Raw genomic sequence first — 57,671 nt, forward strand, 5'->3', positions numbered from 1 at the left:
GATGACGTTGCTCCGGGTCGCGTCGGTGTAGGTGGCGCGCAGCAGCCGCAGACAGCCGACGGGGGCGAGGACCTTGCGCAGCAGCGGGTCGAAGGCGTCCGCGCAGCCGCTGTCGCGCGCGACGGCGATCCGTGTCCAGGTGCGGTCGGTGCCGCCGGGTCCGGCGCCCTCGCCGCGCACGGTGGGCGGGAACAGTTCGTCGACGGGTACGCCGTGCCACAGCTGTCCGGCCACCGCGAAGGTGTCGCGCGAGCCGTCCGCCCCGGGGTCCCCGGTGAGCCAACTCCCGGCCGCCGCGCCGCCGATGAGCCCGATGCCGAGCACCACGCACGCGGCCACGGCCGCCGCCCTCGCCCTGGTGGGGCGCGGCCTGCGGCGTGTGGCGTACGGCTCCGGCGCGGTCCACGGCGAGGTGTCCGGCTGCGCCAACGTCACGAAGGGCCGCCCGGCAGCGGCGCCGAGGACTCCGTCGAGGGCTTCGGCGGACCGCCGGGACGAAGCCGACGGAGGCTGCCAGCCGCCGGGGCGCTCGGGGGTGAGGGGCCTCGGGTGGGGCGTGCCCTCGGGGGCCCGCTCCTGGGGCGTGGGCCGACGCGGGGGCGGCGCGGTGGGCGGGACGGCGCCACCGGACGCCGGTACGCCGTCGGCGGGTGCCTGCGCCGGGGGCTGTGCGGCCGGGTGGGAGGGCGCGCTTGCGGAGGAGCGTGGTGGGGCTTGACCGGCGGGGGGGCCGGAGGGCCGGGGCGACCGGCCGCCGAGGGGTGGGGCCGGGTCGGCCGCCCGGGTTCCCGAGGGCCGTGCGGGACCGGAGAACCGTGCGGGACCAGGGGACGGTGCCGGACCCGAGGTCGGTGCCGGGCCCGAGGTCGGTGCCGGGCCCGAGGTCGGTGCCGGGCCCGAGGAGCGTGGTACGTCCGTCCGCCGTGCGGTGTCACGTGCCGCCGGCGGGGTGTCGGGGAAGCGGGCCGAGGCCGGGGGCGGGGTGTCGTCCGGGCGACCGGCGGCCGGGGGGCCGTCCGGGAAGCGGGCCGACGCCGTGGGCGTGCCGTCCGGGAAACGGGTCGGAGCCGCCGGTGGAGCCTTCAGGAAGCGGGTCCAGGCCGCCGGCGGGGCGTCGGGGAAGCGGGCGGAGGCGGCCGGGGGCGGCGGCGCGGTGGCCGGGGTGCCGCCGTTCTGGCTCGCGGTGCGCCGGAAGTCGGAGAAACGCGGGTGCTCGCCGCGACGCGGGGCGCCGCTGTCCACGGCGGCCTCGCCCGCCGGGCTCCGGCCGGCCGGCCGGGCGGCGCCGCGCGCGGGAGTCCGGCCCGCCTCGCCCGGCCCGCGTACGGCATCGCCCCCGGACGCCGTGGCGCCGGAGCCGCGCAGGGAGCCCTGCCCGGCCGGCGGCCGGGAGCCTCGCGGAAGGCCGCCCTGGCGGGCCGCCGGGTCGGAGCCGTGCGCACGGGAGGGTGCGGTGCCGCTCTGGCCGCCGGAACTCCGGTTGCTCTCCGGGGTGTTCGGCGCGTCCGTCGCACGGGGGTGCCGTACGTCCCGGGGTGCGCCCGGCGTCGACGAGGGCGCCGAGGACGGGCGGGGCGGAGCGCTGGGCCGTGCGGGCGCGCCCGCCACGGGGGGCCGCTGCGGACGCCGTGGCACGGTCGGACCGTTCCCGGCCGAGGGTGCGCGATCCGGGCGGGGCGGGGGGACCGAGGAGCCTCCCACCGGGCCGGAGCCGCGTGGAGAGGAAGCCGTGGGGTGCGCACCGGAGGCGGAGGCGCGCGTACCCGAATCGGGCGCACCCGGTGCCGGGGGCCGCGTACCCGCGGTGGGCGGGCGAGTGGCCCGGGCGGACGCGCCGCCCGAGGCCGGCGGACACGTGTCCGGCGCCTCGCTGTCGGACCCGGGTTCCCTCGACGCAGGCCGGGCCGCGGTGCCCGGCGGCGTGGTCGACGGTTCGTGGTCCGGTGGTATGGACGGGCGGGGCGGGACCGGTGGGCGCGGGGGAATGGAGGCGCGCCGCGCTTCCGTGCTCATGCACCCCCCGTTTCCTCGTCCCGTGCGGCCCGGAGGCCGTCCGGGCGTCCGACCACCCGTGGGGAGCGGCCGTCAAACGTACCGGGACTCGCCCGCCCGCGGTCGCCGTCACCACGGGCAAGCCATACCCGCGGCAGCGGATCCGCATCCCCGTCGAGGTCGTCCCTGCGTGCGCGTCACTCTACGGGTTGGCCGCCGTCGAACGGGAACCAGTACGCCGGCCCGTGGCTTCTGCCCGGAACGTCCCCCTACCCTGCGGTAATCATGTCTGGCAGGCTTCGTGCATGACTGCGCGCGCCGCCGATCGGGCCCGGTACGACCGGGCCACAGCTCATCTCGACGCCCCTCTGGCGATCGTCGACCTCGACGCCTTCGACGCGAACGCAGACGACCTCGCGCGCAGGGCCGGCGGCAAGCCGATCCGCGTCGCGAGCAAGTCCGTTCGCTGCCGGGCTCTTCTGGAGAGGGTCCTGGCCCGTGAGGGCTTCGAGGGCATCATGTCGTTCACCCTCGCCGAGTCCCTGTGGCTGGCCCGCTCCGGGTTCGAGGACGTGCTGCTCGCCTACCCCTCGGCCGACCACGAGGCCTTCGCCGAACTGGCGGGCGACCCCAAGCTCGCGGCCGCCGTGACCGTGATGGTCGACGACCCCGCCCAGCTCCAGCTGATCGACGACTCCCGACGGGGCGGCACCGAAGTCGTGCGTGTCTGCCTGGAGTTGGACACCTCGCTGAAGCTGCTCGGCGGCCGGGTGCGGGTCGGGGCGCTGCGCTCCCCGCTGCACTCCCCCGCGCAGGTCGCCGACATGGCCCGCGCGATCACCGAGCGCCCGGGGTTCAAGCTGGTCGGGATCATGGCGTACGAGGGTCATATCGCCGGTGTGGGCGACGCGGTGGCCGGACGGCCGCTGCGTTCGCGTGCCATCCGGCTGATGCAGGCCACCGCGAAGAAGGAGCTGGCCGCGCGGCGGGCCGAAGTGGTGCGCGCCGTACGGCGGGTGGCGCCGGACCTGGAGTTCGTGAACGGCGGCGGCACGGGCAGTGTGCAGCACACGGCGGCGGAGGACTCGGTCACCGAGATCGGTGCCGGTTCCGGGCTCTACGTGCCGCGCCTCTTCGACAACTACACGTCGTTCAGCGGGCGTCCGGCCGCGCTGTTCGCCATGCCGGTGGTACGGCGTCCCGGTGTCGGGGTCGTCACGGTCCTGGGCGGCGGTTACCCGGCCTCCGGCGCGCCCGGCCCCGACCGGCTGCCGGTGCCGTATCTGCCCGAGGGGCTGAGGTACGACCCGCAGGAGGGCCCCGGCGAGGTGCAGACCCCGCTGCTGGGGGCGCCCGCCGACGACCTGCTGCTCGGCGACAAGGTGTGGTTCCGGCACGCCAAGGCCGGTGAGCTGTGCGAGCGGTTCGACGTGCTGCACCTGGTCGAGGGCGACGAGGTGACGGCGGCCGTGCCGACCTATCGCGGCGAGGGCCACACGTTCCTGTAGCCGGGGGCGGCGGGGGCGGCGCGCGGTCTCACGAGGGGCCGAGACTGCTGCCCACTCCCCCGCCCGTGTCCGCCTCCGTGTCGCCCACCGCGCGGACGCCCTCGACGATCTCGTCGATGTCGTCGAGCGGCGGGCCGTCGTCGCCCGCGTCGAGGGCGAACCGGACCAGGACGGGTGCCTCGGAGCCGCTGCTGGAGGGGAAGACGAGGGACTGGACGTAGCCGCCGGCCCCGGCCCCCGTCGTCACCCGCCAGCGCACGTAGTAGCCGGCGCGGCCCGCGACGGCGACCGAGCCGGATCCGACGACCTCGTGGCCGGTGATGCCGTCGTACGGCTGCTTGTCCAGGACGTCACGGTCGAAGGCGTCGTTCGCGGCGTCCTCGATGTCGTTCTCGGCGAGGATCTTCGGGGAGGTCTCGTCGCTGCCGGTGACGGTGCGCGAGACGACGACGCCTCCGCGGCACACACTGCCCTCTCCGGGGCAGTCGAAGGTGCCGTCCGTGACGAGGACGGCGTCCTCCTCACCGGATCCGTCGCCGTCCTCCCAGCCTTCGGGGATCGGGAACGTGATTCCGTTGAGGTCGTCCACGGCGCGCTTCGCGTCCCCGGAGGGGGACGGGCCGACGGAGTCGGCCGGGGCAGGGCTGTCCTTCCCGTCGGCCTCGGAGGTCGGGGACGCCGTGGTGGTCCTCGTCTCCCGGCCGCCGTCGCCGTCCTCGCCGAGCAGCAGGACACCGCCCGTGACCGCCCCGGCGACCAGGACGGCACCGACGGCGGCCAGCGCGACGACCTTGGCGCGGCCGGGGCCGCGCGCGGGCGGCCCCGGCCGGAGCACCGGCGGCACGGGCTGCTCCGGCTGGCGCCGGTGGTCGGTCCACGCGGTCCCGTCCCACCAGCGTTCGGTGAGCGGGTAGGACGGGTCGCGGTACCAGCCGGGCGGCGAACTGCTCATCCCGGCACTTTAATCACACCGACCGTGCCGGTGTTCCGGTCACCGGGCGGACTGTCTAGACCGGGGTGACGTACGCGCCCGCGATACCGCCGTCGACCAGGAAGTCGGTGGCGTTGACGAAGGAGGAGTCGTCACTGGCGAGGAACGCGACGGCGGCCGCGATCTCGTCGGCCTCGGCGAAGCGGCCGACCGGGATGTGCACGAGCCGGCGCGCGGCCCGCTCCGGGTCCTTCGCGAACAGCTCCTGCAGCAGCGGGGTGTTGACCGGCCCCGGGCAGAGCGCGTTGACGCGGATGCCCTCCCGCGCGAACTGCACGCCCAGCTCCCGGGACATGGCCAGCACACCGCCCTTGGAGGCCGTGTACGAGATCTGGGAGGTCGCCGCGCCCATGCGGGCCACGAAGGACGCGGTGTTGATGATCGAGCCCTTGCCCTGGCTGCGCATGTAGGGGATCGCGGCCTTGCAGCACAGGTACACGGAGGTGAGGTTGACCTCCTGGACCCGCTTCCAGGCCTCCAGGCCGGTCTCCAGGATGGAGTCGTCGTCGGGCGGCGAGATGCCCGCGTTGTTGAAGGCGATGTCGACGCTGCCGTAGGTGTCGAACGCGGTCTTGAACAGCGCGTCGACCTGCTCGGCGTCGGTGACGTCGACCTTGACGAAGAGCCCGCCGACCTCCTCGGCGGCCGCCTTGCCGCGTGCCTCGTCCAGGTCGCCGCAGACGACGTGCGCGCCCTCGGCGGCCAGCCGGCGCGCGGTGGCGAGGCCGATGCCGCTGCCGGCGCCGGTGATGACGGCGGTGCGGCCGACCAGGCGGCGGCAGATGTTTTCCGATGTCACTGTGCGGAGCCTTCCGTGCTGATGAAGACGTTCTTGGTTTCGGTGAAGGCGGTCAGGGCGTCCGGGCCGAGTTCACGGCCGATGCCGGACTGTTTGAACCCGCCGAAGGGGGTCCAGTAGCGGACGCTGGAGTGGGAGTTGACGGACAGGTTGCCGGCGCGGACGGCCTGGGAGACGCGCAGCGCGCGCCCGACGTCCCGGGTCCAGATGGAGCCGGACAGGCCGTAGGGGGTGTCGTTGGCGAGGCGGATGGCGTCGGCCTCGTCCTCGAAGGGCAGGACGACGGCGACGGGGCCGAAGACCTCCTCGGCGGCCACCCGGGCGTCGGGCGCGACATCGGTGAGGACGGTCGGCGGGAACCAGAAGCCGGGGCCCTCGGGCGCCTTGCCGCGGATGCCGGGCGCGTCCGGGTCGACGTACGCGCGGACGCGGTCCAGCTGGATCCGGGAGATGAGCGGGCCCATCTGGGTGGCCTCGTCGGCCGGGTCGCCGACGCGGACGGACTCGATGCCGGGGGCGAGGAGGTCGAGGAAGCGGTCGTAGGCGGAGCGCTGGACGAGGATGCGGGTGCGGGCGCAGCAGTCCTGGCCGGAGTTGTCCAGGAACGACATGGGGGCGGCCGCGGCGGCGGCCTCCAGGTCGGAGTCGGCGAAGACGATGTTGGGGCTCTTGCCGCCGAGTTCGAGGGTGACGCGCTTGAGCAGTGCCGAGCCCTTCGCCAGCACCTGCTTGCCCACGGCAGTCGACCCGGTGAAGACGATCTTCGCGACGCCGGGGTGCTCGACCAGGGCGTCGCCGGTGACGCGGCCGTGGCCGGGCAGCACCTGGAACAGACCCTCGGGGAGCCCTGCCTCGCGGGCCAGCTCGGCGAGGCGCAGCGCGGTGAGGGGCGTGGTCTCGGCGGGCTTGAGGAGGACGGCGTTGCCTGCCGCGAGCGCGGGGGCGACCCCCCACGCCGCGATGGGCATGGGGAAGTTCCACGGAGCGATCACCGCGACGACGCCGAGCGGTTCGAGGAGGGTGACGTTGAGCCCCCCGGCCACCGGGATCTGGTGGCCGGTGAGCCGCTCGACGCCGCCGGCCGCGTAGTCGAGCAGGTCCCGGACGTTGCCGGCCTCCCAGCGGGCGTTGCCGATGGTGTGTCCGGCCTCGCGGACCTCCAGCAGCGCCAGCTCCTCCAGGTGCTCGTCCACGGTCACCGCGAAGCGGCGCAGCAGCCGGGCGCGGTCGCCCGGAGCGGTGGTGGCCCACAGCCGCTGGGCCTTCGTCGCCAGGGCCACGGCGGCGTCGACGTCCGCCGCCGTGGCGGCCGCGACGGTGGCGACGACCTCCTCGGTGGCGGGGTTCAGCACCTGGAGCTGCTGCTCGTACTGCTCGGACTGCTCGGACTGCTCGGACAAGACAGGGCCTCTCACAGCGGGTGCGTCACGGACGTGCTCGGTGGACGCACGGACGTGCTCGGTGACTCACGGACCTACGCGGTGACTCACAGACGTTCGAAGGAGCGGCGCAGCTCCCAGTCGGTCACGGCGGCGTCGAAGGCGGCCAGCTCGACGCGGGCCATGTTGCTGTAGTGCGCGACGACCTCCTCGCCGAAGGCGGCCTTGGCGATGAGGCTGTTCTCCCACAGCTCGGCGGCCTCGCGGAGGGTGGTGGGCACCTGGTCGTATCCGGCGGCGTACGCGTTCCCGGTGCACACCTCCGGCAGTTCGAGCTTCTGCTCGATGCCGTACAGCCCCGCCGCGATCAGCCCGGAGACGGCGAGGTGCGGGTTGACGTCACCGCCGGGGAGCCTGTTCTCGAAACGCATCGAGCGGCCGTGGCCGACGACCCGCAGCGCGCAGGTCCGGTTGTCGTACCCCCAGGCCACGGCGGTCGGCGCGAAGGAGCCCGGCTGGAACCGCTTGTAGGAGTTGATGTTGGGCGCGTAGAGCAGCGAGAAGTCGCGGAGCGCGGCGAGCTGGCCGGCCAGGAAGTGGCGCATGACCGGCGACATGTCGTGGCCGTCGGCCATGGCGTTGGTGCCGTCGGCGTTCGCCAGGGACAGGTGGATGTGGCAGGAGTTGCCCTCGCGCTCGTTGAACTTCGCCATGAAGGTGAGCGAGACGCCCTCCTGCGCGGCGATCTCCTTGGCGCCGGTCTTGTAGACCGCGTGCTGGTCGCAGGTGACCAGGGCCTCGTCGTACTTGAACACGATCTCGTGCTGGCCGGGGTTGCACTCGCCCTTGGCGGACTCGACGGTCAGCCCGGCGGCCTCCATCTCGTTGCGGATGCGCCGCAGCAGGGGCTCGATACGGCCGGTGCCGAGGACCGAGTAGTCGATGTTGTACTGGTTCGCCGGGGTCAGCCCCTTGTAACCGGCGTCCCAGGCCTGCTCGTAGGTGTCCTTGAAGACGATGAACTCCAGCTCGGTGCCGACGTTGGCCGTGTAGCCCAGTTCGGCGAGGCGCTCCAGCTGGCGGCGCAGGATCTGGCGGGGCGCGGCGACGACCGGTGAGCCGTCGTTCCAGGCGAGGTCGGCGATCAGCATCGCGGTGCCCTCGTTCCACGGCACCCGGCGCAGGGTGCTCAGGTCCGGGTGCATGGCGAAGTCGCCGTAGCCGCGGTCCCAGGAGGACATCGCGTAGCCGTCGACGGTGTTCATCTCGGTGTCGACGGCGAGCAGGTAGTTGCAGCCCTCGGTGCCATGGGCGAGTACCTCGTCGAGGAAGAAGCGCGCGGCGAACCGCTTGCCCTGGAGGCGCCCTTGCATGTCGGGGAAGGCCAGGACGACAGTGTCGATCTCACCGGCCGCGACGAGGGCGTGCAGCTCCTCGACGGTGAGCGGGGGTGTGCGGTCTGCCACGGGAAAGCCTCCTAGGGGCTTCTTCGGCCACCCCGGAGGCATTCAGCCATCCGGGAGCCATAAGGTATTACCCGTAACCATTAGTTGGGAAGGGGCAACGTCCACATGTCGCAGACAGGGGCGGAACCGGGCACTCCCTGGGCCGACGACCGGCTGGCGTCCGTACTGCGGCCGGTGCGGGCAGGCAACGGCTTCGAGGAGGCGCTGGAGCAGATCCTCCAGGTCGTCCGGCTCGGCCTGGTGCCGGGCGGCGAACGGCTGCCGGCGGAGCGCGAGTTGGCCGAGCGGCTCGGGATCAGCCGGGTGACGCTGCGCGAGGTGCTCAAGGTGCTGCAGGACCAGGGCCTGATCGAGGCGCGGCGCGGGCGGTACGGGGGCACGTTCGTGCTGCCGCGGGTCGCCACACCGGGTGAGGACGAGCTGCGCCGCCGCCTCAAGGGCATCGACGTCGAGGACACGCTGCGCTTCCGCGAGGTGCTGGAGGTCGGCGCGGCGGGGCTGTGCGCGGCACACGGTCTGACCAGCGAGGAGGTCGAGCGGCTGCGGGCGGCCCTGACCCGCACGCACAACGCGCCGCTCACGGAGTACCGCCGTCTGGACACCCTGCTGCATCTCACGATCGCCGAGCTGTCCGGCTCCCCCTCGCTCGCCGGCCAGTACGCGGCCGTCCGCGCCGGGGTCAACGACCTGCTGGACTGCATCCCGCTGCTGGTGCGGAACCTGGAGCACTCCCAGCAGCAGCACACGGCCCTGGTGGAGGCGGTGCTGGACGAGGACGCCGAGGCGGCGCGGGAGATCATGCGGGAGCACTGCTCCGGCACGGCGGCCCTGCTGCGCGGCTTCCTCGGATGAGCGCGTCCCGCCGCTCGACCCCCTCTGATGAGCACGTATTTACGCTCGCTTAACGCAGGGGTATTGCTTTTCGGCCACCCACCCCACAAAGGTATGGATCCATTCCTTTGAGTGGGGAGAGTGCGCCATGGCCCTGAAAGCCACCGACACCGCCGACGCGGCGGACGACTACCTGGAGCGCCGAACGCTCCGCCGGGGCAGCGCCGGCTGGGTACTGCTGACCGGCCTCGGCGTCGCCTATGTCGTCTCCGGCGACTTCTCCGGCTGGAACCTCGGCCTGGCGGAGGGCGGCTTCGGCGGTCTGGCGATCGCCACGGTGCTGATGGGCACCATGTACGCCTGCATGGTCTTCGCCCTCGCCGAGCTCTCGGCGATCCTGCCCACGGCGGGCGGCGGCTACGGCTTCGCACGCCGGGCGCTCGGCCCGTGGGGCGGCTTCCTGACCGGCACGGCGATCCTGATCGAGTACGTGCTCGCCCCGGCCGCCATCGTGATCTTCATCGGCGAATACGTGAAGTCGCTGGGCCTGTTCGGCCTGACGTCGAGCTGGCCGGTCTACCTGGTCTGCTTCGCGCTCTTCATCGGCATCCACCTGTGGGGCGTCGGCGAGGCACTGATCGCCAGCTTCGTCGTCACCGGCTTCGCGGTCTTCGCCCTCATCGTGTTCGCCGTGGGCGCGCTGCCCGACTTCAGCGTCTCCGCACTCGACGACATCCCGGTCGACTCCTCCGCGTTCGGCGCGAGTTCGTGGCTGCCCATGGGGCTGCTCGGCATCTGGGCGGCGTTCCCGTTCGGCATGTGGTTCTTCCTGGGCGTCGAGGGCGTGCCCCTGGCCGCCGAGGAGACCAGGGACCCGGCCCGTGCGCTGCCGAAGGCGATCCGCTGGTCGATGGGCGTCCTCGTGGTGCTGGCGGTGATCACCTTCTTCGCCGCGGCCGGCGCGCGCGGCTCGAACGCCATCCAGGCGGCCGGCAATCCGCTGGTCGAGGCACTGCAGCCGGACGGCAAGGCCACCGCGCTCAGCCGTTTCGTGAACTACGCCGGTCTGGCCGGCCTCGTCGCCTCGTTCTTCTCCCTGATCTACGCGGGCTCCCGGCAGCTGTTCGCCCTCTCCCGGGCCGGCTACCTCCCCCGGGTCCTGTCCCTCACCAGCAAGCGCAAGGCCCCGTACCTGGGCCTGCTGGTGCCGGGCACGATCGGCTTCGCGCTGGCCACCGCCACCGGGGACGGCGGCCGGATGCTGAACATCGCCGTCTTCGGCGCCACGATCAGCTACGCGCTGATGTCGCTGTCGCACATCGTCCTGCGCCGCCGGGAGCCCGAGCTGGAGCGTCCGTACCGCACGCCGGGCGGTGTACTGACGTCCTCGGTCGCCCTCGTCCTCGCGTGCTCGGCGCTGGTGGCGACCTTCCTGGTGGACGTGACGGCCGCGATCATCGCGCTCGTCGTGTACGCGGTCGCGGCGGCGTACTTCGGTCTCTACAGCCGCAAGCACCTGGTGGCGAAGGCCCCGGAGGAGGAATTCGCCGCGCTGGCCGCCGCCGAGGCAGAGTTGGCGCGGGACTGACCGCGCCGTGGCACCGGCGCGGTGCCACGGTTTCCAGGGGTTCCACAGGTTCGACGAGCAATGAGCAGGGAGCGAGCACACGTGACCAGGCCGCTGATCGGTGTGAGTACGTATCTGGAGTCCGGCGCGCGCTGGGGCGTCTGGGAGCTGGAGGCGGCCCTGTTGCCGGTCGGCTATCCCCGGCTCGTACAGGCGGCGGGCGGTGTCGCGGCGATGCTGCCGCCGGACGATCCGGCGTACGCCGCCGGGGCGGTCGCCCGGCTCGACGGCCTGGTCATCGCGGGCGGACCCGACGTGGACCCCGCCCTCTACAGCGCCGAGCGCTCCCCGCGCTGCGGCCCGCCCGCGCCGCGGCGCGACGCGTGGGAGCTGGCCCTGATCCGGGCGGCTCTGGACACCGGCACGCCCCTGCTCGGCATCTGCCGCGGCATGCAGCTGCTGAACGTCGCCCTCGGCGGCACCCTCGTCCAGCACCTCGACGACCACGTCGTCGAGGTCGGTGTCTTCGGCCGCCACCCCGTCAAGCCCGTACCCGGCACGCGGTACGCGGACATCAACGCCGAGGAGACCGACGTCCCGACCTACCACCACCAGGCGGTCGACCGCCTCGGCACCGGCCTCGTCCCCTCGGCCCACGCCTCCGACGGCACGATCGAGGCCATCGAACTCCCCCACCCCGCCTGGGCCCTCGGCGTCCAGTGGCACCCCGAAATGGGCGAGGACACCCGAGTGATGCAAGCCCTGACGGAGGCATCGGCCTGCCGGGTCGCCTGAGTTGCCGGGGTCCCTCCAGGGCCGCGGGGAACGGCGCGAGGAGCCTCACCGGACCCGCGGATGGGGGTCGAAGGTGCGCAGCCCCTGGGGGAGGGGACGGGTAGGGGCGGCGGGGGCGAGGGAGTGCCGGACTCAGCCGGCCGCGGGCCCCCGCGTCAGGCCCAGCAGGTCCCGGGCCGGCCCCGCGGGCCGATGGCCGGTGGGCCAGACCGCCCGGAGGGCCCGTCGCAGACGCACACCGTCGACGGGGATGGGAACCAGGCGGCGGGCGGACAGCTCCTCGCCGAGGGCCAGCTCGCTCAGGACGGCCGGCCCGGCACCGCTCAGCGCGGAGGACTTGACCGCCGTGGTGGAGGACAGCTCGATGAGGGGCCGGGCCAGGCGCCCGAGCGCGCCCTCCAGGACCTGCCGCGTCCCTGACCCCTTCTCCCGGAGGATCAGCGGCGTGGCGGCCAGTTCGGCCGCCTCCACGGGCTTGCGGCGACGGGCCCAGGGATGGCCGGGCGCGGTCACGACGATCAGATGGTCGTGCGCGATCACGACCGCGTCCAGCCCGGCCGGCACCGTGGGCCCCTCGACGAATCCCAGGTCGGCCTCGTCGGCGAGCAGCCGCTCCGCGACGACCGTCGAGTTGCCCGCGAGGAGCGAGACGGCCGTGTCCGGACGCGCGGCGCGCAGCGCGATGAGCCAGCCGGGCAGCAGATACTCGGCGATGGTCATGCTCGCCGCCACCCGGAGCCGGGAGTCGCGCCGGTCCCGCAGCGCCTGCGCGCCCACGTCGAACGCCTCGGCCGCCTCCACGATCCGCCGGGCCCAGTCCGTGACCAGCGCCCCCGCGTCGGTGAGCCGGGACCCGCGCGGCGACCGGTCGACCAGGGCGACACCCAGTTGCCGTTCCATGGAACGGATCCGGCTGCTCGCGGCCGGCTGGGTGATCCCCAGCTCCCGGGCCGCCCGCCCGAGCGAGCCCAGCCGGGCCACGGCCAGCAGCAGTTCGAGCGCCCCGAGATCCGGCACCCGATGGGCCAGCCCGCCCCGCCCCTCGCTCTCACTCATAACCCCAGCTTATGTCCCCATACAACCGGCCTCCCTGGTGGGCCCCACGCGGCGGCGCGACGCTCGACACATGACCACCGCAGTCCGCCCACCCCGAGCAGCCCGCCCCACTCCCCCCTGCACGCCACGCCCCGCCACCCACCCGCGTCTCCCCGCCCTGCGCCACCTCGGCCCCCAGTGGTACGCCCCGGTCATGGGCACCGCGATCGTGGCCGCGGCCGGTGCCGGGCTCCCGCTGGACCTCCCGGGCCGGCGGACGGTCTGCGCGGCCTTCTGGGCGCTCGCGCTCCTCGCCCTGGTCACCGTGGTCGGCGCCCGCGCCCTGCACTGGACCCACCACCGCGACCAGGCCCGCGCCCACCTGCTCGACCCGGCCGTGGCCCCCTTCCACGGCTGTCTGTCCATGGCCCTGCTGGCCGTCGGCGGCGGCGCCCTCCTCGTCGGCCGGGACTGGATCGGGCTCCGGGCGGCCGTCGCGCTGGACGTCGTGCTCTTCGGCGCCGGGACGGTCACGGGCCTGGTGGCCGCCGTCGTGGTGCCGTACCTGATGATCGTCCGGCACCGGATCGAGCCGGACGGCGTCACCCCCGTCCTGCTCCTCCCCCTCGTCGCACCCATGGTGTCCGCCGCGCTGGGCCCGCTGCTGGTCCCGTACCTGCCGCCCGGGCAGGCCCGGCAGACGCTGCTGCTCGGCTGTCTCGCCCTGTTCGGCGTGAGCCTGTCGGCCACGCTGCTCGTCCTGCCGCTGGTGTTCGGCCGGCTGGTCACCTCCGGGCCGCTGCCGCTCGCCCTCACGCCGAGCCTGTTCCTGGTCCTCGGGCCGCTCGGGCAGTCGACCACCGCCGTCGCCAACCTCGCCGACGCGGCCCCCGGCGCCGTACCGGCCCCGTACCCGCACGTCCTCACCGCGTTCGCCGTCCTGTACGGCGTGCCCGTCATGGGCTTCGCACTGCTCTGGCTCGCGCTCGCCGCGGCCCTGGTCGTGCGGGCCCGCCGACGGGGCATGGGGTTCTCGATGGCGTGGTGGGCCTTCACCTTCCCGGTGGGCACGTGCGCGACCGGCGCGGAGGGGCTGGCCCGGCACACCGGGCTCGTCACCCTCGACGCCCTCGCCGTGGCGCTGTTCGCGCTGCTGCTGGCGGCCTGGGCGACGGCCGCCGCGCACACCGCGCGCGGTCTGGTCAGCGGCGCGCTGCTCGCAGCGCCTCGCCCAGCACCCGCGGAGCCGTGGCCAACGACGGCCCGTACCAGGTGAGATGGCGCCCGCTCACCAAGGCGCACGGCAGCCCGGGGAACGCCTCGGGCCCGTCGTCCGCGGTGAAGCGGTACGGCTCGTCGGGCAGGACCACGACGTCCGGCGCGGCGGCCCGCAGCTCCTCGACGGGGACCCGGGGGTAACGCTCCGCGTGCCCGGCGAACAGATGGTCCACGCCGAGCCGCGCGAGCACGTCACCGGCGAAGGTGTCCCGGCCGAGGACCATCCAGGGCCGGCGCCAGACGGGCACCACGGCGGTCGTACGACGGCCGGGGCCGGCCACGGCCTGTGGCGGGTCCGACCACGCCGACTCCGCCTCCTCCAGCCAGCCCGGCCGGGACCGGGCTCCGCAGGCGCGCAGGACCCGGTCCAGTTCGGTGAAGGCGCCCGGCACGTCCCGCACCTCGGTGACGAGGACCTCGACACCCGCCTCGCGCAGAGAGGCGAGATCGGGCTCGCGGTTCTCCTCCTCGTTGGCGATCACGAGGTCGGGGCCGAGGCGGGCGATGACGTCGGTCTTGGGGTTCTTGGTGCCGCCGACGCGTACGACATCGAGATCACCCGGGTGGGCGCACCAGTCGGTGGCGCCGACCAGCACGCCGGGCAGTGTGACGGCGACGGCCTCCGTCAGTGACGGCACCAGGGAGACGACACGGGACACGGAGCGCACGGCGGCGTCACGCGCCCCGGCGGTGACGGTCTTCCAGGGCCTCGATGTGGTCCGCGACGGCCACCACGATCACCCGGGTCTCCGGCTCGGTGGCCCGCCAGCGATGCCGTACGCCACCGGACATGTACAGCGTGTCGCCGCGGCCGAGGCGGTGGGCGCGGCCCTCGGCCTCGACCTCGACCGCGCCGTCGACGACGTACATCAGCTCGTCGTTGCGGTGCTGGACCTCGCGGCCCTCGTCGTGGTCGCCCGTGAACTCCATGGCGTGCAACTGGTGGTGACCGCGCACCAGGGAGCGCGAGCAGGAATCGGGGGGCGTGAAACCGTCCTCGTCGGCCGCCCGTACGACATCGACGCTGCACGCCGGGTCGGCCGCGGCGAGCAGTTCGACGGCGGTGGTGCCGAGGGCGTCGGCGATGCGTTCCAGGGAGGGCTTGCTGGGCCGGGCGCGCTCGTTCTCGACCTGGCTCAGGAAGGGGACCGACAGGCCGCTGCGCTCGGCCACGGCGGCGAGGGTGAGCTGCTGTGCCCGGCGCCGCCGCCGGACGGCCGCGCCCACCCGAAGGGGCTGTTCTTTGTGGTCGCCCATCGCTCCGGCTCCCTCCTCGGCTCGTCGGTCGACTCACGGACGCCCACGGGTGGGCGTGCGAGCGGTTACTGGTCCGGTACGGATGGCCACCCGTCCGGCACTCGTCGGGAGCACTTCTCCTGAGGAGTTCTCTGCACCCTACGCATGTTCGGCAAACCGTTTCACGCGCCCGTCACATCCTCGTGAACCCGCCGAGGGTCCATGCTCACACTTCGCGCCAGCGCCGTCACCGTCCCGCCCCTGTTTTCACTGCCTTCTCGCACGCCCCGGAAAGGGGGTCCCGGCCGCGGCGACCGCACACGGTGGCAGCGGCGCCACGCCCCGTCACCGGATCGCGGACATGCGTCCGGCGCCCGCCGAAGTCGCCCCGCGCAGCCACGACAGGGCCCGCCCGGCCACCCGCTCGTCACCCGGGTCGTGAAGTCGCCGGTCGCGGAACGGAGTTGGCGATCCGCGCGCGACTCGTCCCACCTGGCCGGAAGGAACGCCGAACCGGGTGGTCGGACCCCCTGGAGGGTTGTCCGGATCTTTCCCGTACGCCAGTACGGCACCCCCGCCGTCCGTTCGGGCCGGCCCCGCGAGACGGAGGGTCCCTGCCCACGACCGAACCGTCCGCCCGGGGCTCGGCCTTGGAGTCGACCGGCGCGCTCACACCCTTCAGACCCCGGCGGCGTGGGCGATCGCGTCGGGAGCCGTCTGTCGGTGGTGTGCGGCATGATGCGGGGCGTGACCCGACGCCTGATGCTTCTCGACACCGCCTCGTTGTACTTCCGCGCCTACTTCGGCGTGCCGGAGTCCGTGAAGGCCCCGGACGGCACCCCGGTGAACGCCGTGCGCGGACTGCTCGAATTCGTCGACCGGCTGGTCAAGGACCACCGGCCGACGGACCTGGTGGCGTGCATGGACGCGGACTGGCGGCCGCAGTGGCGGGTCGACCTGATCCCCTCCTACAAGGCCCACCGCGTCGCCGAGGTGCGCGAGGCCGGGCCGGACGAGGAGGAGGTGCCGGACACCCTGTCGCCCCAGGTGCCGGTGATCGAGGCGGTCCTGGACGCCCTCGGCATCGCGCGCGTGGGTGTCGCCGGGTACGAGGCGGACGACGTGATCGGCACGTTCACCGCCCTCGCGAAGGACCCGGTCGACATCGTCACCGGCGACCGCGACCTGTACCAGCTGGTCGACGACGCGCGCGGGGTGCGCGTGCTGTACCCGTTGAAGGGCGTGGGCACGCTGCAGCTGACCGACGAGGCGTGGCTGCGCGAGAAGTATGGGGTGGTCGGGCGCGGGTACGCGGATCTGGCTCTGCTGCGCGGCGACCCGAGCGACGGGCTGCCGGGCGTGCCGGGCATCGGCGAGAAGACGGCGGCCAAGCTGCTCGACCAGTTCGGCGACCTGGCCGGGATCATGGCCGCGGTCGACGACCCGACGGCGAAGCTCACGCCTTCGCAGCGCAAGAGGCTCGACGAGGCGCGCCCCTACGTCGCGGTCGCACCCAAGGTGGTGCTCGTGGCGGCGGACGTACCCTTGCCGGACGTCGACACGGCCCTGCCGCGCGAACCGCGGGACCCGGCGGCGCTGGAGGCGCTCGCGGCACGCTGGGGACTCGGCGGATCGCTGCAACGGCTGCTCACGACACTGCAGGCGTGAGGCGCAGGTCCCATGGGCGGGGCGTGCGCCGGTGGGTGAGGTGTACGCCGGAAGGCGGGGCGCACGCCGGAGGGCGGGGTGACACCCGGTGGTGAGGACGCTGAGGCGCGATTCACATCGTGAAGTCCTCGCATACGCCTCGGGCGTGGGGTGTCAACGAGGGGGAGATGATAACTTAGGTATGCCTTAGCCAGGTACTTGGGAGGCCGTCATGGCAGAGCGTCCGGTACGCAGGACCCCGAAGCCCCACTCCGCGCGAGTCGTGCGCACCGAGCGGCTCACCCCGCACATGCAGCGCGTCGTACTCGGTGGCGACGGCCTCGCCGAGTTCTCCCCGCGCGGCAGCACCGATCACTACGTGAAGCTTCTGTTCGGCCCCGACGGTGTCACCTACCCGGAGCCGTTCGACATCGAGCGGATCCGCGCGGAGTTCCCCCGGGAGCAGTGGCCCGTGACCCGGACGTACACCGTGCGTGCCTGGGACCGCGAACTGGGCGAGCTGACCCTCGACTTCGTGCTCCACGGCGACGAGGGCATCGCCGGCCCCTGGGCCACCCGTGTCCGGCCGGGCGAGCTGATCCGTTTCCTCGGCCCCGGTGGCGCCTACGCGCCCGACCCGGAGGCCGACTGGCATCTCCTCGTCGGCGACGAGAGCGCCTTGCCGGCGATCGGCGCGTCCCTGGAGGCCCTTCCCGACGGCGCCCGCGCCCACGCGATCGTCGAGGTCGCCGGTCCCGAGGAGGAGCAGAAGATCAACTCCGATGTGGAGGTCGTCTGGCTGCACCGCGGCGACCGCCCCGTCGGCGCCGCCCTGGTCGAGGCCGTACGCGCGCTGCGGTTCCCCGAGGGCCGGATGCACGCCTTCGTCCATGGCGAGGCGGGCTTCGTGAAGGAGCTGCGCCGCCTGCTCCGCGTCGAACTCGCCGTCCCCCGCGAGGACTTGTCGATCTCCGGCTACTGGCGCCTCGGCCACGACGAGGACGGCTGGCAGGCGTCGAAGAAGGAGTGGAACGCGCGCGTGGAGGCGGAGCAGGAGGGCACGCCGACGACGGCGTGACCCCACGGGCCCGGCGACCCGCCTGACGCGCGCCCTGACCCGAGGGCGCGGACTCGGCTGCGCGCACCCGCGGCAGCGGTGTCGGTGGCCGACGTGACCGCAGCTGCGGCCTACGTGACCGCACCTTCGGCGGATGTGACCGCGGCCTCGACCTACATGACCGCACCTTCGGCAGATGTGGCCGCACAAGACATCGGCGGCTCGGTCCACGTGCCTCACCACCAGGCGCCCACAACCGCGCCCATGCGACCCGCGCGGGACCTCCCCGCTCGGCCGACGCGACGCCGTACGAGTGCGCGGAAGCCCTGCCCCGTACGGTCCCCGCCACCCGCGCCCGCCCCGCAGACCCGCCCCGGCCCCCCGGCCCCACCTCCACAGGACAAAGCCCGCATCACCCGTTGAATGAACACACCTCGCACGTCCGCGCGGACCGGACCGCCGACGGGAGCCACGCCACCTGGGAGGCGCGGTACGTACGGGACCCCGACGCCCAGTCCCCGGCGGGCGGCGCGAGTTCCACCGTCCGCGACCTCTCCCGCTGGATGCGCCTCCAACTCGCGAACGGCGAACTGGACGGCGACCGGATCATCGCCGCCGACCCCCTCGAACGCACCCACGTCCCCGAGATCGTCTCCCACCAGCCCCCCGCGCCGGCGGGCCGCGCCGGCTTCTACGGCCTCGGCTGGAACGTCTCCCACGACGACCTCGGCCGACGTCTGAGCCACACCGGCGCGTTCGCCCTCGGCGCGCACACGAACGTCACGATGCTGCCCGGCGAACAGCTCGGCATCGCCGTGCTGACCGACGGCGAACCCGTCGGCCCCGCGGACGCCGTCGCCCTCGACTTCTTCGCCACGGCCCAGCACGGCAAGCCGACCGAGGACCGGCTGGAGCTGGCCGCCGGGATCCACGAGCAGGAGACGGGCGCGCCGCGCTCCCCCATCGACTACGCCCAGCCCCCGGACGATGCCTCCGCCCCCCGCTCCGACTCCACCTACACCGGCACGTACGCCAACCCGTACCACGGCCCCCTCACGGTCACCGAGACCGGCGGTGACCTGACCATGCGCCTCGGCCCGAAGCCCATGACGTTCCGCCTGACCCACTACGACGGCGACACGTACTACTTCGACCTTCAGACGGTCGTGACTGCGTCCACCAGCCGGGCCAGCGCGTCCGCGAGCGCCACCGCCCCCGGCCCCGCCGCCCCGCCCGGCTCGGCCATGTACACGTCCCGGCGGATCTCGATCATCAGGGCGGTCACCCGGGGGTCCTGCCCGTAGTACTTCAGCGGGACGTACGTGCCGACGAACGGGCTGTCGGCGCCCGTGCCGCCGAAGCCGGCGAACGCGTCCTCGGCGGCGGCCAGCAGGTCCGCCGGGGTGTGGAAGGGGTCGGTGCCCAGACAGACGGGCGGGCGGGGACCGCCGCCGTGCAGCTCGTAGGGCAGCGGCTCGCTCGGATACGAATGGACATCGATGATCACCGCCCGGCCCACGGCCTCCAGCCGAGCGGTCACGGCATCGGTCATGGCGTCGGCGTAGGGACGGAAGTAGCGGTCGACGAGCGGCTGACCGTCGTACCCGGCATCGCGCAGGGCCTCGCGGTGCGTGGTCCGCGTGTAGACGGCCCCCATGCCCACCGCCAGCATCTCCTCCCGCTCGTCCGGGAAGCGCTCGGGGTCGACCACGAGCCGGGACAGCCCGTTGACGAACCTCCAGGGGCGCGAGACCGCCCGCTCGGCCGCCCGCTCGGCGATCCGGTCCGTGTGCGCGTCGGTGATGTGGTCCAACTCCCGCTCCAGCGCGGCGTCGTCGAGCACGATGTCGGCCCGGACGGCGGCCGGGATCGCCCGTGAACCGTGCGGCACGTGCAGCAGCACGGGTGACTCGGGCGCGCCCGCGAGGAGCCGGTGGGAGGGCGACACGTCATCCATCCGGGGATCCTCGCACGACGGTGCCGGCGCCTCCGACGGCGAGGTCCGCGCTCCCGGCACGAACGTGAGGATTTGGGCTCGCCCCGGACACGGTCGCGTGACACGCGCGACACAGGCCTCCCCTAATTTCTGTCGCCCGACAGGAATTCGCGCCGCTCGGGCGCGAACGCTCGCGCCGCTTGTGCGAAAGCAGGTTGCCGCCATGACGAGCACCGCCCCCGATGTACGTCCGGAGCCATCCCACTCCCCCGACGACGGTTCGCTGAACGAGTTCGGCTACCCCCAGGAACTGCACCGCAGCCTGAGCAGGTACGCCTCGTTCGCCGCCGGTTTCTCCTTCATCTCGGTCCTCACGACCGTCTTCCAGTTCTTCGCCTTCGGATACGCCTTCGGCGGCCCGGTCTTCTTCTGGACCTGGCCGGCGGTGCTGATCGGTCAGCTGCTGGTGGCCGCGTGCTTCGCGGAACTGGCCGCGCGCTACCCGATATCGGGCGCGATCTACCAGTGGTCGTCCCGGCTGTCCAACCCGACGTTCGGCTGGTTCGCCGGCTGGATCATGGTGATCGGGCAGATCGTGGTGGTCGCGGCGGCCGCGCTCGCGCTGCAGATGGTGATGCCCGCGATCTGGTCGGGCTTCCAGATCGTGGGCGGCGACCCGGCACCCACCACGGCGACGGGCGCGGCGAACGCGGCCGTCCTGGGGGTGATCCTGCTGGCCCTCACCACGTTCGTGAACGTCCTCGACAACCGGGTGCTGTCCTGGGTCAACCGGGTCGGCGTGACCGCGGAGATCATCGGCGCGATCCTGATCGTCGTCCTCCTGCTCACCCACTCCGAGCGCTCCCCCGGCATCACCTTCCACACGGCCGAGGGCAGCACCGACCTCCTCGGCGCCCTGCTGGTGGGCTCGTTCATGGCGGCGTACGTGATGATCGGCTTCGACAGCGCGGGCGAGATGAGCGAGGAGACCCATCACCCGCGCCGCGTCGCGCCCCGCACGATCCTGACGGCACTCGGCGCGGCCGGTCTGCTCGGCGGTCTGCTGGTCCTGGCCGGTCTGCTCGCCGCGCCCAGCCTCACCGACGGCCGGCTGGGCGTGGACGGTCTCAGCTACGTCCTGACCAGCAGCCTCGGCGACGGAGTGGGCCGCTTCCTGCTCGCCGACGTGGTGGTGGCGATCGCCGTGGCCACGCTGGCGATCCAGACGTCGGCCAGCCGCATGCTGTTCTCGATGGCCCGCGACGGCCGGCTCCCGTTCGCCGCGCGGCTCGCCGACGTCAACCCGCGCACGGGCATGCCGACCGCCCCCGCCCTCGTCGTCGGCGTCCTCGCGGGGGCCCTGCTGCTCCTCAACTTCGCCTCGCCGGAGGCGTTCCTGGCGATCGGCACCACCTGCATCGTGATGCTGTACCTGGCGTACGCGATGGTCACCGGCCCGCTCCTGGTCCGCCGTCTGAAGGGCACCTTCCCCTCCACCGGCGTGGACGAGACCGGCGCGCCCCTCTTCTCCCTGGGCCGCTGGGGCATCCCCGTCAACGCCCTCGCCCTCCTCTACGGCCTCTTCATGACCGTCAACCTGGCCTGGCCCCGCGCGGAGGTCTACGACCCCGCGGGCGGCCACTGGTACTTCCAGTGGTTCACCCTCCTGTTCCTCCTCACCACGGTGATCACCGGCCTCCTGTACCACCTGACCCGCACCCGCCGGGGTCGTTCCGCCGGGAAGACCGCTCCGGTACCGCCGGGCCGCCCCTGACACCCGAACAGTCGCGATCCAAGCAGGGGACAACTCCAGCCAACCTGGGTATCATTCATGACAAATTTTCAACCAAATGCGCCCCTTATGTGCCGCAGTACGCTCGCCGTACGCCCCTTCACGGCGAGCGGCAGTCGCCCGCACGCTGGGATTGCAGCCAGAAGTGGGGACTTCTTGCGGAGGCTCGGGCTATGGCAAAAAGTGGCGTTGAGGTCTCGACGGTCACCCCGGACATGCTTGCTTGGAAGGGCTCTGCACAAGAGGCTCTTGAGGAACTGTCAGGCACGAGGGGAATCCAGGAACTGCTTCACCGGTCGCACGAACTCTGGTGCGGATCGACTTGTGATCGCGGTACGTCCTGCTCGTTCCTGCACTACCCGCGGAAACCGGCGGAAACCGTCCGTCCCGCGACCACACGGTCCCGATACAACAAACAGACCGCCCACCTGTACGCCGTCATGGGTGACCACGGCTACGCCGGCCCGGTCGCCCAGAGCCACGAAGTGAATGTCTGGCCGCTGCTGGAGAAGGTCACGGAGCGGTGGGACGCGGTGCGGGGACGAGGCGGCAGGACTCCCGAGCACTATGCCGACTGGACGAAGAAACATGACGCCAAGGCCTCGGACACGGTGTCGCGCGCCTGCCGGGACACCGTCCAGTGGATGGCCTGTTGGTGCGGTGAGCGCTTCGGTGCGGACCCACTGGGGCTCCACTACATAGCCTTCGCCACGATCATCGACGACATCTGCATACCTCCGCTCGATCTTGTCTGCGGCCGCTTTCGCATGTACGGACGATCCGTGCCCGACCTGATACGGGCCATGGACGAGGCCGGTTGGGGGCGCGACGCGGTGCACGCGCTGCTGTCGCTGGTCCGGCAGGCCATCGTCCAGTACGCGGAGAAGATGGACTTCCGACCGGGGGACGAACACGTCGGGCTCCAGGACGCGCTGAACGACTCGCCGAACATGTGGGACGGGGTCATGTTTCGGGGCAACACCGGAAACGCGTACGGGACCGCCATCATGGTGGCCCGCAACAGCGCGACGGGGCCCGTGTCCTTCCCCTGGCTCATGGACAGCGCGATCTGCGACTGCCTCTCCATGGATCTGTGCAAGTCCACGCTCGGCATCTACTCGGCGGACGACCACCAGCCGACGTCGAGCAAACACCGGGCGGAGGAGCGGAAGGCGAGCTACCGGTCGATCTACCTCGACCTCATCGACGATCTGGTCTTCACGGGTGCGCCCGAACCACTGGTCCACTTCGGCCGCAGCGGATTCCTCTTCGTGCAGATCCAGGACCGCTACCAAGAGCGCCGCCAGGGGAGGCGCTTCCCCCTGGCCCCACCGATGGTCCGCGAGCTCGAGCGGCTCTTCGGCACGGTGCCGACGGACGAATGGCTCGACGACGCGTTCACCGCGGCGAATCGAATCCGGCTCGCGGGGTCCCCCGCTCCCTCCCACACCCATGACGCCGAGCAGCCTCACCGTCTCCACCCGGGCGAGCGGCAGGATCCCCGGAGCACGCGGCTCCTTGCCTGAACGGACGTGCCGGGTCGGCCACGGCCGCTCGTATCCTTGATCGTGATGAGACGCCGTACCCCTCCGCCGCCCTCTCCCCTGCCGCAGCGCAACGGGGTGGACGCGGTGCGGGTGCGGTTGCCGGACGGTGACCAGTGGGCGACCGTACGGGATCATCTCGTGGCGCGCCTCTCGGCCGGGGCCGAGGTGATCGACGCGATGCTGGACGCGGGGTCGATCGTGGACGTCGCCGGGCGTCCGGTGCCGCGGGACATGGTGTACGTGCCGGGAATGTTCGTGTGGTTCCACCGGGAACTGCCCCACGAGGAGCGTGTGCCGTTCGAGATCGGCGTCCTGTACCGGGACGAACACGTGGTGGTGGCCGACAAGCCGCACTTCCTCGCCACCACCCCGCGGGGCAGCCATGTGGCCGAGACGGCGCTGGCCCGGCTGCGCAGGGAGTTGGGCGTCCCGACGCTCGGCGCGGCGCACCGGCTGGACCGGCTCACCGCCGGGGTGGTGCTCTTCACGGTGCGGCCCACGGAACGCGGCGCGTATCAATCGCTGTTCCGGGACAGGAGGGTGAGGAAGGAGTACGAGGCGGTCGCACCGTACGACCCGGCGCTCGTCCTGCCCCGCACCGTGCGCAGCCGGATCGTCAAGGAGCGGGGGGTCATGGCGGCGTACGAGATCGAGGGTGAGCCGAATGCCGTCAGCCGGGTCGAGTTGCTGGAGCGCCGGAACGGGCGTGCCCGGTACCGGCTGGTGCCGAGTACCGGGCAGACCCATCAACTGCGGGTGCACATGAGCGCGTTGGGGGTGCCGATCCTCGGCGATCCCCTCTATCCGGTGGTCGCCCCACCCGTACCGACCGGCGACTTCCGGCGACCGCTCCAACTGCTGGCGCGGAGCTTGGAGTTCACCGACCCGGTCACCGGGTGCGAGCACCGGTTCGTCAGCCCGCGCGTGCTGCAGGCCTGGTCCTCCTACGAGGCATGGGCCACGTAGACCGGGTGTCCCCTCGGCTCAGTTTCCTGCGAACCAGCGCAGGACACGACGGAGCAGGCCTGGCCTACGGGCCGGTTCGTTCTGTGGCACGGAGTCGACTGCCGGGGCCGCGGTGTCGGGCGAGACGGCCTCCGCCTGCTGCCGCGGGGCATCCCTCCGCTGCTGCGGTGGCTTCGGAGGCACCGGATTGACGGCCGGCCTCTGCATGACGTCCTGCGGGGGCCGCGGCGCGAATGTCACCGGCAACTCCACCAGGTGGCGGTTGGAGATGGACTCCCGCCACCGCAACTCGTGCTCCGGGCAGGCGAGCTGGACGTCCGGGACCCGTGTGAGCAACGCGTCGACGCCGACGTCGGCGATGGCGCGGCCGATGTCCTGGCCCGGGCACTCATGGGGGCCGCCGCTGAAGGCGAGGTGCGAGCGGTTGCCCTGCATGTTGGCCTTGAGGTCGGGACGGACGCGGGGGTCGACGTTGCCCGGTGCGATGCCGAGGAGGAGTCCGTCGCCCTTGCGGATGCGCTGACCACCCAGCTCGGTCTCCTGCTTGGCGAAGTAGGCGAAGACGGTGCTGAACGGCGGTTCGTCCCACAGGGACTGCTCGACCGCCTCGGGCACGGTCATCTGACCGCCCTTCAGCTGCGCGCGGAAGCCGGGGTCGGTGAGCACCACGCGCAGCACGTTGGCGAGGAGGTTGGCGGTGGCCTCGTAGGCGGCGAGGAGCACCACGCGCAGGTGTTCCCTGACCTCGTCGTCGCTGAGCCCTGCCGGGTGGGTGATGAGGTGGCTGGTGAAGTCCTCCTGCGGTTGGGCACGGCGGCGGGCGGTGAGCCGGTCGAGGGCGTCCATGACATAGGCGTGGCTGACGAGCGCGGTCTCGCTGCCCTTCAGGCAGTCACGGGCGGCATGCACCATCCGGTCGTCGTACTCGTCGGGCATGCCGAGGATCTCGCACATCACCGCCATCGGCAGGTGCTCGGCGAACTGACCGACCAGGTCGGCCCTGCCGTCCTCGCAGAACTTGTTGACGAGGTGCTGGGTCGCACGGTTGATGTAACGGCGGATGCCCCGGTGGTCGATGGTCGACATGGCGCCGGTGACCGCGCCGCGCAGCCGCAGATGCTCGTCGCCCTCGGCGTGGGCGCAGATGGGCTGCCAGGCGAAGTGCGGCATGAGCGGGTGGTCCGGCTTGATCGTGCCCTCCCGCATGGGAGCCCACAGCCTGTTGTCCTTGCAGAAGTGCGACGGTGTACTCACCATGTGCATGTTCTCCCCATGCCCGAGCACCACCCAGATCGGTACATCGTCATGGAGAAGGGCCGGCGCAACCGAGCCGTGCTCCGCCCGGAGCTTCTCGTACACGGCTCCCAGGTCCTCCGCCTCGGGACCGTACAGGCGGCGGAGTCCGCCGGGGCCCATGCCGTGGGCGGGGCAACCGGGGGGCGGCCCGAGCGTGGGGTCGTCCGTGCCGGTCAGGGAGTTTGATTCAGGCGTCACGGTGATCGCTCCGAACTGAGGTGGATCCGGTGTCTGTGTCTGTGTCTGGAAGGTCACTGGGGACGTAAGGGTCGTACGGGGCGTGCACGGCACGCGCGCGGGTCATGCCGACGCCGCCCCCGGCGCCGCCCCCGGCGTCGTACCCGATGCCGCCGACGCCCCCGACATCGCCAGGGAGTGCAGGAAGGTCATGAGGGTCATCAGGACGTCCCGGCTGGACGCCCGGCGGCGTGCGTCGCAGCGGACGATCGGGATCTCCCGGGCCAGGTCGAGGGCCTGGCGCAGTTCGTCGACGGCGTAGCGGGGTCCGTCCGGGAAGTCGTTGACCGCCACGACGAAGGGCACACCGCGTTCCTCCAGGCGGTCCATGACGTCGAAGCTGACCTCCAGCCGGCGGGTGTCGACCAGGACGACCGCGCCCAGAGCGCCCTCGAACAGGCCGTTCCACAGGAACCAGAAGCGCTCCTGGCCGGGGGTGCCGAACAGATAGAGCACCAGCTCGTCGGTGATGCTGATGCGGCCGAAGTCCATGGCCACGGTGGTGGCCGTCTTGGACTTGGAGCCGAAGTTGTCGTCGACCCCGATACCGGCCTGCGTCATGGTCTCCTCGGTCGTCAGCGGCCTGATCTCGCTGACGGACCCCACCATGGTCGTCTTGCCGACACCGAAACCGCCCACGATCACGATCTTCGCCGCGGCCTGCGCGGTGAGCGGCAGATGGTCCTCGGTCCGTGGACCCGTGATGGTGTCAGAGCTTTTGAAGTCCATGCATCACCGCTTCGAGGAGGGAACGGTCCGCCCGCGCCTGCCGGACGACCGGTGCGCGTGCCTGTACCAGTTCGGCCGTCAGCAGCTCGGTGAGCAGGACGGTCACCACGCTGATCGGCAGGTTGAGGTAGGCCGAGATCTCGGCCACGGACAGGGGTGCCTGGCAGATCCGCAGCAGCGCGGACTGCTCCGGAGCCGCGGACGGCGGCGGATCGGCGCGCGCCACGATCAACGTGACGAGGTCGATCGGGGCTCGCTCGCCGTCCTCGCCGGTGAGGATGTAGAGCCGCTCGGGTTGCCGGCGCTCCCCCGTTCCGCTCGTGGGAGCGTCCTCGGCCGGCGGCGGGGGGAGCGGTTCGTGCTGGGGCTGGCGCCGCTGGCGACGCGGAGGCGTCATACGGTGTGCCCGTTCCGCCGGGGCGGACTGGTGAGGTGGGAGCCGATGCGGTCGACGAGGTCGCGCATGCGGTTGCTCATCAGGCCGGGTTCGGCGACCTCGTTGGCGAGGACCGCGAGATAGGCGTTGGAGCCGGCGGCCATCATGTAGAAGTAGCCGCCGTTGATCTCGATGATGACCATCCGCATGTGGCCGTCGCTCTGCGGGATCTCACCGGCCATGGCACCGGCCAGGCTCTGCAGTCCCGCGCAGGCCGCGGCGACGCGGTCGGCGGCGTCCGGGTCGCCGCCGTGGCGGGCGATCCGCAGGCCGTCGGCGGAGAGCACGACGATCTGCTGGATGCCGGGCACGCCGTCGGCCAGATCCTTCAGCAGCCAGTCGAAATTGGCCCGTTGCTGGATCACTTGAGGTCCCCCTCGTCGTCGGCCTCGGTGCGGGCCGGCTCGGTGTTCGCGATGAGTGCGGTGGACGCCGTCGGGTCGTCCGGGTTCCGAAACGCGTTCGGGTCGGGGTCGCCCTTGAGCCCGGCCATGAACGCCTCGACCCACATACCGGGCGGGGGCTGCTCCTTCTGCGGCGCGGACTCCTGCCACACGGGGGCGGCGGCCATGGCGGCCTCGGCGGCGGCCTCCGCGGCGGCGGCCTCGGCGTAGCGCTGGCTGAGCGGGATCTTGCTCCGGCTGCGGCGCTGCGGCAGGCCGTTGGCCGTCCACTCGGTGACGACGGGGACGTCGTCCTCCCTGTCCTCGCCCATGTCCTCCGCGGAGCTCGGGATCCGCGGCCCGGTGGTCGGACGGCGGCGCTTGGCCTTGCGGTTGGGGCCCTCGACGCCGTCGATGTCCATGGTCGTCACGGCGCCGGCGCCGATGCCGTGGGCGAGGCCGGGGGCGGGCTCCTCGGTGAGCAGGTCGCGCGGTACGACGACGACGGCGCGGACGCCGCCGTAGGCGGAGGACCGCAGCGAGATCTGCATGTTGTACATGGTCGACAGCCGGCCCACGACGGCGAGGCCGAGGCGCGGGGTGTCGCCCATCTCCTGCATGTCGACGCCCTGCTGGGCCTTGGCGAGCATGTCCTCGACCTTGGCGCGGGTCTCCTCGCTGAGGCTGATCCCGCCGTCCTCGATCTCGATGGCGATGCCGGTCTGCACCTCCACCGCGGTGACGTGCACCTTGGTGTGGGGCGGCGAGTAGCGGGTGGCGTTGTCGAGGAGTTCGGCGCAGGCGTGGATGACGGGCTCGACGCCGACGCCGTCGACGTTGACCTTGGCGATCGAGTCGAGCTCGATGCGGCGGTACTCCAGGATGCGGGACATGGCGCCGCGCAGCACGCTGTACAGCGGGACGGGCCGGGACCAGACGCGGCCGGGGCGGCCGCCGCCGAGGACGGCGATGGAGTCGGCGAGGCGGCCGATCAGGGCGGTGCCGTGGTCGATGCGCAGCAGGTCGTCGAAGACCTCGGGGTTGCGCCCGTGGTCCTCCTCCATCTCGCGGAGTTCGTTGTTCTGCTGGTGGACGATGGCCTGGACGCGGCGGGCGATGCTGACGAAGGACCGCTGCGAGGAGTCGCGCAGTGCTTCCTCGCGGTCGACGATGGTCAGGAGGGTGCGCAGCAAGTCTCGCTGGGAGGCGGGAAGTTCGCGCCACTCGGTGTCACCGTCGACGACATGACGAATCACCTCTGAGGGGGATTCTCCGCCGCGCAGCCGGTACAGCGCGGCGGGCAGGATCTCCTTGCCCAACCGGGTGAATTCCTGGTCGTGGGCGGCGATGCGCTGTTCGAGCAGGACGGTCCGCCGCTGGTGTTCGGCGCCCAGTTCCCGGACCGTACGACGGCCGCCGCGCACCGCGAGGGCGGCGACCCCGATCAGCAGGAGCGTCGCGACGGCCCCGCACGAGCCGACGGCGAGCCGGACCGGCCCCGTCACCAGGGAGACGGTGGTTCCGGTCGCCGCGGCCATCAGTATCGCCGGTAGCGGCAGCAAGCGCGCGTAGGGAAGTTCACGGCCACCGGGAGGCGATTGAACACTCACCATGTATGCCCTCTAAAGACGGTTCGGCTGATGGTCGGGTGACTTGCGGGGAGTTGCCGGAGGTTGCTCGGGTTCATCCGCGAGTCAAACTGGATCTTCGGTATTTTTTGGAACAAGCGCCCGAATACATCTCAACTCGGTGCGCTGCGGGCGAGCTTAGTCCGACCGGATCATCGCTGTGTCATATTCAGCAACCGCCTGAAATCACCCTCGCGACAGGAGTACGCTCTGGTCATTTACACGCTGGGGCATCGTTCGCACACAAGGCGTGACGAGGCACGGGCGTACGAAAAGAGCCTCTTGACAGGGTGAATCGGTGGCGGAGAGCAGCGCGCCGGGGCGCCCTCCCTCAGACGCCGACGATGCGCAGCGCGGCGTCCGCCGTTGCCTCGGCAAAGGCGGAGACGGGGCGGTCCGGATCGGAGCGATGGACGAGGATGACACCCTCGATCAGCCCGAAGACCAGATCCGTACGCAGATCCAGCTCACTCTTGGCGAGCGATCCGCCCGCGGCCGTCGTCGCGATCAACTGCCGGTAGGCGTCCTTGAGTTCGGCACGCACGGCGTGGAACCCGGCGAACCGCTCGGCGCGGACCTCCGGCAGGAGGTACAGACCGCCGAGGTTGTGCGTGCCACCGCACAGGAGGGCGACGTCGGCCCGACACAGCTCCCGGAGCCGGTCCTCGGCACGGTCGCCGTCCCGGGCGAGGAGTTGACGGGCGTACGCGAGCGACGGGGTGACGGTGGACTCCAGCAGCTCGGCGAGCAGTTCCTCCTTGCCGGAGACGTAGTGGTACATGGACGCCTGCCGCATCCCGGCCCGCTCGGCGACGGCCCGGGTGGTGGTGGCCGCGTAGCCCCGTGTCGTGAACAACTCGGCGGCGGCCACGAGCAGTTCGTCGCGGGGCGACAGCCCGCTCGCCGGGCGCCCGTCGGCCCGGGGCCTGCCGACCCGCCGCCCACCGGTGCCGCCCGCGCTTCCCATGCGTGCGATCCTCGCACACGGCACCCGCGCGATCCCGACGACCGGTCGCACGGTTCCCGGACCCGCCGGCGAGGCAGACCTTCGTGAGGGCTCGGTAACCGCACCGCAACACACGGGACATGGGCGCGACCCGCCGGGCCCCTAATTTCTGTCGCACGACAGAAATACACGCCGCACCCGGAGGTCCCACGATGGCGACATCGACGACGTACGGAGCACGCGACCACGCCCGCGCGCAGGAGGGCGCCCGGGCCGAGGCGATGCCCGTGGTGCCCGCCGGTCACTGGCCGGCCCCGCCCGTCGAGGCGGAACGGCTGGTGTGGGCGGAGACGGTGGGGGGCGGCAACTACACCCACAGAGTGCTCGCCCGGGGCACCGAGATCCGCCTCACCGACGTACACGGCGACGCGTGCGCACATCTGCTCCTGCACCACGCCGACCGCCCCTGGGAGCGGCTCAACGTCGCCGACACCGTCAAGGTCCAGTGGAACGCCTACCTGGGCGAGGGCGTCCTGCTCCTGTCCGACCAGGGCCGCGTCCTCGCCTCGGTCGTCGCGGACACCTCGGGCCGCCACGACGCGCTCTGCGGCACCAGCACCCTCGTACGCAACACCGAGCGGTACGGGGACGGCACCCCGCAGTCCCCCTCCCCCGCCGGACGCGAACTGTTCAAGCTGGCCGCCGCCAAGAACGGTCTCGAACCCCGGGACCTGCCGCCCTCGCTCTCCTTCTTCCAGGGCGTGGCGGTACGCGAGGACGGCACCCTCGACTTCACCGGCTCCGCCGGCCCCGGCGCCGCCGTGACCCTGCGCACCGAGCAGGACGTGACCGTGCTGATCGCCAACGTCCCGCACCCGGCCGACCCGCGCCCCGCGTACGTCAGCACCCCGCTGGAGGTGCTCGCCTGGCGCGCCGAGCCCACCCGCCCCGGCGACCCCCTGTGGGACGCCACCCCCGAGGGCCGCCGCGCCTTCCTGAACACCGCCGAGTTCCTCACCGCGAGGGGAATCGCATGAAGACCGCCGCGTCACCGCAGACCACGGCCACGGCATCAGCCACAGCCACAGCCACAGCACGGACCGCTGCTCCGGTGAAGACCGTCGTCCCGGCGAGGGCCGCCTGGTCCTCCGTCGTACGGGCCGGCCAGACCCTCACCCTCACCGATCTGCACGGCAACCAGGCCGTCGACTTCCTCGTGTACGACGCCCACGACACGGCCGTGCGCTACAGCGCGCCCGACACGATCCACGCGCAGGGCGGCATCTTCCTCACCACCGGCAGCGTGCTCATGTCGAACGAGCACACCCCGCTGATGACCGTGACCGCCGACGACGTGGGCCGCCACGACACGGTCGGCGGTGCCTGCTCCAAGGAATCGAACACCCTGCGGTACGGGCACCACACCTGGTCCCAGCACGCCTGCGTCGACAACTTCCTCGCCGAGGGCGCGAAACACGGCCTCGGCAAGCGCGACCTCGTGTCGAACATCAACTGGTACATGAACGTGCCGGTCGAGCAGGACGGCACCCTCGGCATCGTCGACGGCATCTCCGCCCCCGGTCTGGCCCTGACCCTGCGCGCGGAGTGCGACGTACTCGTGCTGGTCTCCAACTGCCCCCAGATCAACAACCCCTGCAACGGCTTCGACCCGACGGCGGTACAGATGACGATCACCGAGGCCGGCACATGACCTTCGACACCCTGCTGGTCGCCAACCGGGGCGAGATCGCCGTCCGGATCATCCGCACCGCCCGCGCACTGGGCCTGCGGACGGTCGCCGTGTACTCCGACGCCGACCGCGCCGCCGCCCATGTCCGGCTCGCCGACGAGGCGGTACGGCTCGGCCCGGCACCCGCGAAGGAGTCGTACCTCGACGCGGACCTGATCCTGAAGGCCGCCAAGGACACGGGCGCGGGCGCCGTCCACCCCGGCTACGGTTTCCTCTCCGAGGACGCGGCCTTCGCCCGCCGCTGCGAGGACGCCGACATCGTGTTCGTCGGCCCGACCCCCGACCAACTCGAACTGTTCGGCGTGAAGCACACGGCACGGCAGGCGGCCGAGGCAGCGGGCGTCCCGCTCCTGCCCGGCACCGACCTGCTGCCCTCGCTCGCCGAGGCCCTCGACCGGGCCTCGGCCATCGGCTACCCGGTGATGCTCAAGGCCACCGGCGGAGGCGGCGGCATCGGCATGTCGGCGTGCCGGTCCGCCGCCGAACTGGCCGAGGCATGGGAGCGGGTGCAGCGCGTCGCCGCCGCCTCCTTCTCCTCCGCCGGCGTCTACCTCGAACGTCTCGTCGACCAGGCCCGTCACGTCGAGGTACAGGTCTTCGGCGACGGCGACGGCCTCGTCGTCACGTTCGGCGACCGCGACTGCTCCCTCCAGCGCCGCAACCAGAAGGTCGTCGAGGAGGCCCCGGCCCCCGGCCTCCCCGACCATGTGCGCGCCCGGCTGGCCGCCGCCGCCCGCGACCTGTGCGCGAGCGTGGAGTACCGCTCCGCCGGAACCGTCGAGTTCGTCTACGACGCCGCCCGCGAGGAGGCGTACTTCCTGGAGGTCAACGCCCGCCTCCAGGTCGAACACCCGGTCACCGAGGAGATCTACGGCGTCGACCTCGTCGAGTGGATGCTGCGCCTGGCCCGCGGCGACTCCGCCGTCGTACGGGCCCCGGGGCAACCCCGCGGGCACGCCGTCGAGGCCCGGATCTACGCGGAGGACCCCTCGCGCGAACACCGGCCGAGCGCGGGCCTGCTGACCCGGGTCGAGTTCCCGCAGGACGTCCGCGTCGACGGCTGGGTCGAGACCGGCACCGAGGTCACGACCGCGTACGACCCGCTGCTCGCCAAGGTCGTCGCGTACGGCTCCGACCGCGCCCACGCCCTGCACCGGCTGGACGAGGCGCTGGCCGGGACCCGGGTCGACGGCATCGAGACGAACCTGGGCCTGGTCCGGGCCGCCCTCGACGACCCGGACGTCCGGCACGCCACCCACTCCACGGCCACCCTCGCCACCGTGACCGACCCGACCCCCCGCATCGAGGTCGTCTCCGGCGGCACCCTCACCACCGTCCAGGACTGGCCGGGCCGCACCGGCCACTGGCAGGTCGGCGTCCCGCCCTGCGGCCCCATGGACGACCTGTCCTTCCGCCTCGGCAACCGGGCGCTCGGCAACCCCGAGGGCGCCCCCGGCCTCGAATGCACCCTCCAGGGGCCGGCCCTCCGCTTCACCCACCCCACCACGGTCTGTGTGACGGGCGCCCCCGCCCAGGTGACCGTGGCCGGCGCACCGGTCGCCCAGTGGGAGCCGGTGACCGTGCCCGCCGGAGCCGTCCTGTCCGTCGGCGCCCCCACGGAACACGGACTGCGCACCTACGTCCTCTTCGCGGGCGGCGGCCTGGACGTGCCGTCCTTCCTGGGCAGCGCGGCCACCTTCACCCTGGGCCGCTTCGGCGGCCACGGCGGCCGGGAGCTGCGGACCGGCGACGTACTGCACGGCGGGGACGTCACGAACGAGGGCCTCGCGGTCCCGCCGGACACCCGCCCGTCCTTCACCACGACCTGGCAGGTCGCCGCCCTCGAAGGCCCGCACGCGGCACCGGAGTTCTTCACCGAGGAGGACATCCACGAGTTCTACGCGGCCGACTGGAAGGTCCACTTCAACTCGGCCCGCACCGGCGTGCGCCTGGTCGGCCCCAAGCCCCGCTGGGCCCGCACCGACGGCGGCGAGGCGGGCCTGCACCCCTCCAACATCCACGACACCCCGTACTCGGTCGGCGCGGTCGACTACACCGGCGACATGCCGGTCCTGCTGGGCCCCGACGGCCCCTCCCTCGGCGGCTTCGTCTGCCCGGCCACCGTCCTGTCCACCGAACGCTGGAAACTCGGGCAGCTGCGCCCGGGCGACACGGTCCGCTTCCTCCCGGTGGCCGACGACACCTCGCCGCGCCCCGCGATCGTCGACGGCGGCGTCCTGGCCCGCGACGGCGATGTCACGTACCGCCGCAGCGGCGACGACAACCTCCTCGTCGAGTTCGGCCCCATGCAGCTCGACCTGGCCCTGCGGATGCGCGTCCACGCCCTGATGGAGGCGGTCGCCGAAGCGGGTCTCGACGGCGTCACCGACCTCACCCCCGGCATCCGCTCCCTCCAGATCCAGACGAACCCGAGGCTCCTGCCCCAGCCCGAACTCCTCGCGGCGGTACGCCGGATCGTGGCGTCCCTCCCCCCGACGGACGAACTGGTCGTCCCCTCCCGCACGATCCACCTGCCCCTCTCCTGGGACGACCCCGCGACCCGCGAGGCCATCGCCCGTTACATGGCGGGCGTCCGCGACGACGCGCCCTGGTGCCCCTGGAACATCGAGTTCATCCGCCGCGTCAACGGCCTGGACTCACCGGCCGACGTCTATGACACGGTCTTCGCCGCGGAGTACCTGGTCCTGGGCCTGGGCGACGTCTATCTGGGCGCCCCGGTCGCGACCCCGCTGGACCCCCGCCACCGCCTGGTGACGACGAAGTACAACCCGGCCCGCACCTGGACAGCGGAGAACTCGGTCGGCATCGGCGGCGCGTATCTCTGCATCTACGGCATGGAGGGGCCCGGCGGCTACCAGTTCGTCGGCCGCACCACCCAGGTCTGGTCCCCCTGGCAGCAGCGCGGCGCCTTCGAACCCGGCTCCCCGTGGCTCCTGCGCTTCTTCGACCGGATCAAGTGGTACCCCGTCGAGGCCGACGAACTGCTCTCCCTCCGCTCGGACATCGTCTCGGGCCGCTTCGTCCCGCGCGTGGAGGACGGCACGTTCTCCCTGGCGGAGTACGAGACGTTCCTGTCGGAACACGCCGAGTCCATCGCCGAGTTCAGGGCCGGACAGCAGGCCGCCTTCGCGGCGGAGCGGGCGGCCTGGGAAGCGGCCGGCGAGTTCACCCGGGCGGAGGCGGCCCCCGCGCCCCCGGCCGCCCCGGCGCAGATCCACGTCCCCGAGGGCGGCCGGCTGATCGAGGCCGAGTTCACCGCCTCCGTCTGGCAGGTGAACGTGCGCCCGGGCGACCGGGTGACCACCGGCCAGCCCCTGCTGACCCTGGAGGCGATGAAGATGGAGTCCCGCGTCCCCGCCCCCACGGACGGCGTCATCGACCAGATCCTGACCACCCCGGGCACCCAGGTGAACGCGGGCACCCCCTTGCTCATCCTGACACCGAGCCCCCTCTAGGGGCGCGAGGAACTGCGCGAGAAGCCCCACACACCCGCACCGGCCGACGATCCCGCACCCCCGGCCCCCTCAGGCGCAAGGGGGCCGAAGGGGCACAGCCCCTCGGGGAGGGGACGGGTAGGGGCGGCGGGGGCGAGAGAATCACGCGCACCCCCTCCGCCCCGCAGCCGATCACAGCACGCCGAGGAGCACAGATGCCGACCTCCCCCACCCTCACCAGAGTCCGCACGGCCTACGCCCGCATCGAAGCCGTGGACCGCCCCGAGATCTGGATCGGCCTCCGCCCCCAGGCGGAGGTCGAGGCCGAGGCCCGCACCCTCGACGCCCGCCTCGCCACCGGCATCCCCCTCCCCCTCGCCGGCCGCCTCGTCGCCGTCAAGGGCAACATCGACGTCCACGGCCTCCCCACCACCGCGGGCTGCCCGGCGTACGCGTACACCCCCGACGCCGACGCCCCCGTGGTCGCCCGCCTGCGCGCGGCCGGCGCCCTCGTCCTCGGCACCACCAACCTCGACCAGTTCGCCACGGGCCTGGTCGGCACCCGCTCCCCGCACGGCGCCGTACGGAACGCCCACGACCCGTCCCGCATCAGCGGCGGCTCCAGCTCCGGCTCGGCCGTGGCGGTGGCGCTGGGCATCGTCGACTTCGCGCTCGGCACCGACACCGCCGGCTCCGGCAGGGTGCCCGCCGCCTTCAACGGCATCGTCGGCCTGAAGCCCACCCGGGGCCTGGTCCCCACCACCGGTGTGGTCCCGGCGTGCGCCTCGATCGACTGCGTCACGGTGTTCGCCCGCACCCTCCCGGAGGCCGAACAGGCCCTGGCCCACATGGCCTCCCCGCCCGACCGCGTCCTCCCGCCGCTCGCCCAGCGCTCCCCGGGCCCCTGGCGTGTCGCCGTACCCCCACGCGAGCAGCTCGGCGAACTGGACGAGGGCTGGGCGGAGGCGTACGAGTCGGCGGTGACCCGCCTGAGGGCAGCGGGCGCGGACGTACGCCCCCTCGACCTCACCCCCTTCACCGAGGCCGCGGCCATGCTCTACCAGGGCGCGTTCGTGGCCGAGCGCTACACGGCGGTCGGCGGCTTCGTCGACAAGGCGCTCGCGGACGGCGTCGACTCCCTCGACCCCACGGTCGCCGGCATCATCACCCGGGCCCGGGACATCCCGGCCCACCAGCTGTTCGCCGACCAGGACCGGCTGAGCACCCTGCGTGCCCGCGCCCTGGCCGAACTGGGCGACGCGGACGCCCTGTTGCTGCCGACGGCGCCGGGGCACCCGACGCTCGCCGAGGTCGCCGCCGACCCACTGGGCGCGAACGCCCGCCTCGGCCGTTTCACCAACTCCACGAACCTGTTCGACCTGGCGGCCGTCGCGGTTCCCGCAGGCGAGGTGAACGGCCTCCCGTTCGGCGTCATGCTGATCGGTCCCGCCTTCACGGACGCCCGCCTGGCCGGCGTCGCCGCTCTCCTCCAGCCGGAGGCCCGGCTGGCGGTCGTGGGCGCCCACCTCTCCGGCCAGCCCCTGAACACCCAGCTCCTGTCCCTGGGCGCCCAGCTGGAGCGCACGACCACCACGGCCCCCGTCTACCGCCTGCACGCCCTGCGCACGACCCCGCCGAAGCCGGGCCTGGTCCATGTGGGCGAGGGCGGTGCCGCCGTCGAGACCGAGATCTGGCGCCTCCCGGCAGCGGGCCTGGGCCGCCTGCTGACCGCACTCCCCCGCCCGATGGCCCTGGGCACCGTCGAACTGTCCGACGGCACCCGGGCCCCGGGCTTCCTCTGCGAGCCGACGGCGCTGCGGGACGCCGAGGACATCACGGAGTACGGCGGCTGGCGCTCCTATCTGAACCACCGGGCCGACCGGCCCTAGCGGTCCCGTCCCGGTATCCGGCTGCGGGCGGCCTCACCCCACCGAGGAGTAGGCCACCACCCCTCTCAGCAGCCCGTCCACAGCCTTCCGCGCGTTCTTCCCCACGCTCGACCCGGGCGGCGCCGCCGCCGAGATCTGCCCCAGCACGTCGATCACCTGCTTGCACCACCGCACGAAGTCACCGGCCGGCATCTCCACCTCCCGCAGCACCTCGTCGAGCCCCGACCCCGAAGCCCACATGTACGCGGCCCAGGCGAAGCCGAGGTCGGGCTCGCGCTGCCCCACCCCTTCGCTCTGCGTGATCCGGAACTCCTCCTCCAGCGCGTCCAGCCGCCCCCAGATCCGCACCATCTCCCCCAGCGCGGCCTTGGCGTTCCCGGACGGCAGCTTCGGCGCCATCGCGTCGTCCGCGGCCCGTGCCTCGTACACCAGCGCGGAGACGCACGCGGCGAGCTCGGCGGGCCCGAGCCCCTCCCAGACGCCCGCCCGCAGACATTCGCTCGCCAGCAGGTCCAGCTCGCCGTAGAGCCGCGCGAGCCGCTTCCCGTGCTCGGTGACCTCGTCGGCCCGCAGGTAGTCCAGCTCGGTCAGCAGGGCGACGATCCGGTCGAAGGTCCGCGCGATGGTGTTCGTCCGGCCCTCGATACGTCGCTCCAGCTGCGCGGTGTCCCGCTTCAGCCGGTGGTAGCGCTCGGCCCAGCGCGCGTGATCCTCACGGTCGCTGCACCCGTGGCACGGATGGGCCCGCAGCTCCGCCCGCAGCCGGGCGATCTCACGGTCGTCCGCCGCGGCGGCCCTCCGCTTGCGGTGCCGGTCGGGCACGAGGTGCCCGGCCTTGGTGCGCAGCGCGGACGCCAGGTCCCGCCGCGACTGCGGTGAACGCGGGTTGAAGGACTTCGGGATCCGCATCCGCTCCAGCGCCTCCACGGGCACCGGGAAGTCCATCGAGGCCAGCCGCTTGACCTGGCGCTCGGCGGTCAGCACCAGCGGGCGCGGACCGTCGTGCTGCTCGAACCCGCGGTGGCCGTTGGACCGCCCGGCGGGCAGCCCGGGATCCAGCACCAGCGCCAGACCCGCGTACTTGCCGGTCGGCACATGGATGACATCGCCCGGCTTCAGCTTCTCCAGCGCGACCGCCGCCTCCGCCCGCCGCTGGGCCACGCCCTGCTTCGCCAGATCGGTCTCGCGGTCCTTCAGCTCCCGCCGCAGGCGCGCGTACTCCTCGAAGTCCCCGAGGTGGCAGGTCATGGACTCCTGGTAGCCCTCCAGGCCCTCCTCGTTGCGCTGGACCTGCCGGGAGATCCCGACGACCGACTTGTCTGCCTGGAACTGCGCGAACGAGGTCTCCAGCAGCTCGCGCGAGCGGTGCCGCCCGAACTGCTCGACCAGGTTGACCGCCATGTTGTACGACGGCTTGAAGCTGGAGCGCAGCGGATAGGTACGGGTGCCCGCGAGCCCGGCCAGATGGTCGGGGTTCATCCCGCGCTGCCACAGCACCACCGCGTGGCCCTCGACGTCGATGCCGCGCCGGCCCGCGCGCCCCGTCAGCTGTGTGTACTCGCCGGGGGTGATGTCGGCGTGCTGCTCGCCGTTCCACTTGACGAGCTTCTCCAGCACCACCGAGCGGGCGGGCATGTTGATGCCGAGCGCGAGGGTCTCGGTGGCGAACACGGCCTTGACGAGGCCGCGTACGAAGAGTTCCTCGACGACCTCCTTGAACGTCGGCAGCATGCCCGCGTGGTGGGCCGCGATCCCGCGCTCCAGGCCCTCCAGCCACTCGTAGTAGCCAAGGACATGGAGGTCCTCGTTCGGGATGGAGGCGGTGCGCTCCTCGACCAGGGCGCGCACCTTGAGCCGGGACTCGTCGTCGTTCAGCCTGAGGCCCGCGTACAGGCACTGCTGGACTGCGGCCTCGCAGGCGGCGCGGCTGAAGATGAAGGTGATGGCGGGCAACAGGCCTTCGGAGTCGAGCCGTTCGATGACCTCGGGGCGGCTCGGGATCCAGATCCTCGACCGCTGTCTGCGCTCGCGCTCACGGTCCGCCTCGCGCATGGACCGGCCGCGTCGGCGGTCCTGGTAGGAGGGCCGGCTGGCCTCCATCCGCGCCATCCGGGTCAAGTCCGGGTTGACGGCCTTCTTGTTGCCCTCGCCCTCCTCGAACAGGTCGTACATCCGCCGTCCGGCGAGCACGTGCTGGAACAGCGGCACGGGCCGGTGCTCGGAGACGATCACGTCGGTGTCGCCGCGCACGGTGTCCAGCCAGTCGCCGAACTCCTCCGCGTTGGACACGGTGGCCGAGAGGGAGACGAGCGTGACCGACTCGGGGAGGTGGATGATCACCTCTTCCCAGACGGCGCCCCGGAAGCGGTCGGAGAGGTAGTGCACCTCGTCCATGACCACGTACCCGAGGCCCAGGAGCGTCTGGGAGCCCGCGTACAGCATGTTCCGCAGCACCTCGGTGGTCATCACGACCACCGGGGCATCGGAGTTGACGCTGTTGTCGCCGGTGAGCAGGCCGACCTTGTCGGCGCCGTAGCGGCGGCACAGGTCGGAGTACTTCTGGTTCGACAGGGCCTTGATGGGTGTCGTGTAGAAGCACTTCTTGCCCTGCTCCAGGGCGAGGTGGACGGCGAACTCGCCGACGATCGTCTTGCCCGAGCCGGTGGGGGCGGCCACCAGGACGCCCTTGCCCGACTCCAGCGACTGGCAGGCCTCGATCTGGAAGGGGTCGAGACCGAAGTCGTACATCGCGCGGAAACCGGCGAGCGCGGTGGCCTGCTCGACAGCGCGCCTACGTGCTGCCGCGTAACGCTCGGCCGGGGAGAGGTCCTCTGTCATCGTGCTTTCGAGCGTACCGGGCCCCGCTGACAACAGGACGATCATTATCCGGATCAGATCCTGTTAAACCTGGGATAAGCGCAGCTCACACCCCTGCCTCGGCGCCCCCTCGGACCCACGGCGCAGGAGCGGCGGCAGCGGGCCACCGGTCACGGCGCCCGGGGCTCCGTCGGGTCCCAGCTTCCCTGCCCGTCGGCCCCGTCGCGGCCCCTCCCTCGCACCCCGGCGTGGGTAAGCGCTTTCCCAACTGCCTTGACAAGGCCCCATCACGGCAACAACGATCACCGAAGTCCGCGACGGCCGATGACCATCCGGCCGCATGTCGCCTATCACCACGGGGAGTTCACATGAAACGACGCAACACGCGCGCCATGACCACCGGTGCCGCCCTGGGACTTGCCATGGTCGGCCTCGTCGCCGTCCCGTCCCCGGCCACTGCCGCCGCGGCCAGCAAGTGCACGGGTGAGCAGCACAAGACGTACGACACGATCGGCGCCGACCTCGACGTGTACGTCAACCTGTGCGTGTCGAGGACATCGGGCAACGACTACCAGGCCACCGTGAAGTTCCGGTGGTCGGACGGTGGCGGGGGCCTCAGCACCGGCATGGACAAGCTCAAGGTCAATCTGCGCCTGGAGCGCAACGACGTCACCCAGCGCAGCGGTAGCGCCGACTGGGCCGAGGCGACCAACTTCGCCCAGTCGGGCAACCGCGGTTTCTCGACCACGACCTTCCACAGCACCACGACGGGTGGTTGGACCGCCGACGGCGACATCGACTGGGACATCAACAACGACGGAACGGGTGGCGGCACGACCCCCCTGCAAGGCTCACCCGAGATCTAGCGGAACCCCGGCGTTCACCGCCGAACAGTGACTGGGGGTCTACCGGTTGTACCGGTAGACCCCCAGTCGCGTTCGAGGTGGGCGGGAGACCGATCAGGCCTCCTCACGCGGAGAGCACCCGTCCGCCCGCGGAACCCCGGCCCGTTCTAGGTGACGTCGTCGTACCCGTTGATCCGCTCCCGCTCGGGCTCGGCCTGCGAGGGCAGTGCCCGGCTCGCCGAGACGGACTCGATCTCGCCGATGTCCTCGGGGGTGAGATCCAGCTCGGAGGCCTCGTCGTCGTCGGGCTTCAAGGCCTCGACGCGGGCCCGGCGCCTGTCGTTGGCCAGCGCGACGGCACAGGCACAGAAGTACAGGACCCAGATGGGGCCGGCCAGCGCCATCATCGAGATGGGGTCGGTGCTCGGGGTGGCGATCGCCGCGAAGAGCGTGATGCTGATGATCATGCCCCGCCACCAGCCGAACATCTTCTTGCCGGAGAGCACCCCGCCGAAGTTCAGCATCACCAGCAGCAGCGGCAGCTCGAAGGAGAGGCCGAAGACGACGATCATCCGCATGATCAGGTTCAGCAGATCATCGAGCGGCAGCTGGTTGTCGCTTCCGATGATCGAGAACTGCAGCATGACCGAGGCCATCTTGGGCAACGACCAGTAGGCGAAGTACGAGCCCATGAGGAACAGCGGGAAGCCCGCCGCCACGAAGCCGAGGCTGTACTTCTTCTCGTTGCGGTGCAGACCCGGGGCGATGAACGCCCAGAGCTGGTACAGCCAGACCGGGGCGGCGAGTACCACGCCCGATGACAGCGAGACCGTGAGGGCGAGCGTGAACGGGCTCAGCAGACCGTTCTGCACGATGCGCGCGCACTTGACCGAGCCGGTGTCCTTCGCCAACTCGGCGAAGCTGTGTTGGCATCCCACCGCCTGCAGGATGGGATCCGTGAAGAACTGGATGATGTCCTTGTAGAACATCACCGCGAGGATCGTCGTGACGACGATGGCCAGCAGGCTCTTGACAAGGCGATTTCGCAGCTCGCGCAGGTGCTCCGCGAGGGGCATCCGCCCCTCGGGATCCTTGTCCTTCTCCGTCTTGCGGGCAGACTTGAGCAACCCACGTCCTCATCTCGTGCGGCAGGCCGGAAACCCTGTCCGGCCTTGCGTCAGCGCTTGGTCGTGTCCGTCGGCTCGGCGACCGGGCGAGCGGTGGTCACATCGCCGGGAGAGGCCTGGATGGTGCGCTGCGCCGGGGTCTCGCCGCCGGCGTGCGGGGGCGCGGCCGCCGAGGTGTTGTCGTCGTGGCCGTCGGACTTCATGGCCTTGGCCTCGCTCTTGAGGATGCGGGCGGACTTGCCGAGCGAACGCGCCATGTCCGGCAGCTTCTTCGCCCCGAACAGCAGGACGATGACGACAAGGATCAGAATGATCTCGGTGGGGCCGAGGTTACCCATAGCTGTCTTCCTTCTTCACCGAGGCGGCGGGTGGGGGCCGTCCGACCGGTCGGACAGGTGTCCGAACGGTCGTGCTGGCAGCGATCGTAACGCTCAGGGGTAAACGTCAGGCAATCCCCGTGCGTACTCCCGATTCGCGACCCGGGCCTCGTTCTCCGTGCCGCGACACGCAGCGTACCTGCACAAGGTGAGAAGGTGACAGGGCGAAGTGGCGCAAAACGCACTCACCGGGCAAGACACAGGAGCCTCGACCGGAACTCACAGAGCGTCCGCGGAACGGGCCGCGCTCGCCGTCGCCCGCTCCAGGTCCTCCGCCGCCCGGCTGATCCTCCGCGCCGACTCCGTGACCTGCGTACCCAGCCGCTGAGCCTCCAGAAAGACCCGCACAGCGAGCACCCCGAGCACGACCAGCCCCACAAAACCCACAGCCACCGCGAACATCGCCCAGAACATGGCGACGACCCTAGGGCCTGCCCGGTGGATCGGGCCAGCGGCGCGGGGTCCGGCACACGCGCCCGCCTCGCCGCTGCCCGCACCAGATCCCGCTCGCGGGCGCGTACGGGCGTCGCCGTCCGCGGCCGGCCCGCTCCGTCGAGGCCGAGGCCTAGCCCGGCGAATGCAGCCGCAGGGTCCGCACCCCGCCCCCGGTCAACAGCTCGACGATCCGCTCGCCGGCCGGCTTGCGGACCGCGATGCCGCACTCGGGGCAGGTGAAGGAGTAGAACGTGGTCCTGCTGGTGGCACCGATGGCCAGACGCAGCGCGCTCGCACCCAGTTCGACATGGGCCCGGCAGTCGGGGCAGCCCGCTCTGAACACCACGTCCACGGCCTTCTTCATGCCCGCGAAGGCGACCGCCACGCTCATCTCCCGGAGCTCCTGGATCTCCTGCACGCCGGACTGCACCCCGGCCCTCACGCCGGCCTTCACACCCGACACAACCGAACCGCCGCTCACAGCCCCTCGCATCTCCTTGTTCCGGTCGTACGCCGTCGTCACGGTCCCGCGGTCAGGGACTCGTCGTCGTCACGGTCCCGCGGTCACGGACTCGTCGGCACAGCCTCGCCATAGGCCGCCAGCGCCTCACGGGCCGCCCTGCGGGCACTGTCCGCGAGATCCTGCGGGGAGACGATCCGGCCGTCGCGCCCGAGCCGCAGCGCCAGGCGCCGCAGCGACGCCGGGTCGGGTGTGCGCAGGCTGATGCGCAGTCCACCCTCCGGCAGCTCCTCGGCACTGTCGTGCGGGTAGTACTCGGCGACCCAGCGCCCCCCGGGCCCCACCTCGACGACCACCTCGGGATCCTCGGCGGCCGGCTGCACCAGCGCCTCCGACAGGTCCCGCAGCTCGATCTCGGGCGGCGCGGACGGCTCGTCGAGGATCTTGATCTCGGCGACCCGGTCCAGCCGGAACGTCCGCCGCGCCTCGGAGCGGCGGCACCAGGCCTCGACATAGGTGTGCCCGACGCTGACCAGGCGGATCGGGTCGATCTCGCGTTCGCTGAGCTCGTCCCGGGCGGGCGAGTAGTAGCGGATCCACAGCCGCCGGCGCTCAGAGATGGCCCGGTCGACGTCCGCGAAGACCCCGCCCTCGGCCTCGAAGGTGACCGAAAGACGCGAGCTGGCGCCCGCCGCCTCACCGGCCGCCCCCTCGACCTTGGCGGTGGCCCGCAGCAGGGCCTGCCGGTCGCTCTCGCGCAGCCCCGGCAGCGTGGCCACCGCGCGGGCAGCCACCAGCAGGGCGGTCGCCTCGTCGGCCGCCAGCCTCAGCGGCTCGGCCGCCTCCGCACCGAGCGCGGCCGGGTTGTGCCACCAGATGCGCTCGCCGTCGGTGTCGATGTCCAGCAGATCACCGCCGCGGAAGCTGGTCCCGCACATGGGCAGCACGTCGAGGTCCGAGACCAGCTCGTCCTCGGTGATCCCGAAGGCACGGGCGACGTCCTCGATCCGCGCGCCGGGCCGCTCCCGCAGATACGTGACCAGGGAGAGCATGCGCCGGGTCTGGTCGATGGCGTTCGCCGGCCGCGCCGGTTTTCCCACCACGTTCTTACGTCCCCCTCAACCCTTGGCCACGGCACGCAGCCGGTCCACCACGTCGGCCCGCAGCTCCGCGGGCTCCAGGACCACCACGTCGGGCCCGAACTCCACCAGCCAGGCATCCAGTCCGTGCCCGTACGGAATCTCCAACTCGTCCCAGCCGTCCCCGAGTTCCCGTACGGCCGAGGCCTTCGCCCGCAGCGGGTAACCGGCGCCTGAGCGCAGCCGGATCAGCGCGGACCGGTCCGCGGTCTCCCCCGCCCAGCTCGCGACCGTCTCCCGCACCGTGACGACGTCCGGCACCTCGGCGGTGAAGGCGCTCCCCCGGCTGCGGACCCTGCCGGTGATCCGGGAGAGCCTGAAGACCCGCTCGGCGCCCCGGTCACGGTCGTACCCGGCGAGATACCAGTGACCGCGCCAGCACTCCAGGGCCCAGGGCTCGACATGCCGGGGCTCGGGACGCGCGGCGGTGGCCTTGCGGTACTCGAACAGGACCGGGCGGCGGTCACGGCAGGCCAGCATCAGCGGTTCGAAGGCCGCCTCGTGCACCGGGATGCGCGGTTCCAGGGCGCCGTGGGCGGCCTCGTACGGGTCGACGTCCTCGGGCAGCCCGGCCGCGCGCAGCTTCTGCAGGGCGCCGCTCGCCGCTCCGGCGAGGCGGGCCTGCTGCCAGACCTTCGCCGCGAGCCCGAGAGCCGCGGCCTCCTCGGCGTCCAGGGTGATGGGCGGAAGGCTGTTGCTGTCACGGCGGGCCAGATAGCCGACCTCGCCGTCGAGGTTCTCCACCGTCTCGATGACCAGGCCGAGTTCGCGCAGATCGTCCTTGTCGCGCTCGAACATGCGGTTGAAGGAGTCGTCGGTTCCCGCTTCGAGATAGGCCTCGATCGACTCCCGCAGCTCGCGCTTGCTGAGCGGCCGGCGCGTCCCCAGCAGACACAGCGCCAGGTTCATCAACCGCTCGGCCTTGGCAATGGCCATCGACGCCCTTCCCTCGGGTGTTTCCGCGGCACGAACCTACCGCTACGAAGCGTCGCGGCAAAAGCCGAGGGCCCATGCCCGAACAGGCATGGACCCCAGACAGTCGAGACCGGTCACGACACGGTCGGCCCTGACACGGCTTCCGACAGATCAGACCCCGAGCAGATCGACCACGAAGATCAGCGTCTCACCGGGCTTGATCGCCGGCGTCGGGCTCTGGTTGCCGTAGGCGAGGTGCGCGGGGATGGTCAGCTGGCGGCGGCCGCCGACCTTCATGCCCTGCACGCCCTGGTCCCAGCCCTTGATGACACGACCGCCACCGAGCGGGAAGCGGAACGGCGCACCACGGTTCCAGCTGGCGTCGAACTCCTCACCGGTGGAGTAGGACACACCCACGTAGTGCACGGTGACGGTCTGACCCGCCTGGGCCACCTCGCCGTCGCCCTCCCAGATGTCCTTGATCTCCAGGTCGGCCGGCGGCGCGCCCTCGGGGAAGTCGATCTCGGGCTTGTCAATGCTCACGTCTTCAGGCTCCTGCTTGTGTATGTACTGGACAACGCCGGACAGTCTCGCATCCCGGGGCCTCACATCTTCGCGAGGATGTCCACGGTGAACACCATCACGGAGTCCTTCTTGATGTCGCTGCCACTCGGCGGCGTGTCCCCGTAGCCCAGCTTCGGCGGGATGACGATGAGAAGGCGACTGCCCACCTTCTTGCCCGTCATGCCCTGCGACCAGCCCTTGACGACCTGCTTCAACCCGAACGAGCTCAGCGCCTCACGGCTGTACGAGGAGTCGAACTCCTTGCCGGTGTCCCAGAGCACGCCCTTGTACTGCACGAGAAGGCTGTCGTCGGCGCCGACCTCCGGGCCGTCGCCCTCGATGATGTAGTTCGCGACCAGCTTCGTCGGCGGGTCGACCTTCGGCACCTCGATGGAGGGAGCCTTGCCGTCGGTGTTCGTGCCCACCTTCGGCAGATTCGCGTCGCCCTGCGCGACCTTCGTGCCCTTCGCCGAACTCTTGGCGTTGAAGGTGTCCTGCACATCGACGACGAAGACCAGCGTGTCGGTGCCCTTGATCCCCGCATTCGGGTTGCCCTTCGGACCGTAGCCCCAGGTCGGCGGCACGGCCATCTGCACCCGGCTGCCGGCCTTCTTGCCGGTCAGCGCGTACCGCCAGCCGTCGATGATGCCCTGCGGGGAGAGCTGGATGACCAGCGGCGTCTTGCGGTCGTAGGAGTTGTCGAAGACCTTCGCCGTCGACCAGATCTGCCCCAGGTAGTTCGCCTGGATGTAGTCGCCCTCGGCGACGGTCTGCCCGCTGCCCGCGATGACCGTCTTCACCGCCAGATCCTTCGACGGATCGCCACTGCCCTTGGCGACGGTCGGCTTCTCGTCGAACTTCACCCCGCCCGTGATCGCCGGCAGCGGACCGTCCACGATCTTCGGCGGCTTCGCCGCGCCGCTCGCCGACGCGGACGGGCTGCTGCTGGCCTTGGCCGAGTCGGACTCACCGTCACCACAGGCGGCGAGCGTGACCAGTCCAGCGGGAACAGCGATGAGGAGTGAGCGTCGGCGCACGGTGAAGGCCTCGTATCGGTCGATCTTGTCGGATGGCGTGCGCGCAACTCTACGGCGTGCGAAGGGCGCCGTACGGCAAACGTACGGCGCCCCGCGTTGCGTTCCGCAATCCCACCCGGAACGAGCCGGCTCACATTCCGGCGATCAGCTTCTCCACCCGATCGTCCACCGAACGGAACGGGTCCTTGCACAAAACCGTGCGTTGCGCCTGGTCGTTGAGCTTGAGATGAACCCAGTCGACCGTGAAATCCCGACGCTGTTCCTGAGCGCGCCGGATGAAGTCACCACGCAACCTCGCCCGAGTCGTCTGCGGCGGAACCGACTTGCCCTCGAAGATCTTCAAGTCGTTGCAGATACGGGTGGCCTGACCTTTCCTCTCCAACAGGTAGTAGAGGCCACGACGGCGGTGGATGTCGTGATACGCGAGGTCTATCTGGGCGACCCGCGGATGCGACATGGTCATGTTGTGCTTGGCCCGGTACCGCTCGATGAGCTTGTACTTCATCACCCAGTCGATCTCGGTACCGATCCGGTCGAGGTCCTCGGCCTCGATCGCGTCCAGCGTGCGGCCCCACAGCTCCAGGACCTGCTCGACGGTGCCCGTACGGATGCCGCGGCGCTCCACGAAGTCCACGGCCTTCTCGTAGTACTCGCGCTGCACCTCCAGCGCGGAGGCCTCACGGCCGCTGGCCAGCCGCACCTTGCGCTGGCCGGTGATGTCATGGCTGACCTCGCGGATCGCCCGGATCGGGTTCTCCAGGGTGAGGTCACGCATGACCGTGCCCGCCTCGATCATGCGCAGCACCAGGTCGGTGGCCCCGACCTTCAGCAGCATGGTCGTCTCGGACATGTTCGAGTCGCCCACGATGACGTGGAGACGGCGGTACCGCTCGGCGTCCGCGTGCGGCTCGTCGCGGGTGTTGATGATCGGCCGGGAGCGGGTGGTCGCCGAGCTGACGCCCTCCCAGATGTGCTCCGCGCGCTGGCTGACGCAGTACACCGCACCACGCGGGGTCTGCAGCACCTTGCCCGCGCCGCACAGCAGCTGCCGGGTGACGAGGAACGGAATCAGGATGTCGGCGAGCCGGGAGAACTCCCCGTGCCGGGCCACCAGATAGTTCTCGTGGCAACCGTACGAGTTGCCCGCCGAGTCCGTGTTGTTCTTGAAAAGGTAGACGTCGCCCGCGATTCCCTCCTCGTGCAGGCGGCGTTCGGCATCGACCAGCAGTCCTTCCAGAATGCGCTCGCCGGCCTTGTCGTGAGTGACGAGTTCGGTCACGTTGTCACATTCGGGTGTCGCGTATTCCGGATGTGAGCCCACGTCGAGATAGAGGCGGGCCCCGTTCCGCAGAAACACATTGCTGCTGCGGCCCCATGACACGACACGGCGGAAGAGGTACCGCGCCACCTCGTCAGGAGACAGACGGCGCTGTCCCCTGAACGTGCACGTGACGCCGTACTCGTTCTCCAGCCCGAAAATGCGGCGGTCCATGACTGAACATTACGCCCGATCCACCGAGCTGAAACGGGGTTCGGCAGCACGGTTTGGATCATTTTCCGATGAGACCGCAACCACCGCACCCTCGGAGGGAACAGCGAGAACCCGCCCGGTGGCCAGCAGAACCAGCAACGACACGGCCCCCGCCGCCCCCGGCGCGACGAACCCCCACAGCGTCCCGCCCCACTCGACGACCGGCCCCGCGACCGCCGTTCCCGCCGACTGGCCCACCGTGAACGTCGTCACGATCCACGAGAACGCCTCCGTCACCGTGCCGCGCGGGGCGTGCCGATCGACAAGAACGAACACACAGGCGATCGCCGGTGCCAGGAACACACCCGCGAGCGTCGTCAGCCCCGTCATGCCCACCGGACCCGGCATCAGCGTCAGCGGCACATAACAGACCGCCAGAAGCGCCACCAGCACCTGCAGACGCCGTTCCGGCGCCCCGCTCCACCGCCGCGCCCCGTACACCGTCCCGCCCACGAGCGCGCCCAGCCCGACGCCCGCCATCAGCCAGCCGTAGACGGCGTCCCCACCGTTGTCGTCCGCGTACGACACGGCCGCCACCGTGATCGAACCGAGCGCGACACCGACGAAGAAGAACGCGCCCAGCAGCGCCAGCAGCCCCGGAGAGCGCAGCGCGCCCAGCCAGTGTGCCTCGCGGGGAGCCGAACGCCAGGCCCGCGAAGGCGGCGAGACGAGCACCCACAGCGCCCCGAGCACCCCGATGACACTGAGCACCACCAGCGCGGCCGACGCCGACCACAGCGCCACGCACAGGGTCACCAACAACGGCCCCACGGTGAACATGACCTCCTGCGCCACCGCGTCCATCGCGTACGCCGTGTGCACCTGCTCCTCCCCGCGCAGCACGGAGGACCACAGCGCCCGCAGCCCGCCCTCCAGCGGAGGCGTGAACAGCCCGGCGACCGCCATGGCCGCATACGCCACCGGCAGCGGATCCAGCCCCGACAGGGCGAAGGCCGACATGGCGAGCGCGGACACGACAGCCGCCGGCAGCTGCACACGCGGCTGGCCGTAAAGATCCACGAGCCGTCCCAGCAGCGGCTGCCCCACCGCGTTCGCGAGGCCGTACACGGCCGCCAGCGCGCCCGCGAGGCTGTAGGTGCCGCCCTCCGCCCGGACGAACAGCACGATGGCGATCGCGGCCGTGGCGTTCGGCAACCGGCCCACCAGCGTTCCGGCGAGCAGCCGCGCGGCGTGCCGCGTCCTGAGGATCCCGAGATATCCGGCGGCCATGTCCTGCCTCTCGAAGGGCTCTCGACGAGCGACGTGTTACGTATAACGTCTCCCGTCATACGTACCATGTGCCCAGCCCACCAGTCCAGACGAAGGAGCACGCCGACCGTGGCACGAGGTAGTACACGGCCCACGAGCCGTGACGTCGCCCAGGCCGCAGGCGTCTCCCAGGCCGCCGTCTCCCTCGTCCTCGGCGACAAATGGCGCGGCCGCGTCTCCGAGACCACCGCCCAACGCGTCCGCGAAGCCGCACGTGACCTCGGCTACCGCCCCAACCTCGCCGCCCGCAACCTCCGCCTCGGCCGCACCCGCACCGTCCTGCTCGTCGTCCCCGCCCTGACCACCGAATTCTTCGCCGGCGTCTACACCGGCGCCGCCCGCGTCGCCGCCCGCCACGGCTTCGGCGTCGTCCTCTACCCCTCCCCCGAAGGCGTCGGCCCCGCCCGCGACCCCTTCGCCTCCGCCCAGGCCGCCCTCGACGGCGTGATCGCCTCCTCCATGGCCGCCGACGCCCTCACCGCCATCCGCGGCGACCAGCTCCCCCTGGTGATGCTCGACAGCGACCCGGACGGCAGCCTCGGCGCCGCCACCGTCAACCTCGACATCCGCGACGGCGTACGACAGATCGCCGACCACCTGCTCGGCCTCGGACACCGCCACTTCCTCCACCTGGCCGCCGACATCCCCTCCTGGACCTTCGACGTCCGCGCACGGGAACTGGCGGTCCGCATCGGCTCCACCCCCGGCACATCACTGCACACGGCCGCCGCACCCATCTCCATCGAAGGAGCACTCGCCGCCGCCGAGACCGCGCTGACCCACACCGCGCCGGCCGCACCCCGGCCCACCGCACTCGTCTGCGACGACGACAAACTGGCCGCCGGCGCCTACAAGGCCGCACGACGGCTGGGACTACGGGTTCCCGAGGACCTCTCCGTCACCGGACTCGACGACCTCGCCCTCGCCACCGCCCTCGACCCCGAACTCACCACCGTCCGCCTGGACGCCGAACAGTTCGGGGAACGCGGCATGGAAGCCCTCCTGGCCGTCCTGGAAGGACGCACCCCGAGCGAGGGAGACATCCCCGTGCACCTGGTCGTACGCGGATCCACGGCACCGCCGGCGGCCTGAGCACACAAAGCCGCGCGCCCCGGCCTGTACGGCCGGGGCGCACTACGGACACGGCCTCGCAGCCGCCGACGCCTACTCCTCGTCGTCCGAACTCTCCGCCTCGGTGGCGGCGCCCTCGGCCTCCAGAAGACGAGCCAGCTGACGGCCGACGATCCGCTTGAACTTGCGCTGCTGCGGACGCGTACGGTCCAGGACCGCCACCTCCAGACGCTCCGCGGGGATCTCCCGCTGCGTGCCGTTCGTGTCCCGCGACAGGGCCTGCACGGCCAGCTTCAGAGCCTCCGCCAAGGACACCCCGTCCTGATGGCGCTGGTCCAGATAGGTGCTGATCTGCTCCGCGTTACCGCCCACCGCGACCGAACCGTGCTCGTCCACGATCGAACCGTCGTGCGGCAGCCGATAGATCTGGTCACCCTCCGGGGTCTCCCCCACCTCGGCCACGACCAGCTCCACCTCGTACGGCTTCTCGGCCGCCGAGGAGAAGATCGTGCCCAGGGTCTGGGCGTAGACGTTCGCGAGACCGCGAGCGGTCACGTCGTCCCGGTCGTAGGTGTACCCACGAAGATCGGCGTAGCGCACACCACCGATCCGCAGGTTCTCGTACTCGTTGTACTTACCGGCGGCCGCGAAGCCGATCCGGTCGTAGATCTCGCTGAACTTGTGCAGCGCGCGGGACGGGTTCTCGCCGACGAACACGATGCCGTCGGCATACTGCAGCACGACCAGGCTGCGGCCACGGGCGATGCCCTTGCGGGCGTACTCCGCCCGGTCCGCCATCGCCTGCTGGGGTGAGACATAGAACGGCGTCGACACCGGTTATCCGTCCCTTTCTGTCGGAGTCACTGGATCACCTTGATAAGGAGGGCCGTCGGGCCGGACCGGCTAGAGCAGCGCGGCCCGGGGGCCGTCCGGCTGCTCCAGACGCCGCTCCAGGATCGAACGGGCGATGTCGGAGGACTCCTCGTCGGTGAGCCGGCGGAAGCCGTCCTCGGTGATCACGGTGACGATGGGGTAGATCCGGCGGGCGACATCGGGACCACCGGTCGCCGAGTCGTCGTCTGCCGCGTCGTAGAGGGCCTGGATGACGAGGGTCGTCGCCTCGCCCTCCGAGAGATCGGGACGGAACAGCTTCTTCATCGCACCGCGCGCGAAGATCGAACCCGAGCCGGTGGCCGCGTAACCGCTCTCCTCGGAACGACCGCCCGTCACGTCGTACGAGAAGATGCGGCCCTTCTCCCGGTCCACGTCGTAACCGGCGAACAGCGGCACCACGGCCAGACCCTGCATGGCCATGCCCAGGTTGGAACGGATCATGGTCGACAGACGGTTCGCCTTGCCCTCCAGCGACAGCTGCGCGCCTTCGACCTTCTCGAAGTGCTCCAGCTCCAGCTGGAACAGCTTCACCATCTCCACGGCCAGACCGGCCGTGCCGGCGATCCCCACCGCCGAGTACTCGTCCGCCGGGAACACCTTCTCGATGTCCCGCTGCGCGATCATGTTCCCCATCGTGGCCCGGCGGTCACCGGCGAGCACCACACCACCGGGGAACGACACGGCCACGATCGTCGTGCCGTGCGGGGCCTCGATGACGCCCTGGACCGGCGGCAGCTGCCGCTTGCCGGGAAGCAGCTCCGGCTGGTGGTCCGACAGGAAGTCCATGAAGGACGACGACCCAGGCGTCAGGAAGGCAGCTGGTAGACGCCCGGTGCTACGAGTGTTGGCTTCCACGCGTTTCCTTCCAGGTATTCGGCCGCTCGGTTCATCGCTGCGGGGTCATCTCCCAACAGGCCGAGGCCGGAATTGCAGTTGAAGCACAGTACGCCTCGGACCCTACCCGTCTCATGGCAGTGATCAACCTGCGTAGCTGGCGCCGCCCGGCAGATGCAACAGACGCCCATCTGCGAGGCGATCATCTCGTCACGCTCGGCTTCGGTGATGCCGTACTTCCGGCGAAGATGACCAGCTGGGCCAGTAGCCGCCTTGCATGCCTTGCAGCGGCTTGCCAGGCCATCGGGTGCGCTGTTCTTGCGGTGCCATTCAATGCGGGGCTTCACCTCGCCGCAGCCCCGGCAGTACTTGTGGCCGGGTGGGACGGGCGCCTTTTCGCGCACCGTCCGCCCCTTCGCCACCTGGCGCTGCCGGTAGTACTCAGCCGAGCACTCCCGGCAGTACGCCTGGAGTCCGTCACGCATGGATTTGTTGCTCGCGAATGCCGTACGCGGCTTGTTCTCCTGACACCGCGAACACTTCTTGACTTCTCGCTCGCCGAACACTCACGAACTCCCCCATCACCTTCAATTCGAAGGCGAAATGGACCTACTGCCCACCCTTTTGAACGAAGCTTCGAACGAAATCCTCAGCGTTCTCTTCCAAGACATCGTCGATCTCGTCCAGAACCGAGTCCACGTCGTCGCTGAGCTTCTCCTGCCGCTCCTTGAGGTCCTCCGATGCCTGCGCCTCCGGCGCCGCCTCGGTCTCCTCGGTGGAACGGGTGGCCTTCTGCTGGCCGCCGCCGGTGTCCTTGGTCGCCATAACCCTCACCCCGCTCTGTTGCCCGACATGGTCGACAGGTCGGCATTCCTGCCGATCGGTGATGATCAGACCCTACAAGCCGGGTCCGACATTGGCCCCGTTGTTTCCACAACGTCCGGGGGCCACCTCGATGATTCCCGGACGGCGGTGTTTCCACCCTGCCCGGCTGATCACGATTGGACCCCGGTTCAGTGCCCGGACAGGACCCTGACCAGGTCTTCTGCCGTGCGACAACGGTCCAGGAGCTCCTTGACGTGATTTCGCGTTCCGCGAAGCGGTTCGAGGGTTGGGACGCGCTGGAGCGAGTCCCGGCCCGGGAGATCGAAGATCACCGAGTCCCAGGAGGCCGCCGCGACGTCGTCGGCGTACTGCTCCAGGCAGCGGCCGCGGAAGTACGCCCGTGTGTCCTCCGGCGGCTTGGTACGGGCCCGGTCGACGTCCGTCTCGGTCAGGAGGCGCTTCATCCTGCCGCGGGCCGCGAGACGGTTGTACAGGCCCTTCTCGGCGCGTACGTCGGCGTACTGGAGGTCGACGAGGTGGAGGCGGGCGGCGTCCCAGTCGAGGTCGTCGCGGCGCCGGTAGCCCTCCATGAGTTCGCGCTTGGCGACCCAGTCCAGCTCGCCGGACAGGCTCATGGGGTCGTTCTCCAGGCGGTTGAGGGTGTCCTCCCACCTGGCGAGGACGTCCTTGGTCTGGTCGTCCGCGTCGGCCCCGAAGCGCTCCTCCACGTACTTGCGCGACAGCTCGTAGTACTCCATCTGGAGCTGTACGGCGGTCAGGGTGCGGCCGCTGCGCAGGGTGACGAGGCGTTGCAGGGTCGGGTCGTGGGAGACCTGGTGGAGGGTGCGTACCGGCTGGTCGACGGCGAGGTCGACGGCGATGAAGCCGTCCTCGATCATGGAGAGGACCAGGGCCGTGGTGCCCAGTTTCAGGTAGGTGGAGATCTCCGAGAGGTTCGCGTCGCCGATGATGACGTGGAGGCGACGGTATTTCTCCGCGTCGGCGTGGGGTTCGTCGCGGGTGTTGATGATGGGTCGTTTGAGGGTGGTCTCCAGGCCGACCTCGACCTCGAAGTAGTCGGCGCGCTGACTGAGCTGGAAGCCGTGTTCGTGGCCGTCCTGGCCGATGCCGACGCGGCCGGCGCCGGCGAAGACCTGGCGGGAGACGAAGAACGGGGTGAGGTGGCGCACGATGTCCGAGAAGGCGGTTTCCCGCTTCATCAGGTAGTTCTCGTGCGTGCCGTAGGAGGCGCCCTTGTTGTCGGTGTTGTTCTTGTAGAGGTGGATCGGCTGGGCGCCGGGGAGCTGGGCGGCGCGTTCGGCGGCTTCGGCCATGATGCGTTCGCCGGCTTTGTCCCACAGGACGGCGTCCAGGGGGTTGGTGACCTCGGGTGCGCTGTATTCGGGGTGGGCGTGGTCGACGTAGAGCCGCGCGCCGTTGGTGAGGATGACATTGGCGAGGCCGATGTCCTCGTCGGTGAGCTGGCTGGAGTCGGCGGCCTCGCGGGCGAGGTCGAAGCCTCGCGCGTCCCGCAGCGGGTTCTCCTCCTCGAAGTCCCAGCGGGCCCTGCGGGCCCGGTGCATCGCCGCTGCGTAGGCGTTGACGATCTGGGACGAGGTGAGCATGGCATTGGCATTGGGGTGGCCGGGGACGGAGATCCCGTACTCCGTCTCGATGCCCATTACTCGCCGTACGGTCATGCGGCCCTCCTTGCCCGGCGGCGCCCTCGGTCGGGGACGCTGCTCAAGTACCGCTGGCGCTCCGGTGCGTGTGCGGTGCCCGTCCCCGCACTGCGCGACTCGGCGGTACGAACGAGCCTAGAACGGCTCCGCGCTGGTGGGGAGATCATTTGCGTCATTGCTCTGCTCCGGCTCGTGCCTGGAAAACACTCGGCTGCGGGTACCCATGAAGGGCACCCGCAGCCGCCCTGTGTTTTACAGGTACTGTCCGGTGTTCGCCACCGTGTCGATGGAGCGTCCGGTGTCGGCGCCCTGCTTTCCGGTGATCAGCGTACGGATGTAGACGATCCGTTCGCCCTTCTTTCCGGAGATTCGGGCCCAGTCGTCCGGGTTGGTGGTGTTGGGCAGGTCCTCGTTCTCCTTGAACTCGTCCACGCAGGCCTGGAGGAGGTGGGAGACGCGGAGGCCCTTCTGGTTCTTGTCGAGGAAGTCCTTGATGGCCATTTTCTTGGCGCGGCCGACGATGTTCTCGATCATGGCGCCGGAGTTGAAGTCCTTGAAGTAGAGGACTTCCTTGTCTCCGTTGGCGTAGGTGACTTCCAGGAAGCGGTTTTCCTCGGATTCGGCGTACATGTGTTCCACAGCCGTCTGGATCATGCTCTGGACGGTGGTGGTCTTGGAGCCGCCGTGTTCGCCGAGGTCGTCCGTGTGGAGCGGGAGACGCTCGGTGAGGTACTTCTGGAAGATGTCCTTGGCCGCTTCGGCGTCCGGACGCTCGATCTTGATCTTCACGTCGAGCCGGCCGGGGCGCAGGATGGCGGGGTCGATCATGTCCTCACGGTTGGAGGCGCCGATGACCACGACGTTCTGCAGGCCTTCCACGCCGTCGATCTCGGCGAGCAGCTGCGGGACGATGGTGTTCTCCACGTCCGAGCTGACGCCGGATCCGCGGGTGCGGAAGAGGGATTCCATCTCGTCGAAGAAGACGATGACGGGGGTGCCCTCGCTGGCCTTCTCCCTCGCACGCTGGAAGACGAGGCGGATCTGCCGCTCGGTCTCGCCGACGTACTTGTTGAGAAGCTCCGGGCCCTTGATGTTGAGGAAGAAGCTCTTGCCCTGGGCCTGGCCGGTGACTTCGGCGACCTTTTTGGCCAGCGAGTTGGCCACGGCCTTGGCGATGAGCGTCTTTCCGCATCCGGGGGGTCCGTAGAGCAGGACACCCTTGGGCGGGCGCAGTTCGTGCTCCTTGAACAGGTCCGGATAGAGGTAGGGGAGCTCGACCGCGTCGCGGATCATCTCGATCTGGTTGCCGAGGCCACCGATCTGCTCGTACCCGATGTCGGGGACCTCTTCGAGGACGAGTTCCTCGACCTCGCTCTTGGGCACGACCTCGTAGACGTAGCCGGAGCGGGGTTCGAGCAGGAGGGCGTCGCCGGGGCGGATGGTGATGTCCAGCAGCGGCTCGGCGAGCCGCACCACCCGTTCCTCGTCGGTGTGCCCCTGTACCAGTGCGCGCTCGCCGTCCTCGAGGATCTCCTTGAGGGTGACGATGTCGCCGACGCTCTCGTACTCCATGGCCTCGACCACGTTGAGAGCTTCGTTGAGCATCACTTCCTGGCCTCGCCGGAGCTCTTCCAGGTCGACGCTGGGGCTGACGTTCACGCGGAGTTTTCGGCCTCCGGTGAAGATGTCGGCCGTGCCGTCCTCGTTCGCCGTGAGGAAGACACCGAAGCCGGCCGGCGGCTGTGCGAGCCGGTCGACTTCCTCCTTGAGGGCCACGATCTGGTCGCGGGCCTCACGGAGGGTGTTGGCGAGCCGCTCGTTCTGTGCGGACACGCCGGCCAGATTGGTCTGCAGCTCGACGATCCGCTCTTCGAGAATCCTCGTGTGTCGCGGAGAGTCGGCGAGCTTGCGTCGCAGGACGGCGATCTCCTGCTCAAGGTAGGCAATCTGCCCGGACGGGTCGTCGGACCCTCGTCCCGGGCGGATGCCGCGGTTCATGTCGTCGTCGTGGGCTGCCACGGTCCTCACCTCCTCCAAGGGGAGCTGGACGCTTCCAGACCCTACCTGGGTGGGTGTCGATTGAAACCCCTAGATCACAAAGACGGTCGGGGTGTGTCCGATCTTCACCCTTGCGCTCTCCCTCACGCCAGGGGAATACCCACCGAACATGATTGGGAAGCCGCCCCGGGTAGGGTCGAAGTGTTCAACACCCGTCGGAGCCTGCATCGTTCCCGAACGGCTCGGCGGTGGAGACGACGATCGAGGGGACCGGAGAGATGACCGTGCAGCAGGAGGCCGGGGCCGAGGGCGAGGCGCTCGAGGTCTGGATCGACCAGGACCTCTGCACCGGCGACGGTATCTGCGTCCAGTACGCGCCCGAGGTGTTCGAGCTGGACATCGACGGGCTGGCCTATGTGAAGAGCCCGGGTGAGGAGTTGTTGCAGGCTCCGGGGGCGACAACGCCCGTTCCGCTGCCGCTTCTCACGGACGTGGTGGACTCCGCGAAGGAGTGTCCGGGCGAGTGCATTCATGTACGTCGCGTTTCGGACAGGGTCGAGGTGTTCGGTCCTGACGCGGAGTGACCCACCCGGCACTCCGCGTCGCCGCGTGTCTGCTTTCTCACAGCGGGTTTGCCGGGTGATCACTTCCCGTTCGCCCGAGGTGGGCGGTGTCAGACGTTTTGTGTTCCGGCGGGCGTCGAGCGTACGAACGCCCCGTTCTTCCACTGCCACTTGACGCGGTCGGTGACGTCGGGGCAGCAGTTGGGTACGTCGGCCGACGAGTAGCCGTGCAGGGTGGCGGTGACGGCGGCGTCCCGGACGGCGAAGTCGGACACCGTCTCGCGGTCCTTGGGGTTCACGAGGGTGGCGACGACGCGGGGCCGGGCGGCGTCGGTGGAGCGGGTGAGGACGTAGACGCCGTCGGGCGGGGTTCCCATGCTGGCGTCGCAGTGCACGACGGCCACGGTCTCGGGGCGGCCGTCCGCGTCGAGGTCTCCGGAGGCCTGCTTCTTCACCACGATGCCGACGGGTCCGCAGTCGAGGGGGAGGTCCGCCTCGGTGGGGTCGGGGGCGGCCACGGCGGCCGGGGCGGGGTTCGCCTTCGGGGTGGGCTGGGCCGCTCGTGCCGCGTCGGGCTGGAGGGCGGACGACAGGGCGACGACGCCGGCGAGGGCGGTGGCCGTGGCGAGCCAGTGGATGGGGCGGGTGTGCGCGTGTGCGTGTGCCAGTTCCGGGACGGCGGATTGCTGCACTAGGAGCGTCTCCTGGGGGTGCTGT

The 57,671-nt window shown here is 71.2% G+C and carries 50 protein-coding genes and 1 pseudogene (1 of these 51 cut by a window edge); 18 read left to right on the top strand and 33 right to left on the bottom strand.

The annotated features are described in order from the left end of the window. On the bottom strand, window positions 1-1,635 hold the 5' portion of the coding sequence (locus H4687_RS46310; RefSeq protein WP_233443446.1) for a hypothetical protein. The gene continues 390 nt to the left of window position 1, outside the view; only the first 1,635 of its 2,025 coding nucleotides appear in the window; it begins with the start codon at window positions 1,633-1,635; its stop codon lies off the left edge, out of view. 662 nt (window positions 1,636-2,297) lie between these two features. Here H4687_RS46310 and H4687_RS09545 point away from each other — a divergent pair. Then, window positions 2,298-3,500, top strand: a complete 1,203-nt coding sequence (locus H4687_RS09545) for an amino acid deaminase/aldolase (RefSeq protein ID WP_046919504.1) — start codon at window positions 2,298-2,300, stop codon at window positions 3,498-3,500. Between the two features lie 28 nt (window positions 3,501-3,528). On the opposite strand, the gene H4687_RS09550 is transcribed toward H4687_RS09545, so the two are convergent. The 4 genes from H4687_RS09550 to H4687_RS09565 all read right to left on the bottom strand — a co-directional run bounded on the left by H4687_RS09550 (window position 3,529) and on the right by H4687_RS09565 (window position 8,135). Beyond that, complete coding sequence (locus H4687_RS09550) at window positions 3,529-4,452, bottom strand: DUF2510 domain-containing protein (protein WP_046919503.1); 924 nt, start codon at window positions 4,450-4,452, stop codon at window positions 3,529-3,531. Between the two features lie 55 nt (window positions 4,453-4,507). Next, on the bottom strand, window positions 4,508-5,290 hold the full coding sequence (locus tag H4687_RS09555; RefSeq protein ID WP_005485293.1) for a 3-oxoacyl-ACP reductase: 783 nt from the start codon (window positions 5,288-5,290) through the stop codon (window positions 4,508-4,510). Next, window positions 5,287-6,690: an aldehyde dehydrogenase family protein gene (locus tag H4687_RS09560; protein ID WP_046919502.1), complete on the bottom strand. Its 1,404-nt coding sequence runs from the start codon at window positions 6,688-6,690 to the stop codon at window positions 5,287-5,289. Before H4687_RS09560 ends, H4687_RS09555 begins: the two co-directional genes overlap by 4 nt. Before the next feature lie 86 nt (window positions 6,691-6,776). Then, complete coding sequence (locus H4687_RS09565) at window positions 6,777-8,135, bottom strand: glutamine synthetase family protein (protein WP_046919501.1); 1,359 nt, start codon at window positions 8,133-8,135, stop codon at window positions 6,777-6,779. 105 nt (window positions 8,136-8,240) lie between these two features. Between H4687_RS09565 and H4687_RS09570 the strand changes: the two genes are divergently transcribed. The 3 genes from H4687_RS09570 to H4687_RS09580 all read left to right on the top strand — a co-directional run bounded on the left by H4687_RS09570 (window position 8,241) and on the right by H4687_RS09580 (window position 11,328). Beyond that, window positions 8,241-8,987 carry a FadR/GntR family transcriptional regulator gene (locus H4687_RS09570; RefSeq protein WP_046919500.1) on the top strand — a complete coding sequence of 249 codons (747 nt, stop codon included), beginning with the start codon at window positions 8,241-8,243 and terminating at the stop codon, window positions 8,985-8,987. A gap of 127 nt (window positions 8,988-9,114) precedes the next feature. Then, window positions 9,115-10,554, top strand: coding sequence for an ethanolamine permease (eat, locus tag H4687_RS09575; protein WP_046919499.1), 1,440 nt, complete (start codon window positions 9,115-9,117; stop codon window positions 10,552-10,554). 81 nt (window positions 10,555-10,635) lie between these two features. Then, window positions 10,636-11,328 (top strand): gamma-glutamyl-gamma-aminobutyrate hydrolase family protein, encoded by a 693-nt coding sequence (locus tag H4687_RS09580; RefSeq protein WP_050398518.1) that lies wholly within the window; start codon window positions 10,636-10,638, stop codon window positions 11,326-11,328. 132 nt (window positions 11,329-11,460) lie between these two features. Here the strand turns inward: H4687_RS09580 and H4687_RS09585 are convergent, their stop codons facing one another. Then, on the bottom strand, window positions 11,461-12,384 hold the full coding sequence (locus H4687_RS09585; RefSeq protein ID WP_050398517.1) for a LysR family transcriptional regulator: 924 nt from the start codon (window positions 12,382-12,384) through the stop codon (window positions 11,461-11,463). Between the two features lie 70 nt (window positions 12,385-12,454). On the opposite strand from H4687_RS09585, the gene H4687_RS09590 reads away from it, so the two are divergent. Continuing rightward, window positions 12,455-13,639: a TDT family transporter gene (locus tag H4687_RS09590; RefSeq protein ID WP_050398516.1), complete on the top strand. Its 1,185-nt coding sequence runs from the start codon at window positions 12,455-12,457 to the stop codon at window positions 13,637-13,639. Here the strand turns inward: H4687_RS09590 and H4687_RS09595 are convergent. Together H4687_RS09595 and H4687_RS09600 are read right to left on the bottom strand one after the other, a co-directional pair. Further along, complete coding sequence (locus H4687_RS09595; protein WP_046920097.1) at window positions 13,566-14,309, bottom strand: helical backbone metal receptor; 744 nt, start codon at window positions 14,307-14,309, stop codon at window positions 13,566-13,568. The genes H4687_RS09590 and H4687_RS09595 overlap by 74 nt on opposite strands. Window positions 14,310-14,316: 7 nt before the next feature. Beyond that, a complete protein-coding gene (locus H4687_RS09600; protein WP_046920096.1) occupies window positions 14,317-14,898 on the bottom strand; it encodes a helix-turn-helix domain-containing protein in 582 nt (193 codons plus the stop codon). 717 nt (window positions 14,899-15,615) lie between these two features. On the opposite strand from H4687_RS09600, the gene H4687_RS09605 reads away from it, so the two are divergent. The 3 genes and pseudogenes from H4687_RS09605 to H4687_RS09615 form a co-directional block, all read left to right on the top strand. Then, window positions 15,616-16,545, top strand: a complete 930-nt coding sequence (locus tag H4687_RS09605) for a 5'-3' exonuclease (protein WP_179860314.1) — start codon at window positions 15,616-15,618, stop codon at window positions 16,543-16,545. Between the two features lie 211 nt (window positions 16,546-16,756). Beyond that, the gene (locus H4687_RS09610) at window positions 16,757-17,602 is read left to right on the top strand and encodes a siderophore-interacting protein (RefSeq protein ID WP_050398515.1); all 846 of its coding nucleotides are present in this window, start codon (window positions 16,757-16,759) and stop codon (window positions 17,600-17,602) included. A 305-nt stretch (window positions 17,603-17,907) separates the two neighbouring features. Continuing rightward, window positions 17,908-18,684, top strand: a pseudogene (locus tag H4687_RS09615) (serine hydrolase); the annotation flags it as partial. Between the two features lie 53 nt (window positions 18,685-18,737). Here the strand turns inward: H4687_RS09615 and H4687_RS09620 are convergent. Further along, entirely contained in the window at window positions 18,738-19,538 is an 801-nt protein-coding gene (locus H4687_RS09620) for an N-formylglutamate amidohydrolase (protein ID WP_050398514.1), read from the bottom strand. A 202-nt stretch (window positions 19,539-19,740) separates the two neighbouring features. Here H4687_RS09620 and H4687_RS09625 point away from each other — a divergent pair, with 202 nt between their 5' ends. From H4687_RS09625 to H4687_RS09635, 3 genes are all read left to right on the top strand, one after another. Continuing rightward, window positions 19,741-21,291: an amino acid permease gene (locus tag H4687_RS09625; protein WP_046918173.1), complete on the top strand. Its 1,551-nt coding sequence runs from the start codon at window positions 19,741-19,743 to the stop codon at window positions 21,289-21,291. Window positions 21,292-21,749: 458 nt separating this feature from the next. Beyond that, the gene (locus H4687_RS09630; protein ID WP_046918174.1) at window positions 21,750-22,835 is read left to right on the top strand and encodes a hypothetical protein; all 1,086 of its coding nucleotides are present in this window, start codon (window positions 21,750-21,752) and stop codon (window positions 22,833-22,835) included. A gap of 45 nt (window positions 22,836-22,880) precedes the next feature. Continuing rightward, window positions 22,881-23,822, top strand: a complete 942-nt coding sequence (locus H4687_RS09635) for an RluA family pseudouridine synthase (protein ID WP_078907278.1) — start codon at window positions 22,881-22,883, stop codon at window positions 23,820-23,822. Window positions 23,823-23,840: 18 nt separating this feature from the next. Here the strand turns inward: H4687_RS09635 and H4687_RS09640 are convergent, their stop codons facing one another. The 6 genes from H4687_RS09640 to H4687_RS09665 form a co-directional block, all read right to left on the bottom strand. Further along, complete coding sequence (locus tag H4687_RS09640) at window positions 23,841-25,316, bottom strand: cytochrome P450 (protein WP_078907279.1); 1,476 nt, start codon at window positions 25,314-25,316, stop codon at window positions 23,841-23,843. A gap of 102 nt (window positions 25,317-25,418) precedes the next feature. Beyond that, window positions 25,419-26,084 carry a GTP-binding protein gene (locus tag H4687_RS09645; protein ID WP_046918177.1) on the bottom strand — a complete coding sequence of 222 codons (666 nt, stop codon included), beginning with the start codon at window positions 26,082-26,084 and terminating at the stop codon, window positions 25,419-25,421. Further along, entirely contained in the window at window positions 26,065-26,481 is a 417-nt protein-coding gene (locus H4687_RS09650; RefSeq protein WP_046918178.1) for a DUF742 domain-containing protein, read from the bottom strand. Before H4687_RS09650 ends, H4687_RS09645 begins: the two co-directional genes overlap by 20 nt. Continuing rightward, a complete protein-coding gene (locus H4687_RS09655; protein ID WP_046918179.1) occupies window positions 26,478-26,885 on the bottom strand; it encodes a roadblock/LC7 domain-containing protein in 408 nt (135 codons plus the stop codon). Before H4687_RS09655 ends, H4687_RS09650 begins: the two co-directional genes overlap by 4 nt. Then, window positions 26,882-28,516, bottom strand: coding sequence for a sensor histidine kinase (locus tag H4687_RS09660; protein ID WP_046918180.1), 1,635 nt, complete (start codon window positions 28,514-28,516; stop codon window positions 26,882-26,884). The genes H4687_RS09655 and H4687_RS09660 overlap by 4 nt, the downstream gene beginning before the upstream one ends. 346 nt (window positions 28,517-28,862) lie before the next feature. Then, window positions 28,863-29,498 (bottom strand): TetR/AcrR family transcriptional regulator, encoded by a 636-nt coding sequence (locus H4687_RS09665; RefSeq protein WP_046918181.1) that lies wholly within the window; start codon window positions 29,496-29,498, stop codon window positions 28,863-28,865. 191 nt (window positions 29,499-29,689) lie between these two features. On the opposite strand from H4687_RS09665, the gene H4687_RS09670 reads away from it, so the two are divergent. From H4687_RS09670 to atzF, 4 genes are all read left to right on the top strand, one after another. After that, window positions 29,690-30,514 carry an urea amidolyase associated protein UAAP1 gene (locus H4687_RS09670; protein WP_050398513.1) on the top strand — a complete coding sequence of 275 codons (825 nt, stop codon included), beginning with the start codon at window positions 29,690-29,692 and terminating at the stop codon, window positions 30,512-30,514. A 74-nt stretch (window positions 30,515-30,588) separates the two neighbouring features. Then, window positions 30,589-31,188, top strand: a complete 600-nt coding sequence (locus tag H4687_RS09675) for an urea amidolyase associated protein UAAP2 (protein WP_050398512.1) — start codon at window positions 30,589-30,591, stop codon at window positions 31,186-31,188. After that, complete coding sequence (locus H4687_RS09680) at window positions 31,185-34,703, top strand: 5-oxoprolinase/urea amidolyase family protein (protein WP_050398511.1); 3,519 nt, start codon at window positions 31,185-31,187, stop codon at window positions 34,701-34,703. Before H4687_RS09675 ends, H4687_RS09680 begins: the two co-directional genes overlap by 4 nt. 194 nt (window positions 34,704-34,897) lie before the next feature. Then, entirely contained in the window at window positions 34,898-36,571 is a 1,674-nt protein-coding gene (gene atzF / locus H4687_RS09685; RefSeq protein WP_046919481.1) for an allophanate hydrolase, read from the top strand. A gap of 33 nt (window positions 36,572-36,604) precedes the next feature. On the opposite strand, the gene H4687_RS09690 is transcribed toward atzF, so the two are convergent. Then, a complete protein-coding gene (locus H4687_RS09690; protein ID WP_046919482.1) occupies window positions 36,605-39,454 on the bottom strand; it encodes a DEAD/DEAH box helicase in 2,850 nt (949 codons plus the stop codon). A 302-nt stretch (window positions 39,455-39,756) separates the two neighbouring features. Here H4687_RS09690 and H4687_RS09695 point away from each other — a divergent pair, with 302 nt between their 5' ends. Beyond that, entirely contained in the window at window positions 39,757-40,254 is a 498-nt protein-coding gene (locus tag H4687_RS09695; protein WP_225966644.1) for a hypothetical protein, read from the top strand. 146 nt (window positions 40,255-40,400) lie between these two features. Here H4687_RS09695 and tatC read toward each other — a convergent pair whose 3' ends face one another. The 10 genes from tatC to H4687_RS09745 form a co-directional block, all read right to left on the bottom strand. Further along, complete coding sequence (gene tatC, locus H4687_RS09700; protein ID WP_046919483.1) at window positions 40,401-41,360, bottom strand: twin-arginine translocase subunit TatC; 960 nt, start codon at window positions 41,358-41,360, stop codon at window positions 40,401-40,403. Window positions 41,361-41,410: 50 nt separating this feature from the next. Continuing rightward, window positions 41,411-41,698, bottom strand: coding sequence for a Sec-independent protein translocase subunit TatA (gene tatA, locus H4687_RS09705; protein ID WP_046919484.1), 288 nt, complete (start codon window positions 41,696-41,698; stop codon window positions 41,411-41,413). A gap of 258 nt (window positions 41,699-41,956) precedes the next feature. Continuing rightward, complete coding sequence (locus H4687_RS09710) at window positions 41,957-42,151, bottom strand: hypothetical protein (protein WP_046919485.1); 195 nt, start codon at window positions 42,149-42,151, stop codon at window positions 41,957-41,959. 151 nt (window positions 42,152-42,302) lie between these two features. Continuing rightward, window positions 42,303-42,563, bottom strand: a complete 261-nt coding sequence (locus H4687_RS09715) for a hypothetical protein (protein ID WP_037627854.1) — start codon at window positions 42,561-42,563, stop codon at window positions 42,303-42,305. A 173-nt stretch (window positions 42,564-42,736) separates the two neighbouring features. Then, the gene (locus H4687_RS09720; protein ID WP_097250606.1) at window positions 42,737-43,735 is read right to left on the bottom strand and encodes a helix-turn-helix transcriptional regulator; all 999 of its coding nucleotides are present in this window, start codon (window positions 43,733-43,735) and stop codon (window positions 42,737-42,739) included. A 15-nt stretch (window positions 43,736-43,750) separates the two neighbouring features. Beyond that, a complete protein-coding gene (locus tag H4687_RS09725; RefSeq protein WP_046919486.1) occupies window positions 43,751-44,707 on the bottom strand; it encodes a helix-turn-helix transcriptional regulator in 957 nt (318 codons plus the stop codon). A 150-nt stretch (window positions 44,708-44,857) separates the two neighbouring features. After that, window positions 44,858-45,229, bottom strand: coding sequence for an FKBP-type peptidyl-prolyl cis-trans isomerase (locus H4687_RS09730; RefSeq protein WP_005485237.1), 372 nt, complete (start codon window positions 45,227-45,229; stop codon window positions 44,858-44,860). A gap of 62 nt (window positions 45,230-45,291) precedes the next feature. Continuing rightward, the gene (locus H4687_RS09735; protein ID WP_046919487.1) at window positions 45,292-46,287 is read right to left on the bottom strand and encodes an FKBP-type peptidyl-prolyl cis-trans isomerase; all 996 of its coding nucleotides are present in this window, start codon (window positions 46,285-46,287) and stop codon (window positions 45,292-45,294) included. A 130-nt stretch (window positions 46,288-46,417) separates the two neighbouring features. After that, window positions 46,418-47,779, bottom strand: coding sequence for a Pup--protein ligase (gene pafA, locus H4687_RS09740; protein WP_005485235.1), 1,362 nt, complete (start codon window positions 47,777-47,779; stop codon window positions 46,418-46,420). A gap of 9 nt (window positions 47,780-47,788) precedes the next feature. Continuing rightward, window positions 47,789-49,048 carry an MFS transporter gene (locus H4687_RS09745; protein WP_050398510.1) on the bottom strand — a complete coding sequence of 420 codons (1,260 nt, stop codon included), beginning with the start codon at window positions 49,046-49,048 and terminating at the stop codon, window positions 47,789-47,791. 108 nt (window positions 49,049-49,156) lie between these two features. On the opposite strand from H4687_RS09745, the gene H4687_RS09750 reads away from it, so the two are divergent. After that, window positions 49,157-50,179 (top strand): LacI family DNA-binding transcriptional regulator, encoded by a 1,023-nt coding sequence (locus H4687_RS09750; RefSeq protein WP_050398509.1) that lies wholly within the window; start codon window positions 49,157-49,159, stop codon window positions 50,177-50,179. 72 nt (window positions 50,180-50,251) lie between these two features. Here H4687_RS09750 and prcA read toward each other — a convergent pair whose 3' ends face one another. The 6 genes from prcA to arc form a co-directional block, all read right to left on the bottom strand. Continuing rightward, a complete protein-coding gene (prcA, locus tag H4687_RS09755) occupies window positions 50,252-50,992 on the bottom strand; it encodes a proteasome subunit alpha (protein WP_046918631.1) in 741 nt (246 codons plus the stop codon). 69 nt (window positions 50,993-51,061) lie between these two features. After that, window positions 51,062-51,907, bottom strand: a complete 846-nt coding sequence (gene prcB, locus H4687_RS09760; RefSeq protein ID WP_046918630.1) for a proteasome subunit beta — start codon at window positions 51,905-51,907, stop codon at window positions 51,062-51,064. Beyond that, window positions 51,859-52,452, bottom strand: coding sequence for an endonuclease VII domain-containing protein (locus H4687_RS09765; RefSeq protein ID WP_046918629.1), 594 nt, complete (start codon window positions 52,450-52,452; stop codon window positions 51,859-51,861). Before H4687_RS09765 ends, prcB begins: the two co-directional genes overlap by 49 nt. Before the next feature lie 43 nt (window positions 52,453-52,495). Beyond that, a complete protein-coding gene (locus tag H4687_RS09770; protein ID WP_045557092.1) occupies window positions 52,496-52,711 on the bottom strand; it encodes a ubiquitin-like protein Pup in 216 nt (71 codons plus the stop codon). Between the two features lie 188 nt (window positions 52,712-52,899). Continuing rightward, complete coding sequence (gene dop, locus H4687_RS09775; protein ID WP_373560650.1) at window positions 52,900-54,411, bottom strand: depupylase/deamidase Dop; 1,512 nt, start codon at window positions 54,409-54,411, stop codon at window positions 52,900-52,902. A gap of 234 nt (window positions 54,412-54,645) precedes the next feature. Further along, a complete protein-coding gene (arc, locus tag H4687_RS09780; protein ID WP_046918633.1) occupies window positions 54,646-56,412 on the bottom strand; it encodes a proteasome ATPase in 1,767 nt (588 codons plus the stop codon). Window positions 56,413-56,669: 257 nt separating this feature from the next. On the opposite strand from arc, the gene H4687_RS09785 reads away from it, so the two are divergent. Beyond that, the gene (locus tag H4687_RS09785; protein WP_028796671.1) at window positions 56,670-56,975 is read left to right on the top strand and encodes a ferredoxin; all 306 of its coding nucleotides are present in this window, start codon (window positions 56,670-56,672) and stop codon (window positions 56,973-56,975) included. An 89-nt stretch (window positions 56,976-57,064) separates the two neighbouring features. Here the strand turns inward: H4687_RS09785 and H4687_RS09790 are convergent, their stop codons facing one another. Further along, window positions 57,065-57,646 (bottom strand): hypothetical protein, encoded by a 582-nt coding sequence (locus H4687_RS09790; protein ID WP_050398508.1) that lies wholly within the window; start codon window positions 57,644-57,646, stop codon window positions 57,065-57,067. Window positions 57,647-57,671: the final 25 nt, after the last annotated feature.

It is taken from the genome of Streptomyces stelliscabiei (assembly GCF_014873495.1).
Classification (GTDB): Bacteria; Actinomycetota; Actinomycetes; order Streptomycetales; family Streptomycetaceae; genus Streptomyces; species Streptomyces bottropensis.

Excerpts from the sequence above, each read along its gene's own strand:
- H4687_RS09545 (WP_046919504.1), top strand. The coding sequence starts at position 2,298 with ATGACTGCGCGCGCCGCCGATCGGGCCCGGTACGACCGGGCCACAGCT.
- H4687_RS09550 (WP_046919503.1), bottom strand. The coding sequence starts at position 4,452 with ATGAGCAGTTCGCCGCCCGGCTGGTACCGCGACCCGTCCTACCCGCTC.
- H4687_RS09570 (WP_046919500.1), top strand. The coding sequence starts at position 8,241 with ATGTCGCAGACAGGGGCGGAACCGGGCACTCCCTGGGCCGACGACCGG.
- eat (WP_046919499.1), top strand. The coding sequence starts at position 9,115 with ATGGCCCTGAAAGCCACCGACACCGCCGACGCGGCGGACGACTACCTG.
- H4687_RS09585 (WP_050398517.1), bottom strand. The coding sequence starts at position 12,384 with ATGAGTGAGAGCGAGGGGCGGGGCGGGCTGGCCCATCGGGTGCCGGAT.
- H4687_RS09590 (WP_050398516.1), top strand. The coding sequence starts at position 12,455 with ATGACCACCGCAGTCCGCCCACCCCGAGCAGCCCGCCCCACTCCCCCC.
- H4687_RS09600 (WP_046920096.1), bottom strand. The coding sequence starts at position 14,898 with ATGGGCGACCACAAAGAACAGCCCCTTCGGGTGGGCGCGGCCGTCCGG.
- H4687_RS09605 (WP_179860314.1), top strand. The coding sequence starts at position 15,616 with ATGCGGGGCGTGACCCGACGCCTGATGCTTCTCGACACCGCCTCGTTG.
- H4687_RS09610 (WP_050398515.1), top strand. The coding sequence starts at position 16,757 with ATGGCAGAGCGTCCGGTACGCAGGACCCCGAAGCCCCACTCCGCGCGA.
- H4687_RS09620 (WP_050398514.1), bottom strand. The coding sequence starts at position 19,538 with ATGGATGACGTGTCGCCCTCCCACCGGCTCCTCGCGGGCGCGCCCGAG.
- H4687_RS09625 (WP_046918173.1), top strand. The coding sequence starts at position 19,741 with ATGACGAGCACCGCCCCCGATGTACGTCCGGAGCCATCCCACTCCCCC.
- H4687_RS09630 (WP_046918174.1), top strand. The coding sequence starts at position 21,750 with ATGGGTGACCACGGCTACGCCGGCCCGGTCGCCCAGAGCCACGAAGTG.
- H4687_RS09635 (WP_078907278.1), top strand. The coding sequence starts at position 22,881 with ATGAGACGCCGTACCCCTCCGCCGCCCTCTCCCCTGCCGCAGCGCAAC.
- H4687_RS09645 (WP_046918177.1), bottom strand. The coding sequence starts at position 26,084 with ATGGACTTCAAAAGCTCTGACACCATCACGGGTCCACGGACCGAGGAC.
- H4687_RS09650 (WP_046918178.1), bottom strand. The coding sequence starts at position 26,481 with ATGACGCCTCCGCGTCGCCAGCGGCGCCAGCCCCAGCACGAACCGCTC.
- H4687_RS09660 (WP_046918180.1), bottom strand. The coding sequence starts at position 28,516 with ATGGTGAGTGTTCAATCGCCTCCCGGTGGCCGTGAACTTCCCTACGCG.
- H4687_RS09665 (WP_046918181.1), bottom strand. The coding sequence starts at position 29,498 with ATGGGAAGCGCGGGCGGCACCGGTGGGCGGCGGGTCGGCAGGCCCCGG.
- H4687_RS09670 (WP_050398513.1), top strand. The coding sequence starts at position 29,690 with ATGGCGACATCGACGACGTACGGAGCACGCGACCACGCCCGCGCGCAG.
- H4687_RS09680 (WP_050398511.1), top strand. The coding sequence starts at position 31,185 with ATGACCTTCGACACCCTGCTGGTCGCCAACCGGGGCGAGATCGCCGTC.
- atzF (WP_046919481.1), top strand. The coding sequence starts at position 34,898 with ATGCCGACCTCCCCCACCCTCACCAGAGTCCGCACGGCCTACGCCCGC.
- H4687_RS09690 (WP_046919482.1), bottom strand. The coding sequence starts at position 39,454 with ATGATCGTCCTGTTGTCAGCGGGGCCCGGTACGCTCGAAAGCACGATG.
- H4687_RS09695 (WP_225966644.1), top strand. The coding sequence starts at position 39,757 with ATGAAACGACGCAACACGCGCGCCATGACCACCGGTGCCGCCCTGGGA.
- tatA (WP_046919484.1), bottom strand. The coding sequence starts at position 41,698 with ATGGGTAACCTCGGCCCCACCGAGATCATTCTGATCCTTGTCGTCATC.
- H4687_RS09710 (WP_046919485.1), bottom strand. The coding sequence starts at position 42,151 with ATGTTCTGGGCGATGTTCGCGGTGGCTGTGGGTTTTGTGGGGCTGGTC.
- H4687_RS09715 (WP_037627854.1), bottom strand. The coding sequence starts at position 42,563 with ATGAGCGTGGCGGTCGCCTTCGCGGGCATGAAGAAGGCCGTGGACGTG.
- H4687_RS09725 (WP_046919486.1), bottom strand. The coding sequence starts at position 44,707 with ATGGCCATTGCCAAGGCCGAGCGGTTGATGAACCTGGCGCTGTGTCTG.
- pafA (WP_005485235.1), bottom strand. The coding sequence starts at position 47,779 with ATGGACCGCCGCATTTTCGGGCTGGAGAACGAGTACGGCGTCACGTGC.
- H4687_RS09745 (WP_050398510.1), bottom strand. The coding sequence starts at position 49,048 with ATGGCCGCCGGATATCTCGGGATCCTCAGGACGCGGCACGCCGCGCGG.
- H4687_RS09770 (WP_045557092.1), bottom strand. The coding sequence starts at position 52,711 with ATGGCGACCAAGGACACCGGCGGCGGCCAGCAGAAGGCCACCCGTTCC.
- dop (WP_373560650.1), bottom strand. The coding sequence starts at position 54,411 with ATGACCGTACGGCGAGTAATGGGCATCGAGACGGAGTACGGGATCTCC.
- H4687_RS09785 (WP_028796671.1), top strand. The coding sequence starts at position 56,670 with ATGACCGTGCAGCAGGAGGCCGGGGCCGAGGGCGAGGCGCTCGAGGTC.